This is a genomic window from Streptomyces sp. NPDC008150, from assembly GCF_042956945.1.
Lineage (GTDB): Bacteria > Actinomycetota > Actinomycetes > Streptomycetales > Streptomycetaceae > Streptomyces.
Genome location: NZ_JBIBHJ010000001.1, coordinates 115,344 through 170,361, shown reverse-complemented (window position 1 = coordinate 170,361; position 55,018 = coordinate 115,344). Strand labels below are relative to the sequence as shown.

At 71.0% G+C, this 55,018-nt stretch carries 57 protein-coding genes, 1 tRNA gene and 1 riboswitch (2 of these 59 only partly in view); of the genes, 26 read left to right on the top strand and 32 right to left on the bottom strand.

The genetic code is table 11. The features are described 5' to 3' along the window. The 4 genes from ACFZA0_RS00720 to ACFZA0_RS00705 all read left to right on the top strand — a co-directional run. Positions 1-680, top strand: partial view of a Scr1 family TA system antitoxin-like transcriptional regulator gene (locus ACFZA0_RS00720; protein WP_391009021.1) — the 3' portion only. The gene continues 166 nt to the left of window position 1, outside the view; 680 of the gene's 846 nt are visible here — the last part of the coding sequence; the start codon falls outside the window, past its left edge; the stop codon is at positions 678-680. Beyond that, the gene (locus ACFZA0_RS00715) at positions 681-896 is read left to right on the top strand and encodes a DUF397 domain-containing protein (RefSeq protein WP_391009018.1); all 216 of its coding nucleotides are present in this window, start codon (positions 681-683) and stop codon (positions 894-896) included. A gap of 558 nt (positions 897-1,454) precedes the next feature. Then, complete coding sequence (locus ACFZA0_RS00710) at positions 1,455-2,660, top strand: DUF262 domain-containing protein (protein ID WP_391009015.1); 1,206 nt, start codon at positions 1,455-1,457, stop codon at positions 2,658-2,660. Further along, positions 2,641-3,132 (top strand): HEPN domain-containing protein, encoded by a 492-nt coding sequence (locus ACFZA0_RS00705; protein ID WP_391009012.1) that lies wholly within the window; start codon positions 2,641-2,643, stop codon positions 3,130-3,132. The genes ACFZA0_RS00710 and ACFZA0_RS00705 overlap by 20 nt, the downstream gene beginning before the upstream one ends. Here the strand turns inward: ACFZA0_RS00705 and ACFZA0_RS00700 are convergent. Continuing rightward, positions 3,129-4,019 (bottom strand): alpha/beta fold hydrolase, encoded by an 891-nt coding sequence (locus ACFZA0_RS00700; protein ID WP_391009009.1) that lies wholly within the window; start codon positions 4,017-4,019, stop codon positions 3,129-3,131. The genes ACFZA0_RS00705 and ACFZA0_RS00700 overlap by 4 nt on opposite strands. A gap of 71 nt (positions 4,020-4,090) precedes the next feature. After that, a complete protein-coding gene (locus ACFZA0_RS00695) occupies positions 4,091-4,741 on the bottom strand; it encodes a TetR family transcriptional regulator (protein ID WP_391011743.1) in 651 nt (216 codons plus the stop codon). 202 nt (positions 4,742-4,943) lie between these two features. Here ACFZA0_RS00695 and ACFZA0_RS00690 point away from each other — a divergent pair, with 202 nt between their 5' ends. Beyond that, complete coding sequence (locus tag ACFZA0_RS00690; RefSeq protein WP_391009006.1) at positions 4,944-6,410, top strand: MFS transporter; 1,467 nt, start codon at positions 4,944-4,946, stop codon at positions 6,408-6,410. 245 nt (positions 6,411-6,655) lie between these two features. Beyond that, on the top strand, positions 6,656-6,961 hold the full coding sequence (locus ACFZA0_RS00685; protein WP_391009004.1) for a hypothetical protein: 306 nt from the start codon (positions 6,656-6,658) through the stop codon (positions 6,959-6,961). A gap of 113 nt (positions 6,962-7,074) precedes the next feature. Here ACFZA0_RS00685 and ACFZA0_RS00680 read toward each other — a convergent pair whose 3' ends face one another. Next, positions 7,075-8,061, bottom strand: a complete 987-nt coding sequence (locus tag ACFZA0_RS00680) for a helix-turn-helix domain-containing protein (protein ID WP_391009002.1) — start codon at positions 8,059-8,061, stop codon at positions 7,075-7,077. Positions 8,062-8,256: 195 nt separating this feature from the next. On the opposite strand from ACFZA0_RS00680, the gene ACFZA0_RS00675 reads away from it, so the two are divergent. Further along, positions 8,257-8,763, top strand: coding sequence for a DUF2269 family protein (locus tag ACFZA0_RS00675; protein ID WP_391009000.1), 507 nt, complete (start codon positions 8,257-8,259; stop codon positions 8,761-8,763). 51 nt (positions 8,764-8,814) lie between these two features. On the opposite strand, the gene ACFZA0_RS00670 is transcribed toward ACFZA0_RS00675, so the two are convergent. From ACFZA0_RS00670 to ACFZA0_RS00655, 4 genes are all read right to left on the bottom strand, one after another. After that, on the bottom strand, positions 8,815-9,375 hold the full coding sequence (locus tag ACFZA0_RS00670; protein ID WP_391008997.1) for a hypothetical protein: 561 nt from the start codon (positions 9,373-9,375) through the stop codon (positions 8,815-8,817). Between the two features lie 75 nt (positions 9,376-9,450). Next, on the bottom strand, positions 9,451-9,906 hold the full coding sequence (locus ACFZA0_RS00665) for a hypothetical protein (protein ID WP_391008994.1): 456 nt from the start codon (positions 9,904-9,906) through the stop codon (positions 9,451-9,453). Between the two features lie 109 nt (positions 9,907-10,015). Then, positions 10,016-11,524, bottom strand: coding sequence for an MFS transporter (locus tag ACFZA0_RS00660; RefSeq protein ID WP_391008991.1), 1,509 nt, complete (start codon positions 11,522-11,524; stop codon positions 10,016-10,018). Between the two features lie 153 nt (positions 11,525-11,677). After that, positions 11,678-12,940 carry a DUF445 family protein gene (locus tag ACFZA0_RS00655; RefSeq protein WP_391008988.1) on the bottom strand — a complete coding sequence of 421 codons (1,263 nt, stop codon included), beginning with the start codon at positions 12,938-12,940 and terminating at the stop codon, positions 11,678-11,680. 462 nt (positions 12,941-13,402) lie between these two features. Here ACFZA0_RS00655 and ACFZA0_RS00650 point away from each other — a divergent pair, with 462 nt between their 5' ends. After that, entirely contained in the window at positions 13,403-14,746 is a 1,344-nt protein-coding gene (locus ACFZA0_RS00650) for a GDSL-type esterase/lipase family protein (protein ID WP_391008985.1), read from the top strand. Positions 14,747-14,789: 43 nt separating this feature from the next. Here ACFZA0_RS00650 and ACFZA0_RS00645 read toward each other — a convergent pair whose 3' ends face one another. The 4 genes from ACFZA0_RS00645 to ACFZA0_RS00630 are packed head-to-tail and all read right to left on the bottom strand — an operon-like array spanning position 14,790 to position 18,541. Next, complete coding sequence (locus ACFZA0_RS00645; protein WP_391011740.1) at positions 14,790-15,686, bottom strand: DUF1707 domain-containing protein; 897 nt, start codon at positions 15,684-15,686, stop codon at positions 14,790-14,792. 48 nt (positions 15,687-15,734) lie between these two features. Further along, the gene (locus ACFZA0_RS00640) at positions 15,735-16,802 is read right to left on the bottom strand and encodes an ATP-binding cassette domain-containing protein (protein WP_391008982.1); all 1,068 of its coding nucleotides are present in this window, start codon (positions 16,800-16,802) and stop codon (positions 15,735-15,737) included. Positions 16,803-16,821: 19 nt separating this feature from the next. Further along, a complete protein-coding gene (locus ACFZA0_RS00635; RefSeq protein WP_391008979.1) occupies positions 16,822-17,742 on the bottom strand; it encodes an ABC-2 family transporter protein in 921 nt (306 codons plus the stop codon). After that, on the bottom strand, positions 17,735-18,541 hold the full coding sequence (locus ACFZA0_RS00630) for an ABC-2 family transporter protein (RefSeq protein ID WP_391008976.1): 807 nt from the start codon (positions 18,539-18,541) through the stop codon (positions 17,735-17,737). Before ACFZA0_RS00630 ends, ACFZA0_RS00635 begins: the two co-directional genes overlap by 8 nt. Positions 18,542-19,483: 942 nt before the next feature. Between ACFZA0_RS00630 and ACFZA0_RS00625 the strand changes: the two genes are divergently transcribed. Continuing rightward, positions 19,484-21,847, top strand: coding sequence for a transglycosylase domain-containing protein (locus ACFZA0_RS00625; protein WP_391011737.1), 2,364 nt, complete (start codon positions 19,484-19,486; stop codon positions 21,845-21,847). Between the two features lie 28 nt (positions 21,848-21,875). On the opposite strand, the gene ACFZA0_RS00620 is transcribed toward ACFZA0_RS00625, so the two are convergent. The 3 genes from ACFZA0_RS00620 to ACFZA0_RS00610 all read right to left on the bottom strand — a co-directional run bounded on the left by ACFZA0_RS00620 (position 21,876) and on the right by ACFZA0_RS00610 (position 23,166). After that, positions 21,876-22,196 (bottom strand): SMR family transporter, encoded by a 321-nt coding sequence (locus ACFZA0_RS00620; protein WP_391008973.1) that lies wholly within the window; start codon positions 22,194-22,196, stop codon positions 21,876-21,878. Positions 22,197-22,228: 32 nt separating this feature from the next. Continuing rightward, positions 22,229-22,292, bottom strand: a riboswitch (guanidine-III (ykkC-III) riboswitch). Positions 22,293-22,363: 71 nt separating this feature from the next. Further along, on the bottom strand, positions 22,364-22,666 hold the full coding sequence (locus ACFZA0_RS00615; protein WP_391011734.1) for a GroES family chaperonin: 303 nt from the start codon (positions 22,664-22,666) through the stop codon (positions 22,364-22,366). A gap of 170 nt (positions 22,667-22,836) precedes the next feature. Then, on the bottom strand, positions 22,837-23,166 hold the full coding sequence (locus ACFZA0_RS00610) for a DUF3618 domain-containing protein (protein WP_391008970.1): 330 nt from the start codon (positions 23,164-23,166) through the stop codon (positions 22,837-22,839). Positions 23,167-23,324: 158 nt separating this feature from the next. On the opposite strand from ACFZA0_RS00610, the gene bcp reads away from it, so the two are divergent. Together bcp and ACFZA0_RS00600 are read left to right on the top strand one after the other, a co-directional pair. After that, positions 23,325-23,792, top strand: coding sequence for a thioredoxin-dependent thiol peroxidase (bcp, locus tag ACFZA0_RS00605; protein WP_391008968.1), 468 nt, complete (start codon positions 23,325-23,327; stop codon positions 23,790-23,792). Positions 23,793-23,893: 101 nt separating this feature from the next. Further along, positions 23,894-23,977, top strand: a tRNA-Leu gene (locus ACFZA0_RS00600). A gap of 78 nt (positions 23,978-24,055) precedes the next feature. On the opposite strand, the gene rdgB is transcribed toward ACFZA0_RS00600, so the two are convergent. After that, complete coding sequence (rdgB, locus tag ACFZA0_RS00595) at positions 24,056-24,658, bottom strand: RdgB/HAM1 family non-canonical purine NTP pyrophosphatase (RefSeq protein ID WP_391008965.1); 603 nt, start codon at positions 24,656-24,658, stop codon at positions 24,056-24,058. A gap of 62 nt (positions 24,659-24,720) precedes the next feature. Next, positions 24,721-25,179: a type II toxin-antitoxin system PemK/MazF family toxin gene (locus ACFZA0_RS00590; protein ID WP_391008962.1), complete on the bottom strand. Its 459-nt coding sequence runs from the start codon at positions 25,177-25,179 to the stop codon at positions 24,721-24,723. 202 nt (positions 25,180-25,381) lie between these two features. Here ACFZA0_RS00590 and ACFZA0_RS00585 point away from each other — a divergent pair, with 202 nt between their 5' ends. Next, positions 25,382-26,134: an MBL fold metallo-hydrolase gene (locus ACFZA0_RS00585; protein WP_391008959.1), complete on the top strand. Its 753-nt coding sequence runs from the start codon at positions 25,382-25,384 to the stop codon at positions 26,132-26,134. Positions 26,135-26,222: 88 nt separating this feature from the next. Here ACFZA0_RS00585 and ACFZA0_RS00580 read toward each other — a convergent pair whose 3' ends face one another. Both ACFZA0_RS00580 and ACFZA0_RS00575 read right to left on the bottom strand, forming a co-directional pair. Further along, positions 26,223-27,500: a PTS transporter subunit EIIC gene (locus tag ACFZA0_RS00580; RefSeq protein WP_391008956.1), complete on the bottom strand. Its 1,278-nt coding sequence runs from the start codon at positions 27,498-27,500 to the stop codon at positions 26,223-26,225. Between the two features lie 203 nt (positions 27,501-27,703). After that, positions 27,704-29,002 (bottom strand): PTS transporter subunit EIIC, encoded by a 1,299-nt coding sequence (locus tag ACFZA0_RS00575; protein ID WP_391008953.1) that lies wholly within the window; start codon positions 29,000-29,002, stop codon positions 27,704-27,706. 200 nt (positions 29,003-29,202) lie between these two features. On the opposite strand from ACFZA0_RS00575, the gene ACFZA0_RS00570 reads away from it, so the two are divergent. Next, positions 29,203-29,436 carry a glucose PTS transporter subunit EIIB gene (locus ACFZA0_RS00570; RefSeq protein WP_383270207.1) on the top strand — a complete coding sequence of 78 codons (234 nt, stop codon included), beginning with the start codon at positions 29,203-29,205 and terminating at the stop codon, positions 29,434-29,436. Between the two features lie 81 nt (positions 29,437-29,517). Further along, the gene (rph, locus tag ACFZA0_RS00565; protein WP_391008949.1) at positions 29,518-30,255 is read left to right on the top strand and encodes a ribonuclease PH; all 738 of its coding nucleotides are present in this window, start codon (positions 29,518-29,520) and stop codon (positions 30,253-30,255) included. Positions 30,256-30,375: 120 nt separating this feature from the next. Here the strand turns inward: rph and ACFZA0_RS00560 are convergent, their stop codons facing one another. The 7 genes from ACFZA0_RS00560 to clpS form a co-directional block, all read right to left on the bottom strand. Next, entirely contained in the window at positions 30,376-31,326 is a 951-nt protein-coding gene (locus ACFZA0_RS00560; RefSeq protein WP_391008946.1) for a cysteine synthase, read from the bottom strand. A gap of 16 nt (positions 31,327-31,342) precedes the next feature. Further along, positions 31,343-31,621, bottom strand: a complete 279-nt coding sequence (locus tag ACFZA0_RS00555; protein WP_391008943.1) for a MoaD/ThiS family protein — start codon at positions 31,619-31,621, stop codon at positions 31,343-31,345. Positions 31,622-31,735: 114 nt separating this feature from the next. Further along, complete coding sequence (locus ACFZA0_RS00550; protein ID WP_309504872.1) at positions 31,736-31,831, bottom strand: putative leader peptide; 96 nt, start codon at positions 31,829-31,831, stop codon at positions 31,736-31,738. A gap of 133 nt (positions 31,832-31,964) precedes the next feature. Further along, entirely contained in the window at positions 31,965-32,387 is a 423-nt protein-coding gene (locus ACFZA0_RS00545; RefSeq protein WP_391008939.1) for a Mov34/MPN/PAD-1 family protein, read from the bottom strand. A gap of 174 nt (positions 32,388-32,561) precedes the next feature. After that, positions 32,562-34,007, bottom strand: coding sequence for an amino acid permease (locus ACFZA0_RS00540; protein WP_391008936.1), 1,446 nt, complete (start codon positions 34,005-34,007; stop codon positions 32,562-32,564). A gap of 430 nt (positions 34,008-34,437) precedes the next feature. Beyond that, positions 34,438-35,040, bottom strand: a complete 603-nt coding sequence (locus ACFZA0_RS00535; protein ID WP_391008934.1) for a DUF2017 family protein — start codon at positions 35,038-35,040, stop codon at positions 34,438-34,440. A 116-nt stretch (positions 35,041-35,156) separates the two neighbouring features. After that, complete coding sequence (gene clpS, locus ACFZA0_RS00530; protein WP_391008931.1) at positions 35,157-35,474, bottom strand: ATP-dependent Clp protease adapter ClpS; 318 nt, start codon at positions 35,472-35,474, stop codon at positions 35,157-35,159. A gap of 88 nt (positions 35,475-35,562) precedes the next feature. Between clpS and ACFZA0_RS00525 the strand changes: the two genes are divergently transcribed. Further along, positions 35,563-36,909 carry a nicotinate phosphoribosyltransferase gene (locus tag ACFZA0_RS00525; RefSeq protein ID WP_391008928.1) on the top strand — a complete coding sequence of 449 codons (1,347 nt, stop codon included), beginning with the start codon at positions 35,563-35,565 and terminating at the stop codon, positions 36,907-36,909. A gap of 79 nt (positions 36,910-36,988) precedes the next feature. Beyond that, positions 36,989-37,573 (top strand): isochorismatase family protein, encoded by a 585-nt coding sequence (locus ACFZA0_RS00520; RefSeq protein WP_391008925.1) that lies wholly within the window; start codon positions 36,989-36,991, stop codon positions 37,571-37,573. A 142-nt stretch (positions 37,574-37,715) separates the two neighbouring features. On the opposite strand, the gene ACFZA0_RS00515 is transcribed toward ACFZA0_RS00520, so the two are convergent. Next, on the bottom strand, positions 37,716-38,114 hold the full coding sequence (locus ACFZA0_RS00515) for a hypothetical protein (RefSeq protein WP_391008922.1): 399 nt from the start codon (positions 38,112-38,114) through the stop codon (positions 37,716-37,718). Positions 38,115-38,247: 133 nt separating this feature from the next. Further along, on the bottom strand, positions 38,248-40,587 hold the full coding sequence (locus ACFZA0_RS00510; protein WP_391008919.1) for an immune inhibitor A domain-containing protein: 2,340 nt from the start codon (positions 40,585-40,587) through the stop codon (positions 38,248-38,250). A gap of 448 nt (positions 40,588-41,035) precedes the next feature. Here ACFZA0_RS00510 and ACFZA0_RS00505 point away from each other — a divergent pair, with 448 nt between their 5' ends. Next, positions 41,036-41,335 (top strand): hypothetical protein, encoded by a 300-nt coding sequence (locus ACFZA0_RS00505; protein WP_391008916.1) that lies wholly within the window; start codon positions 41,036-41,038, stop codon positions 41,333-41,335. 163 nt (positions 41,336-41,498) lie between these two features. On the opposite strand, the gene ACFZA0_RS00500 is transcribed toward ACFZA0_RS00505, so the two are convergent. Then, positions 41,499-42,320, bottom strand: a complete 822-nt coding sequence (locus ACFZA0_RS00500) for an RDD family protein (protein ID WP_391008913.1) — start codon at positions 42,318-42,320, stop codon at positions 41,499-41,501. A gap of 102 nt (positions 42,321-42,422) precedes the next feature. Further along, positions 42,423-43,865, bottom strand: coding sequence for an RDD family protein (locus tag ACFZA0_RS00495; RefSeq protein WP_391008910.1), 1,443 nt, complete (start codon positions 43,863-43,865; stop codon positions 42,423-42,425). Positions 43,866-44,114: 249 nt separating this feature from the next. Here ACFZA0_RS00495 and ACFZA0_RS00490 point away from each other — a divergent pair, with 249 nt between their 5' ends. After that, positions 44,115-44,588, top strand: a complete 474-nt coding sequence (locus ACFZA0_RS00490; protein ID WP_391008907.1) for an SsgA family sporulation/cell division regulator — start codon at positions 44,115-44,117, stop codon at positions 44,586-44,588. 173 nt (positions 44,589-44,761) lie between these two features. Here the strand turns inward: ACFZA0_RS00490 and ACFZA0_RS00485 are convergent, their stop codons facing one another. Further along, the gene (locus ACFZA0_RS00485; protein ID WP_391008904.1) at positions 44,762-46,180 is read right to left on the bottom strand and encodes an FAD-linked oxidase C-terminal domain-containing protein; all 1,419 of its coding nucleotides are present in this window, start codon (positions 46,178-46,180) and stop codon (positions 44,762-44,764) included. 91 nt (positions 46,181-46,271) lie between these two features. Here ACFZA0_RS00485 and ACFZA0_RS00480 point away from each other — a divergent pair, with 91 nt between their 5' ends. After that, positions 46,272-47,714, top strand: a complete 1,443-nt coding sequence (locus tag ACFZA0_RS00480) for a tetratricopeptide repeat protein (RefSeq protein ID WP_391008901.1) — start codon at positions 46,272-46,274, stop codon at positions 47,712-47,714. Between the two features lie 47 nt (positions 47,715-47,761). Here the strand turns inward: ACFZA0_RS00480 and hppD are convergent, their stop codons facing one another. Next, positions 47,762-48,907, bottom strand: a complete 1,146-nt coding sequence (gene hppD / locus ACFZA0_RS00475) for a 4-hydroxyphenylpyruvate dioxygenase (protein WP_391008898.1) — start codon at positions 48,905-48,907, stop codon at positions 47,762-47,764. 154 nt (positions 48,908-49,061) lie between these two features. On the opposite strand from hppD, the gene ACFZA0_RS00470 reads away from it, so the two are divergent. The 7 genes from ACFZA0_RS00470 (at position 49,062) to ACFZA0_RS00440 (ending at position 54,180) form a co-directional block, all read left to right on the top strand. After that, positions 49,062-49,541, top strand: a complete 480-nt coding sequence (locus ACFZA0_RS00470; protein ID WP_391008894.1) for an Lrp/AsnC ligand binding domain-containing protein — start codon at positions 49,062-49,064, stop codon at positions 49,539-49,541. Between the two features lie 28 nt (positions 49,542-49,569). After that, on the top strand, positions 49,570-50,217 hold the full coding sequence (locus tag ACFZA0_RS00465) for an ABC transporter permease subunit (RefSeq protein WP_391011731.1): 648 nt from the start codon (positions 49,570-49,572) through the stop codon (positions 50,215-50,217). After that, positions 50,210-51,448: a betaine/proline/choline family ABC transporter ATP-binding protein gene (locus ACFZA0_RS00460; protein ID WP_391008891.1), complete on the top strand. Its 1,239-nt coding sequence runs from the start codon at positions 50,210-50,212 to the stop codon at positions 51,446-51,448. Before ACFZA0_RS00465 ends, ACFZA0_RS00460 begins: the two co-directional genes overlap by 8 nt. Next, complete coding sequence (locus ACFZA0_RS00455) at positions 51,445-52,302, top strand: ABC transporter permease subunit (protein WP_391008888.1); 858 nt, start codon at positions 51,445-51,447, stop codon at positions 52,300-52,302. The genes ACFZA0_RS00460 and ACFZA0_RS00455 overlap by 4 nt, the downstream gene beginning before the upstream one ends. Further along, a complete protein-coding gene (locus ACFZA0_RS00450; RefSeq protein ID WP_391008885.1) occupies positions 52,299-53,267 on the top strand; it encodes a glycine betaine ABC transporter substrate-binding protein in 969 nt (322 codons plus the stop codon). The genes ACFZA0_RS00455 and ACFZA0_RS00450 overlap by 4 nt, the downstream gene beginning before the upstream one ends. Before the next feature lie 98 nt (positions 53,268-53,365). Continuing rightward, a complete protein-coding gene (locus tag ACFZA0_RS00445; RefSeq protein ID WP_391008882.1) occupies positions 53,366-53,989 on the top strand; it encodes a helix-turn-helix domain-containing protein in 624 nt (207 codons plus the stop codon). Beyond that, positions 53,986-54,180 (top strand): hypothetical protein, encoded by a 195-nt coding sequence (locus tag ACFZA0_RS00440; protein WP_391008879.1) that lies wholly within the window; start codon positions 53,986-53,988, stop codon positions 54,178-54,180. The genes ACFZA0_RS00445 and ACFZA0_RS00440 overlap by 4 nt, the downstream gene beginning before the upstream one ends. A 97-nt stretch (positions 54,181-54,277) precedes the next feature. Here the strand turns inward: ACFZA0_RS00440 and ACFZA0_RS00435 are convergent, their stop codons facing one another. Then, positions 54,278-55,018, bottom strand: the 3' portion of a protein-coding gene (locus ACFZA0_RS00435; RefSeq protein WP_391008876.1) for a S16 family serine protease. It continues 51 nt past the right edge of the window; 741 of the gene's 792 nt are visible here — the last part of the coding sequence; its start codon lies beyond the right edge, outside the window; it ends in the stop codon at positions 54,278-54,280.

The following is a 55,018-nucleotide window of genomic DNA, read 5'->3' as shown; positions in this document are numbered from 1 at the left end:
TTGAAGCGCTCTGCCGCGTCTACGGCGTTAGTGACGCCGAACGCGAAGCTGTTGTCACGCTCGCCAGGAACGCTCGGCAGCAGGGCTGGTGGAGCTCCTTCGTTGACTTCATCCCCGAGAGCATGAACCTGCTGCTCACTCTGGAGGACGAGGCGGTACGCGAGAACCACTTCGCCAGCGTCTACGTACCCGGGCTGCTGCAGACCCGCGCCTACACCACGGCCTTGCAGAAGGCGAACGAAGTGCCGCTCACCCAGGACGAGATCGAGCGCTTCGTGGACATCCGGATGAAGAGGCAGGAGATCCTCCTCCGGCCGAAGCCACCCCGGCTGTGGGCCATCCTCGACGAGGCCGTGATCCTGAGACGCGTAGGTTCACCAGCCGTCATGCGCGAGCAGTTGGGACAGTTGCTGGGGGCGAACGAATCTCCGCACATCACCCTCCAAATACTGCCGTTCTCCAGGGGTGCCCACGCGGCGGCGCTCGGCAGCTTCGTCATCATCGGAGCGGTCGAACCCTCCCTGGACGTCGTGTACATCGACTTCCATACCGGCTCCGTCTTCCTGGAGAAGGACGAGGAACTGGAGCGATACAGACTTGCGTTCGAGTACCTCCAGGCGCAAGCGTTGGACATGGAGGCTTCCTCCGCCATGATCCACCGCGCGCTCAAGGAGCTGTAAATGCCCGCTGAACCCCTGGCGGTACAGGGTCTCGTCTGGTTCAAGTCCTCGCACAGCGGCGGCAACGCGACGGAGTGCGTCGAGTGCGCCGTCCAGTCGGCCGGCATGCTGATACGGGACTCAAAGGCGGCCGGTGGGCCCATCGTGGCCGTGGGTGCGGACCAGTGGACCGCATTCGTACGGGCAAGCGCGAGCCCCTGGCTAGGCACTTTTTAGGAGTAGCGACCGCGATCACCGCGGCTCACTGGAAGACAGTTGCCGTCGCCTCATCGATGCGTTACAGACCGACGGATCGAAGAGCTTGGCCCACACAGCCCGTCGGCTCTCGGGCTACGCAGTGCCAGGTGGGCTTGCCTCGTTCTCAAGCCCTGCCCCGGCACATGAACAGCGCCCCCTCGGGCGCGGTGCAGCCGTCGAGGAATCCCCTCCTCAGTCAGAGAAAGAGCAGCCACGCAACCGCCCTCCTCCTACCTCCACGCAGAAGCTGCGTGGCCTGATGGGAGGGCATGTCTGGTTCCAACTACATCACCAAGCGAAAGCCTCGGGGCCCACTCCGCCACCTGTGTACCAGAGCGCAGGTCTCCGCCTTCTCCGAACCACACTTCGTCAGGAGTCGTCACGACCACCTCATCGTGCGCAGCTAGAACCTTGGGGACAGCTCCCCGTACCGTCGCTCCTTCACGCGTGACAGCAGTGTGCGGCCGAGCGAGATGAGCGCTGAAAGAATGGTGTACCGGATACCCCAGGACGGCTCTTCGCTACTAGGATTACTGCATGACCGACGACCAGAGCCCTGAAGCGACGTCCGACGCTGATGAGGATCCACAGGAAAGCCTCTACAGCGGCAATTCCGATGTCCTGGATCCGGAATCTGATGAGATTGACACCGCGCCAGTCCGTGCGGACGATGCACTTCGGTATTTCGGAGCAGATTTTGATGTCGATGGGCTGGTAAAACGACTCAATAATGATACTTTCATAATTCCAACTTTCGAGCCTGTCGCCGAGGATGATATTGCAGGATTCGAGGGCTTCCAGAGAGGTCTCGTGTGGAAGAAGAAGCAAATGGACCGCTTCATTGAGTCCATTTTGCTCGGCTACCCAGTGCCTGGGATATTCCTCGTGGAGTTGACCGATCGCCGTTATCTCGTCCTAGATGGCCAGCAGCGCCTTACAACCCTTCAAGCTTTCAAACGAGGAACTTACCGCTCCCTTAGAGGGCTGAGCAAGTTCGCGTTGCGCTATGTGGGTGACGAATTCAAGGGGCACACCTACGCCAACCTCGAACCCACGCAGCAGCGGATTTTCGACAATACCTTCATCCAGGCAACTATTGTCGTCCCTAAAGGCGCAGAAGGTAAGCGAGGAGTTTATTCACTATTTGAGCGAATCAACAGCGGCGGAACAAACCTCAAGCCCCAGCAGATCCGCGTCGCCCTATACGCCGGCGAGACCGTTAACTTTGTAAGGGATCTGAATCAGGATTCAAACTGGAGGAATTTGTTCGGCCCTCAAAATCGAGACCTGAAGGACCATGAACTGATCCTACGGGCAATTTCACTGATGCCGACCGCACGCGGAATTCAAGTCTTCCGGCCACCGATGGCACGCTTCTTGAATGACTACCTGGAAGTGAACCAGGATCAGCTTCCCGCAAATGCTGAGCAGATCCGCTCTCACTTCACCAAGGCTACCGCGCTACTTAATGAGGCCGCAGGGGCAAAGGCGCTCAAAATTCGCGGTACCCAAGTGAATGCCGCACACACGGATGCGGTCCTGGTGGGTCTGATGTCTACGCTCGACCAGCGCGATGACCTTTCGGCTCAAGATGTTTCGGCTGCACTTGCCGCTCTTTTGGCGAATGATCGATATAGGTATGCCATCTCGGAAAGTACTTCACATGCGGAGCAGGTGAGCGCCCGCATCAAGCTTGCAGCAAGGGCATTCCGGGGAGAGTCACTTGCCGACGAACAAGAATAATGCCCGAGTTGAGATATTGAAATTGAAGACCGACCTGGATTCCTCATACAAGAGATACAGAGATGGCCTGCGGTCCGTCGATATTCCACTACAAGAAGACATGCACAAATATATGTGCATTCGCCTTTCGGGGTACATGGAACAGCTAATATTTCAGGCCGTCAGCGGCTACATCGCAAGCACTACTATCGGCGCTGCAAGAAATTTCGCCCTATCTTCATTCAATAAGGCGCCAAACCTAACTCCCGAGGCCCTGGAAAAACTCGTAGGGAGATTTGGCGATATCTGGAAAGATGAGATTTCATCATTTCTGAATACAGATGAACGCAGGAATTCGCTAGGCAATCTACTGGCGGTGCGAAATAAAACCGCCCATGGGGAGAATTATCGTGGCGGGCAACTAAATGTCGCCACCTATAAGCGTCTTGTTGATGACCTCCACTCGTGGGTGCTACAGCGAATGGTGACCTAAGGCTGTCTAGTACGTGGCGTGTACTCTGGAGGCCTGGTCATTCGAGGGTGCGGCAGTTCTTTGATGGAACTGCCCAGCCACTCGCGCACTGCACCGATAACGAAGGTCTGGTACTCGACGCTGCGCACGTTCAAGTACTGCGGATCGTCGTGTACCGCGAACCCATGCTGTGCACCTTCTACAGGCACCAGGGTGCAGGGCACGTTGAACCTTTCAACGGCGTCTCGCGAAGAGGCGAAGGGGACCAGAGTGTCCGCGGTGCCGTGGACAAGCAGGGTGGGGGCACCGATCTCTCCCAGAGCCTCGTGGGGCTTCAGCCAGAAGACCTCGTTGAGTAGTGGCCGCCCGTGGCGCAGCGTGGGAGTGAACTGAATCGCTCCTCGCTCATTGAGCTCGCGTGCCATGTCGTCGCTGATGGAGCCGTCCGCCCAGTAAGGCCGACTGTCAATCGTCCTTCGCTTGTAGTCGAGTTGAGGGTTGAACAGCACCAAACGGTCCACGTCCTCAGAACGCTTCGCCGCATAGTAGCCACAGATCCCACCGCCGAAACTGGCTCCAACAAGGACGAGTTGAGCCGCCTCAGTCGCCTGCTTCGCGTACTCGGTCACCACGTGAATGTCGTTGAGGATGCTGGCCAGGGTCAACTCTTCTTGTCGCCCCTGGCTGTCCCCGTGCCCACGCAGATCGAACCTGAGCGACGGGATGCCCGCCTGAGCCAGTCCTCCTGCGAGCCGACCGAAGAAGCCGCCTTCCTCACGGGTCACTCCCCCACCATGCACAAGCACGGCCACCCATTTCGGCCGGCCGTCCTCCTTCGCTGGGCGCACCAAAGTCCCGCTTAGCCGCAGCCCATCGAGAGTACGAACGCTCACAACGTCGGTCGACATGAGGAAAGGGTAGGCCTAGAGGTCCAGTGACAGTTCAGGAGCGCAAGCCTCCTGAACCCCTACCCCATCCCTCAGCCCAGCCCCGCCTGCAACCGCAGGCCCGCCAGGGTCAGGTCCAGGGTTGCCAGGAACTGTTCCTTGTCGTCGTGGCGGTCGAAGACGTCGACGATGTCGTGCACGAACGGGAACTTCTCCGGGTCGAGGGCGCGCCACGTGTCGACGTAGCGGCTCAGGTACTCGTCGCGGGTCACCGCGCCGTCCAGTACCTCCTCGGGCGGCTCCTGGCCCATGTCCGCGGCGTTGCCGATCACCACGCCGACGATCGCGGACACCGCGAAGAAGCGCTGCTTCGGCGTGAGGTCGAGGCGGAGGGTCTGCTGGCCCAGCTCCTCCCACAGGCGCAGCGTGTTGCCCTGGATGTCGGTGTTGCGCATGAAGTACGCGCCCAGCCACGGCCGGTCCACCACCGCTTCGAACAGCGTGACCGCCACGACGCGCATGTCGTCGATCGGGTCGTCGGTGCGGGCCTGCTTGTCGACCTCGGCCATGACCCCGCCGAGTACGTGGTCGATGGCGCGGTCGAGGAGTTCGTCCTTGCCGGAGACGTACCAGTAGATGCTGCCCACGCCGGTGCCGAGCCGGGCCGCGAGGGCGCGCAGGGTCAGTGCCGACTCTCCCGCCTCGTCCAGGAGGGCCACGGCCGCGCCGAGCACGGTCTCGATGGAGTGCGAGGCACGCTGCCGTCCCCGGGAGGGGCGGTCGGCGGGTCGTGTTCGCGGGCCTGTCATGCCATCCATCCAATCACAGGCTTGCACATTTATCGAACCTCGTTCTATGGTCGAACCTCGTTCCATACTAGAACGCCGTTCGATAGATCTGGTTCCGACAGCAGATGGTGACGGCGCTGTTCCGAGGAGGCCCGCCATGACCACCACCGCCACCACCACCGCACCACCTCCGCCGTCCCGTACCTATCCCTCCCTGCGCGCCGCCTGGATACCCCTGGCCGCGCTCTGCCTGGCCTTCTTCGTCGAGATGGTCGACAACACGCTGCTCTCGATCGCGCTGCCCACCATCGGCCGCGACCTCGACAGCAGCACCACCGCGTTGCAGTGGGTCACCGGCGCGTACTCGCTGACGTTCGGCGGTCTGCTGCTGACCGCCGGGTCGATGGCCGACCGGCTCGGGCGCCGGCGCGTGCTGCTGGTCGGGCTGGCGGTGTTCGGGCTGCTGAGCCTCGCCGTCGTCGCCGTCAGCACCGCCGGAGAGCTGATCACCCTGCGCGCGGGCCTCGGCATCGCCGCGGCGGCCATGGCTCCCATCACCAACTCGCTGGTCTTCCGGCTCTTCGACGACCAGGCGCTGCGCATGCGCGCGATGACCCTGATGATCGTCGTGGGCATGTCCGGCTTCGTCCTCGGCCCGCTGCTCGGCGGCACCGCCCTGGCCCACGCGTCGTGGCAGTGGCTCCTTGTCGTCAACGCCCCGATCGCCCTGATCGCCGCCATCGGCGTGCGGCTCGGCGTTCCCGCCGACCACCCGGAGGACCTGACCAAGGACCGGCTCGACCTGCCGGGCGCCGTGCTGAGCGTGCTCACCATCGGCCTCGCCTGCTACTCGCTGACCAGCGGCGTCGAGCACGGCTGGCTCTCCGGGGCCACGCTCTCCTCGGTGGCCGGCGCCGTCGTCGCGGGCGTGGCGTTCGTGTGGCACGAGCGGCGCAGCCCGTCGCCGATGCTGGACCTCAAGCTCTTCTCCGGCGGCACCGTCCGCGGCGCCGCCATCGCGCAGATCGGCACCGCCATCGCGATGGCCGCCGTGATGTTCGGGCTGATCCTGCACTTCCAGTACGCCTACGGGTGGAGCCCCATGCGGGCGGGCCTCGCGAACCTGCCGCTCATCGTGACGATGATCCTCGCGACGCCGCTGTCCGAGGGGCTCGCGAAGAAGTTCGGCCACCGCGTGGCCTGCCTGGTGGGTGCCGCCTGCCTGGCCGGGGCGCTGGGCGGCCTCTCCTGGGGCGTCTACCACGGGTACGTCGCCATCGCGGCCTGCATGGTCGTGATGACGGTCGGACTGCGCACCCTCATGACGATCTGCTCCATCGCCCTCGTCGACGCCATGCCGGAGAACCGCACCTCGATGGGCACCGCGCTCAACGACACCGCCCAGGAGGTCGGCACCAGCATCGGCACCGCCTTCGTCGGCACCCTGATCGCCGCGCTGGTCACCACGCAGCTGCCCGCGGGCACGTGGAGCGGCGCCCTCGTCTCGTCGTTCTTCCACGGCGAGCGGATCACCTACGGCGTGCTCGCCGTGATCGTCGGACTGGTCGCGGCGGGCGGCGCGCTCACGCTCACCGACTCCCGCTCGACCGAGGAGGCCGCCTGAGCGACGGGACCCGCGGGTCCGTACGGCCCCGCCGCCGGCCGACGGCCCACCACCGGCCGGGCCCGGCGCCGCGCGGGCCCGGCGCCGCGCGGGCCCGGCGCCGCGCGGGCCCGGGGGACGGCATGACGCCCGGAGACTTGAGTCGACTGGACTCAAGTCTCCGGGCGTTCCCCACCCCCGCGTTAGCCTCGCTGACGGATGTGCCCGGTATTGACCGGGTCCGCAGGTAGCCGCAGGAGGCAGAGATGGCGAAGGTTCCCAGTTCGGTGATCGCCGCGAGTGGGCTGGTCGGCGGGTACGGCGTTGCCCGGTTCACCAAGAAGCGGCAGCTCGGCGGGGCCGTCCTCGCCGTCGCCGGGACCGCCGCCGCGCTCCAGTGGAAGCAGCGCGCGGGCGGTAAGGCGGCCGGTGCCCTCACCGTCGCGTACCTGGGCGCGTTCGCCGGGTCGCACCCCCTGGCGAAGAAGGTCGGCGCCTGGCCGTCCGTCTTCGGTGTCGCCGGTGCCGTGGCGCTGGCGTCGTGGGCCGTCGCCGACCGTCGCGCGGCCTGAGGGCCCTCGCGAGAGCCTTCACGGGAGGCGGCGCCGCCCGGACGACGTCCCGGCGCCCGCCACCGCATGTCTCAACCGTGCGGCGCGGCAAGGAAATTCGGGCCTCCGCGCACTCAGCCGTGTCCGGCGGGCGCCGGGGCCGACGCCGACGCCGACGCCGACGCGCGGAACGCCCGCCGGTACGCCTGCGGGCTCGTGCCCACCACCCGGCGGAAGCGGTCGCGGAACGCCGTCGGGGAGCCGAAGCCCGTCTGGGCCGCGATGCGTTCCACCGGGTACGGCGTCGTCTCCAGCAGGTACTGTGCGTGCCGCACTCGCGCCCTGTGCAGCCACTGCAACGGCGTCGTGCCCGTCTGCTCACGGAAGCGGCGGTTGAGGGTGCGGGTGCTCAGGCCGGCGTGGGTGGCGATGTCCTCCAGGGTGAGTTCGCGCTCCGCGTTCTCCTCCAGCCAGCGCAGCAGCGGCTCCAGTGCCGCACCCGCCGGCGCCGGCGGCTGCGCGTGCACGATGAACTGGGCCTGGCCGCCCTCCCGTTCGAGCGGCATCACGGAGAGCCGTGCCGCGTCGGCCGCCACCGCCGAGCCGTGGTCGGTGCGGATCATGTGCAGGCACATGTCCAGCGCCGCCGCCGCTCCCGCCGACGTCAGGAACTGGCCGTTGTCGACGTACAGGACGTTCGGATCGACCTCCACCGCCGGGTGGGCGGCGGCCAGTCGGTCCGCCGCCAGCCAGTGGGTGGTGGCCCGCAGCCCGTCCAGCAGGCCCGTGCCGGCGAGCAGGAAGGCGCCCACGCAGACGGACGCGACGCGTGTGCCGTTCGCCGCCGCCGTGCGCAGCAACTCCGCGATGTGCGGCGGGAGTTCGATCGTCGGATCGGCGAGGCCCGGCAGGATCACGGTGTCCGCCTCGGCGAGCGCGTCGAGACCGTACGGCGCCCGCATCGTGAACGCGCCCGTGTCCACCTCGTCCGCCTCCGCGCACACCCGCACCCGGTACGCGGGCCTGCCGTCGGGCAGCCGGGCCCGGCCGAACGTGTCGATCGGGACGGAGAGGTCGAACGGGATCACCTGGTCCAGGGCCAGGACGGCCACGGTGTGCATGGCAGGAGCGTAGGGCTCCGCCGGGTTCTCGCCAACCCGGGCATCGGCAAGGTGCAGCACGCCCAGCGTCAGGAAGGCCCGGTCGGTGCGGTCACGGGAGTCCGCGCGGGCCACTCGTATCCTCTGGCCGGAATCCGTTGAAGCGTGGCACTCTCGCCACTTCCGCGCGGTCGGCCGGCCGCCTAGCGTCGCCGCGTGACCAAGTTGCTCCTCGCCCTGCACGTGATCGCCGCGATTGTCGCCGTCGGTCCCGTCACCGTGGCCGCCAGCATGTTCCCGCCCGCCGCGCGTCGCGCCCTCGCCGCCCCCGACGACGCCGGAGCCGCGTCGACGGTGCGGCTGCTGTACCGGATCTGCCAGGTGTACGCCTTCGCCGGCGTCGCCGTGCCCGTGTTCGGGCTCGCCACGGCCGGGCAGATGGGCGTGCTGGGCAGCGCCTGGCTGATCGTCTCGATCGCGCTCACGGCGCTCGCCGCGGTCGTCCTCGGCGCGCTGGTCCTGCCCCGACAGGGCAGGCTGGCCGAGCAGTTGGAGACGGTGACGGCCCGTGCCTCCTCAAGTGCCGTGACCACGAACGCTGTTGTGGCGCCCTCGCGGGAGGCCACCGTCCGGCTCGCCATGTACACCGGCGTGTTCAACCTGCTGTGGGCCGCCGTCACCGTCCTGATGATCGTCCGCCCGGGGTCCACCACCGGGGCCTGAGCGGCACCGGTGCCGTCACAGGTTCGCCGCCCCTCACGGGTTCGCCGCCCCTCACGTGTTCGCCGCCCGTCCGGGGGCGTTCGCCCGGTCCACGAGCCACCGCGCCTGCGCGACGTCGTCGCCGCCCATGGCCAGGCTCTCCCGGGCCGCCACGTAGAAGCGGTCCCGGCACTCGTCGACGTGGTGGACGGCCCCGGCCCAGTCGAAGTCCGGGGCGGCCACGCCCCTTGCGAAGCGGTCCAGTTGGGTCACCGCCCAGCGCCACTCGCGGGCCGCGCGCACGGTGTCCCTGTCGCCCAGGAGAAGCACCCCCTCCCAGGACTTGGACCGCTGCACGTCGGCGTCCGCCAGCAGTTCGAGGCCCCGTTGCCGGTCGATGGGCAGCGACCGGGAGTGGGGCCGCGTCGTCGCGGTGAGCCGGTGCGCGAGCATGGCGACCTCCTTGAGCGCGCGGCCGAACTCGGAGTACGCCTCCAGCCGCCGCTCGTCCCAGCGCACCGACTGTGCGCGCGCCCACTGGGCCCGGTCGTTGAGGCGTGCGGTGAGCAGCGTGCCGAGCACGCCGACCACGACGCCGATCAGCGCGGGGAGTTGGTTGAGGAAGGCAGCCATCCTCCGAGTCTGCCCGACCGTCCGGACCGCTCAACGGGCTTTTCGCACACGGCTGTTGCGACGTGGACGCGCCGCTCAGTCCGCCGCCGGCGTGCCCGGCGTCCGTGCCGCGCACCGGCGGTACACCAGCGGGTCCGCGTCCTCCGAGGGGCGGAAGCGGCGGCCCACCACCGCCGCCGCCAGGACTCCCGCGCCGATCACCAGCGTCGCCGACGCCCACGGCAGCGGCCACTGGGCCAGGTCCGCGCGTTCCGCGTACGCGTACCGTTCCGTGCGCAGGTCGCCGTGCAGGAGGACCGCCGGGGGCACCGCCACCAGGAGCAGCGGCCACGCCAGGCCGTCCCGGCGACCCAGGTACACGGCGAGGGAGAGCAGGACGGCCGCCAGCGCGATCGCGCCGGGGCGGCTCACCGGGACCGACGGGACGAGGGCGCGGTACGCCGTCGCCGCCAGGCCCGCACCGAGCGCCCTGACCAGCCAGCGTTCCGGCCAGGGGCGGTCGCGCAGGGGGCTGAACAGCTTCTCGGTCATGCGTACGAGATTCGCCCCCGCGGGCGGGCGGCAACAGAGTACGGGTACTCAGATGCGGCCCGCCCGCGTCGGGGCAAGGTGCCCCGGGGCACCAACTGCCGCCCTTCGCTCAGGCGTTGCCCGCCGAGGAGGACGGCGTCGACGCGTCCGGCTCCGCCGCCGACAGCGGGGTCGCGATGTCCTCCAGCGAGCGGCCCTCCGCCTTCACCGCCAGGAACGCCGCCACCAGGCCCGCCGCGCACATCAGGCCGGCGCCGATCTGGAACGCGAGGACCGTGTCGCCGACCACGCCCGACTCGGTGAGGTCCGCGAAGATCAGCGGGCCGCTGATGCCGCCGGCCGCCGTGCCGATCGCGTAGAAGAAGGCGATGGCCATCGCGCGGGTCTCCATCGGGAAGATCTCGGAGACCGTCAGGTACGCGCTGGACGCGCCCGCCGACGCGAAGAACAGGACCACGCACCAGCACGCCGTCATCGTGTTCGCGTCCAGCGAGCCCCGGTCGAAGAGCCAGGCCGTGCCGAACAGCAGGATGCCGGAGAGGAGGTACGTGGACGTGATCATGATGCGGCGGCCGACCGTGTCGAACAGCTTGCCCAGGAGCAGCGGGCCCATGAAGTTGCCCGCCGCGATGACCGCGAAGTAGTAGCCCGTGGAGCCGGTGGGCACGTCGAAGAACGTCGTCAGGATCGAGCCGAAGCCGAAGGTGATCGCGTTGTAGAGGAACGCCTGGCCGATGAAGAGGGAGAGGCCGAGGGTCGCGCGGCGCGGGTAGCGGCGGAAGACCGTCTTCGCGATCAGGCCGAAGCCGATGCTCTTGCGCTGGTGGATCGTGATCTCGCTGCCGGGCGGCGGCAGCCGGTGGCCCTTCTCCTCCTCGACCTCCTTCTCCACCGAGTCGACGAGTTCGTCCGCCTCGTCGCCGTGTCCGTGGATGAACTGCCAGCGGGGGCTCTCCGGCACGTGCCGCCGCACGAGCATGATGACGAGGCCCAGGACGACGCCGAGCGCGAACGTGAGCCGCCAGCCCAGGTCCTTGGGGAAGTAGTCGGTGTTCAGCATGACGATCGACAGCAGGGCGCCGCCGATCGCGCCGAGCCAGTAGCTGCCGTTGATGATCAGGTCGACCCGGCCGCGGTACTTGGACGGGATCAGCTCGTCGATCGCGGAGTTGATGGCCGCGTACTCGCCGCCGATGCCGAAGCCGGTCAGGAAGCGGAAGAGGAAGAACCACCACGGCGAGAACGACAGGGCGGTCAGCGCGGTCGAGGCGAGGTAGACCGCGAGGGTCACCATGAACAGCTTCTTGCGGCCGTAACGGTCGGTCAGCCAGCCGAAGACCAGCGCGCCGACGCAGGCGCCCGCCACGTACAGGGCGGCGGCCAGACCGGTGACCTGGGACGACGTGATCGACAACCCGCTGCCGTCCTCGGAGAGGCGGCCGGCGATGTTGCCGACGGTGGTGACCTCCAGGCCGTCCAGGATCCAGACGGTGCCGAGGCCGATCACGATCATCCAGTGCCACTTCGACCACGGCAGCCGGTCCAGACGGGCCGGGACCGCGGTGGTGATGGTGGCCGTGGAGTCGGGCACGGGGGCCGGTGCGGCTGCTGCTGACATGGTTCCCTCTCCGTCGAGCGACGACCACCTTGTGCCCCGGCCGGCCACCGTCACGCCCGCCCCGCGACGGCGGGCACGACGGCCTCGCCCGCCCGCCGCGCGGCGACCGCGGCAGCGGTCCCGGCGGATGCGACGGGACCGTCCGCGCGGTCCCTACGCCCCCAGGATGCGCGAGACGGTGAAGATCAGCAGCCCGACCAGCGAGCCGACGACCGTGCCGTTGATGCGGATGAACTGGAGGTCGCGGCCGATGTGCGCCTCGATCTTGCGGGTGGTGTGCTCGGCGTCCCAGCCCGCCACCGTGTCCGTGATGAGGGACGTGATCTCGTCGCGGTACGTCGAGACGACGTAGACCGCGGCGCCCTCGACCCAGCCGTCCACCTTGCGCTGGAGTTTGGGGTCCTGGGCCATCCGGGTGCCGAGCGACAGCAACGACGCCCGCACCCGCATCCGCAGTTCGCTCCGCTCGTCCTCCGCCGCCGAGACGATCATGCCCCGTACGGCCGTCCAGGCGGAGGCGATCAGGTCCTGCACCTCGCTGCGCGCTATCACGTCGCGCTTGAGCCGTTCGAGGCGCGCGCGGGTGTCCGTGTCCGACTGGAGGTCGGCGGCGAACTCCGCGAGGAAGTTGTCGAGGGCGCCGCGCGCCGGGTGGCCGGGCATGTCGCGCATCTCGGTGACGAAGCGCAGCAGCTCCTTGTAGACGCGCTCGCCCACCCGCTTGTCGACGAACTTCGGGGTCCAGCCGGGCGCCCCGCCCTGCACGGCGTCCATCACGGAGTCGCTGTGCAGCTCCAGCCAGTCGTGCGCGCGGGCGACGACGAGGTCGACGACCCGGCGGTGACCGCCGTCCGCGACGATCCGTTCCAGCAGCTTGCCCAGGCCGGGGCCGATCTCGGTCGCGTCGGCCCGGCGGGTGACCGCCTCGCCGACGACGGCCTGGACGTCCGCGTCCCGCAGCACGGTGAGGGCGCCGCGCAGCGCGGTCGCCAGTTCGGCGGTGACCCGGTCGGCGTGCTCGGGCTCGGCGAGCCAGGAGCCGAGCCGGGCGCTGATGCCGACCGCGCGCAGCCGGCCGCGCACCACGTCGCCGGAGAGGAAGTTCTCGCCGACGAACTCCCCGAGCGACACGCCCAGTTGGTCCTTCTTGGTGGGGATGATCGCGGTGTGCGGGATGGGCAGGCCGAGCGGGTGGCGGAACAGCGCGGTGACCGCGAACCAGTCCGCCATCGCGCCGACCATGCCGGCCTCCGCCGCCGCCGCGACGTAGTCGGCCCAGGCGCCGGCACCGCTGTGCCCGGCCCAGGTGCACAGCGCGTACACGACGGCGACGAAGAGGAGGAGGCCGGTCGCGGTCAGCTTCATCCGCCGTACGCCGCGCTGCCGTTCCTCGTCGGCGGGGCTGAAGGTGTTCATGGCGGGGGTCGGCACGGCCGCCGTGGCGCCGGCCGGGGCGGGGCCGGGGCTGCGCCCGGCGGGCCCGGCTATGCCGGCCTCCGCGTCCGGTGAGCCGTCGCGCCCGCGCGCACCGGCCTCGCGCGTACCGGACCGGCGGGGTGCGGCCCCGTGCGGGCCGTCCCCGTGCGTCTCGCGTATTCCGCCCGCATCATCACTTTCTTCCGTTTCTTTACGTTCCATCCGCTTCACCTGATCACAATCCCGTACACATTGTCCCTTCCCGATCGACGTACGGAACGGAACCCTTGTTCCCCGCGTCTGTCCCCGCAGAGGGGAGCACTCCGGTGAACTCCGCGGCCCAATGGGGGGTCCTGTGGTCCTGTTCCACTCCCCCCGCCCTTGTGCCGCGTACTAATGACGCATCATGAGGTGATCACACCGGAGCCTCGGGGCTCCCCTCGTCTAGGAGATGCGCACCGCATGACCAAGCGTCACGGTTATGCCCTGCTCGCCGCGTTCGCCGCCCTGATAGCGGTACTGTCCGCCGGCATCTACGCCGGTGTGGCCGCCGACGACGGCACGAGCACCCGCCACGCCACCCCGCAGGGCGGCGTCGGCCGCACGCCGCGCAACAACGCCGCCCCCGCGTCCACCGGCACCTGGGTCGGCACCTGGGCGGCGGCCCCGTCGGGCGCCGAGCCCGGCACCGAGACGGACGGGGCGGCCGGCGTCTCCGTCCGCAACGTCGTCCACACGAGCGTCGCCGGGACCAGTGCCCGCGTCACGCTGTCCAACCTCTACGGCCAGGAGCCCCTGACCGTCACCGACGCCAGCGTCGCGGTCGCCGCGGGCGACGACACCGCCGCGGCGGCCACCGGCACCCTGCGGCGCCTCACCTTCGGCGGCAGCACGTCCGTCACCGTGCCGGCGGGCGGCCAGACGGTGAGCGACGCCGTCCGGCTCAACGTGCCGCGCGACACGGACCTGCTGGTCACCACCTACTCCCCCACGTCCTCGGGTTCGGTGACCTACCACGAGCACGCGCGCCAGACCTCCTACGCGGCCGAGGGCGACAGCGCCGAGGACATGACCGGCACGCCGTACACGCAGCAGGTCTCGTACTGGCGCTACCTCACCGCTGTCGACGTGCTCAGCAACGAGGCGAAGGGCACCGTCGTCGCCTTCGGCGACTCCCTCACCGACGGGGTCACCTCGACCGCGGACGCCAACCACCGCTGGCCCGACTACCTCACCGCGCGGCTGCGCGAAGCCGCCGCGGCCGGGCAGGACGTGCCGCGCTACAGCGTCGTGAACGAGGGCATCAGCGGCAACCAGGTGCTGCTCAGCGGGCTCGGCCGCCCCGCCGACAACCAGAGCGGCCTGGACCGCTTCGGCCGGGACGTGCTGCGGCGGCCCAACGCCAAGGTCGTCGTGATCGACCTCGGCATCAACGACATCGGGCGCAACGAGAAGCTCGCCGACCCGGACAAGGTCGTCGCCGGGCTGCGCACGCTCGTGGGCGAGGCGCACGCGCGCGGGCTCAAGGTCGTCGGGGCGACCCTGATGCCCTTCGGCGGCCACCGCGGCTGGACCGCCGCGCGGGACGGGGTGCGCGAGCAGATCAACGCCCGGATCCGGGCGGGCAAGGTGTTCGACGCGGTCGTGGACTTCGACAAGGCGTTGCGCGACCCGTACGACCCGCGCAAGCTGCGCGCCGACTACGACTCGGGCGACCACCTCCACCCCAACGACCGGGGCTACCGCGAGATGGCCGACGTCATCGACCTGAGCACCCTCGACGGCGGGGCATCCGCGAAGCTGTGACGGGCGGGGCCGACCGGGCCGGACCGAAAAGACCCGGCCCCGGTCAGCCCCGGTCCCGCCTGCGGTCCCGTTCGGCGCGCCGGGCGTCGCGGCGCTCGCGCTCCGACTCACGGCGCTGCTGCTGGCGTTCGCGCATCGCCTCGCGGTGCTCCTGCACCGTCTCGGAGATCTCCCGGTGCGCGTCGAGCAGGTCGCCCAGCGCACCGCGCGGCGGGAGTTCACCGCGCGCCTTGCGCTCCAGCTTCTCTTGGCGGCGCTGCTCCCTCTGCAACTGCCGCTGCTGCCTGGTCAGTTTGCGCTCCACGCCGACCCCGCCCCAGAAGGCGAAGCCGGTCACGACCACCCTGGGCGCGCCCGGCTCGCCCGGGGTGCCCTCCTCGCCGTGGTCGAAGCCGCCCATGATGCCGACGCCGCGCACGACGACCTCGACGCCGGGCGGCACCACGACGTTCATCCCGCCCATGATGGCCACGCAGTTGATCTCGACCTCGCGGTCGGCGAAGTTCGCCTCGCGCAGGTCGATCTCGCCGCCGCCCCAGAACGCGAAGCAGTTGAACCGCTTCGGCGCCGTCCAGCGGCCCTTGCGCTGGAAGCCGGACATGACGGCGACGGCCCACGACGAGGGCGCCGAGCCGTCCGACCCGACGATCCGGCCGGCCCAGCCGCCGTCCGGCAGCGGCTCCTTGGTGAGCGAGATGACGGGCGGCTGCACGCCCGGCGAGGGCAGGTCCCGGGTGATGGGCACCAGTTCGCCGTAGGTCCGCGCCCGGTACACGGCCTCCAGCCGCTCCTCGAACTCGGCCATGTCCAGGCGGCCTTCGGCGACCGCGTCGCGCAGCACCTCGGCGACCCGGTCACGGTCCGCGTCGGAGGCGCGCAGCCCCTCGGCGGTCGTCGGGGCCGGCGGTGCCCCCCGCTGATCGTCGCTTCCCCCGGACATCACGGCGTCGGTCATGAAGGCCAGCCTACGAGTTCCGCGCACGGGCGGCTACGAGAGGGACGGCGGGGCCTCCGCGTCCTGCGCCCGGCCCGCGTACATGCGGGCGATGACGGCCTCGATGTCCGGTTCCCGCACCGACAGGTCGGCCAGCGGGAAGTCCGCCGCGATCCGCGCGACGAGCCCGGCGGCCGACATGCCGGCCGGGAACGCCAGCCACTGGCGGGGCCCGTCCACCCGGTCGACGCGGGCGAACGGCACGTCGATGGGCGGCAGTTCGCGCTCCAGGTCGACGACGAGGACGCGCTCGCTGCCACCCGCCTCGTGCAGGCCGGTGAGCGTGCCGTCGTAGACCAGGCGGCCGTGGTCGATGACCATCACCCGCGAGCACAACTGCTCGATGTCCTGGAGGTCGTGGGTGGTCAGCAGGACGGTGGTGCCGCGCTCGGCGTTGACGTCCCGCAGGAACTCCCGCACCTTCGCCTTGGACACGACGTCGAGACCGATGGTCGGCTCGTCGAGGTAGAGCACCTCGGGATCGTGCAGCAGCGCCGCGGCGATGTCGCCGCGCATCCGCTGGCCGAGCGAGAGCTGGCGCACGGGAACGTCCAACAGGGCGCCCAGGTCGAGGAGTTCGACGAGACGGTCGAGGTTGTGCGCGTAACGGGTCTCCTCGATGCGGTACATGCGGCGCATCAGCCGGTAGGAGTCGATCAGCGGCAGGTCCCACCACAGGGTGGTGCGCTGCCCGAAGACGACACCGATCCGCCGTGCGAGCCGGGTGCGTTCCCGAGCGGGGTCGATGCCCGCGACGCGCAGCCGGCCGGCGCTCGGGGTGAGGATGCCCGTCAGCATCTTGATCGTGGTGGACTTCCCGGCGCCGTTGGGCCCGATGTAGCCGACCATCTCGCCGCGCGCCACGGAGAACGACAGCACGTCGACCGCCCGCACCTCGCGCCGCTCACGGCGCATGAACCCGGTCCGCCTGCGCACGTCGAAGACCTTCTCGACACCGTCGAGTTCGATGAACCCTCCGCCCCCGGGCCGCCGGGCGGCGGCGCCCGCCTCCCGCGGCGCGGTCTCCCCCTCCGACGCCCCGGTCTCGCCCGTCGCGGTCATCCCTGCCTCCAACTCCTGGTCAGCTTCCGGTACTTCGGTACGACCGCAGGCCCACCCGCCAGGCCAGGCCGGCCGCCGCGCAGCAGACCACCGCGACCGCCGGCGAGCAGAACGCCGCCCAGACCGGCACGGGCAGCGGGTACGGGCGCCCGAGCACGTACAGCGCGGGCAGCCAGTTGACGAAGGCGAGGGGCAGTACGTACGTGACGCCCCGCACCACCTCCGCCGCGAACACCGTCGGCGGGTACTGGAGCAGCGTCGTGCCGCCGTACGTGAACGCGTTCTGCACCTCCGCCGCGTCCTGGGCGACGAACTGGAAGGCCGCGCCCGCCAGGAACACGGCGCAGAAGATCCCGGCGCCGCTCACCACCGCCACCGGCAGCAGCAGGACCTTCAGCGGCGTCCAGTGCACGTCCAGCGCGGCCAGCGACCAGCCGAGCACCAGGCCGCTCTGCACGACACGGCCCAGGCGCCGCAGCGCGAACCGGTCGGCGGCGATCTGCGCGAGCACCGGCACCGGACGCACCAGCAGGGTGTCCAGGGTGCCGTCCCGCACCCGCCGCCCCAGCCGCTCGGCGGACCCGACGAGCAGGTCGGCGAAGCCGAAGGCGACGCCGGACAGCCCGTACAGCAGGGCGATCTCCGCGAGCGTGTACCCGCCGAGCACGCCGACGCGGGAGAACATCAGCAGGATCGCGACGAAGTCCAGTGTCGTGGAGGCGAAGTTGACGAGCACGGTCAGCGCGAAGGACGCGGGGTACGCCATCGTGGAGCGGACCCACATGCCCGCGATCAGCAGGTACGCGCGCAGCGCCTCGCCGGCCCGGCCGCGCCCGGCGTCGTCCGGCGGCTCGTGGCGGAAGCCCGCGGTGCCGTCGAACGGGTCGCGCCCGGCCGGGAGTTCACCGGCGGGCAGCCCCGTGCCGAAGGTGTCAGCCACCCTGGACCACCACCCGGCGCGTCGCCGCGGACTGGACCGCGCGGCCCAGCGCCAGCAGCACGGCGGCCCACGCCGCCTGGAAGGCGACCGTCCCGGCGACCGGGACATGCCCCACCAGCACGTCCGCCGGCGCCTGGAGCAGGGCCGCCCAGGGCAGCACCCGCGCCACCTCGCCGAGGGGGCCCGGGAAGACGTTGAGCGGCAGGAGCATGCCGGACCAGAACATCCCCGTGAACCGGGCGACCTGGAGGGCACCGGTGCCGTCGAGCATCCAGAACGCGGCCAGCGCGACGAGGTAGCGGATCGCGAAACCGACCAGTATCGCGAGCAGTACGGTGAGCAGGAAACCCGCCCACGTCAACACGTCGGTGGGCAGCGCCAATCGGAAGAACAGCGCCCCGAAGGCGAACGGGACCACGCCCCGCCCCAGCAGTTGGAAGAGGGCACGCCCCAAGTCGGTCGCGAGCCACCACAGTTGGAGATCGGCCGGGCGGTACAGGTCGACGGCGACGTCGCCGTTGCGGATGCGCTCCATGAACTCGTCCTCGAAGCCGCCGCCCCCGGTGGCCAGCGGCGTCAGCAGCGCCTGGCCCAGCCACACGTACGTGACGGCCTGCGCCGGTCCGTAGCCGCCGAGATGGGGCTTGACGTCCCACAGCGCGAGATAGACGGACACCAGAATCACCCCGAAGACGGTGTTGGTGAACACCCCTGCCGCCGTCGCCACCCGATAGGTGGCGTAGCGTCGGAAACCGCCCACCGCGACGGCCGCGTACAAGCGCACCGAGCCCACAGCCACAGTCCTCCCGCCGCCCGGCACCGAAGCGCAGGAGCCTAGTTGGCGGGACCCGCGGCGTGCCACGCGTTTTCCGGGCGAGATCCGCGGGAGATGCGTGCCGCTGAGCGGGAACGGAACGCGGGGTGCGAGAGTCTTCAAGAGGGACGCAGAAGGCGTACGAGGGCGTACCCAACGTACGACGCGAAACAGGAGTCCGTGCACGACATGAGCGACGAGCCGCAGCCGAAGAAACCGAACGAGGGCTCGGCACCCGGTGAACCGGAGGCGGCCGCGGAGGCCGCCCCGCCGCAGACGCCGGAGAAGGACGACACCGCCCGCGCGGAGGCGGGGGACGGCGCCGCCGGAACCGACTCCGTTACCCCGAAGGGGGGTTCGGGCGGCGACGGCCCGCGCGAGGCGCCCGCGAAGCCGGGCGCCGCAGCGGCACCGGCCGCCGAGTCAGAGGAGAAGACCGAGGACACGGGCAGGGGCGGGGCGGCAGCCGGGGACCGGGGCGAGGACGGGGGCGACGAGGCCACGGACGACGGCGAGGCCCGTCCCGGGTCCGCCCCCGCGGCCGGCGCCTCCCCGGCCAGGACGCCCCCGGCGAAGGGCGCCCCGGCGAAGGGCGCTCCGGCGAAGGCCCCCGCCGCGGACTCGGACACCCGGCAGCTCAAGGCCGTCTCCGGTCCGGCGGCCGGGCGTTCCGACTCGGACACGCGCCAGTTGAAGGCGGTCACCCCGGCCGCCGCGGGTGCCGCCGGTGCCGGGGCCGCCGCCGGTGCCGGTGCCGGGGCCGCCGGGGCCGCCCCGGCGGGGCCGGGCGCCGCGGCCCCGGCCGCCGGCTCGGCGGGCCTCGCCTCCGGCGGCACCGGCGGCGGACCGGGCGGCACCGGCGGTGACGGCCCCGACGGCCCCGGCGGCCCGGGCGGCCCCAACGGCCCCAACGGTGACGGCGAGGACGTGCCCCCCGGCGGCTGGAAGAAGCGCAAGCGGCGCCCCAAGCGCACCGGCTGGCGTCGCTTCGTGCCGTCCTGGCGCTGGGTGCTCGGCGGTTTCGTGCTCCTCGTGGCCGCGATCGTCGGCGGCTTCCTCCTCGGCTACTCGATGGTCAACATCCCGCCGGCGAACGCCCTCGCGACGAAGCAGTCCAACGTGTACCTGTACGCGGACGGCACGCAGCTCGCCCGCGACGGCGAGATCGACCGCGAGAACGTCACGCTGTCGCAGGTCTCCAAGGCCGGTCAGCACGCCGTGCTCGCCGCCGAGGACCGGGACTTCTACTCCGAGTCGGCGATCGACCCGAAGGCCATGATCCGCGCCGCGTGGAACACGGCCACCGGCAAGGGCAAGCAGTCCGGTTCGACGATCACGCAGCAGTACGTGAAGAACTACTACCTGGGCCAGGAGCAGACCGTCACCCGCAAGGTGAAGGAGTTCTTCATCTCGATCAAGCTGGACCGCGAGGAGAGCAAGGACCAGATCCTGGAGGGCTACCTCAACACCAGCTACTTCGGGCGCAACGCGTACGGCATCCAGGCCGCCGCGCAGGCGTACTACCGGGTGGACGCCGACCAGCTCGACCCGGCCCGCGCCGCGTACCTGGCGGCGCTGCTGAACGCGCCCAGCGAGTACGACGTCGTCGCGCACCCGGAGAACAAGAAGGCCGCCGAGGCGCGTTGGAACTACGTGCTCGACGGCATGGTGACCAAGGGCTGGATCACCGAGTCCGCGCGCGCCGGCATGAAGTTCCCGATGCCGAAGGAGGCCAACGCGTCGACGGGCATGTCCGGGCAGCGCGGTTACATCGTGACCGCGATCAAGGACTACCTGACCCAGAACAAGATCATCGACGCGGACGCGCTCGACGCGGGCGGGTACCGCATCACCACCACCCTGGAGAAGTCGAAGCAGGACGCCTTCGTGAAGGCCGTCGACGACCAGGTGATGTCCAAGCTCGACAAGAAGAGCCGCAAGGTCGACAACTACGTGCGCGCGGGCGGGGCCTCGGTCGATCCGAGGACCGGGAAGATCGTCGCGATGTACGGCGGCATCGACTACGTGAAGCAGTACACGAACGGTGCGACCCGGCGCGACTTCCAGGTCGGCTCCACGTTCAAGCCGTTCGTGTTCGCGTCGGCCGTGCAGAACGGCTCGAAGACGCAGAGCGGTCAGACGATCACCCCGAACACCATGTACAGCGGCACCAACAAGCGCCCGGTGCAGGGCTGGAGCGGGGGCGCCTACGCGCCCGAGAACGAGGACGGCGTCTCCTACGGCGACATCACCGTGCGGACCGCCACCGACAAGTCGGTCAACTCGGTGTACGCGCAGATGGCCGTGGACGTCGGCCCGGCCCAGGTGAAGCAGACCGCGATCGACCTGGGTCTGCCGGCGAACACCCCGGACCTTCAGCCGTACCCGTCGATCGCGCTGGGCACGGCGACCGCGAGCCCGCTGGACATGGCGGAGGCGTACGCGACCCTCGCCAACCACGGCAAGCGCACCACCTACACCATGGTCGAGAAGATCACGCGGGGCGGCACCAAGGAGATCAGGCTGCCCGCGTCGAAGACCGAGCAGGCGGTGAGCCGTCAGGCCGCCGACACCACGACGAACATCCTCCAGAGCGTCGTGAACAGCGGCACCGCCACCGCGGTCAAGGCCGCGGGCAGGCCGGCGGCCGGCAAGACCGGCACGGCCGAGGAGGACACGGCCGCGTGGATCGCGGGCTACACCCCCGACCTCGCCACCGTCGTCTCGGTGATGGGGCAGGACCCGGTCACCGCGGCGCACAAGTCGCTGTACGGGGCGATGGGACTGGCCCGCATCAACGGCGGCGGGGCGCCCGCGCAGATCTGGGCGCAGTACACGAAGGACGCCCTGGAGGGCACCCCGGCGAGCAGCTTCAGCCTGAAGCTCCAGCCGGGTGCCAACGAGACGCAGGCGCCGAGCACCGAGCCGTCGGCCACCTCCGGCACGACGGGCGGGACGACCACCGACGGCGGCACCACCACCGGCGGCGGCGACACCACGGGCGGTGACACCACCGGGACCACCGGCGGCGCCACCACCACCGACGGCGGGACCACCACCGGTGGCGACACGACGGGCGGGACCACCGGCGACACCACGGGCGGCGCCACCACGACCGACGGCGGGACCACCACCGGTGGCGACACGACCGGCGGGACCACCGGCGACACCACCGGCGGCGACACCGGCGACGGCGGGACCACCACGGGCGGCGACAACGGCGGGGGCGGCGACAACGGCGGCCTCACCGGTGGCGGGGGCCCGTTGGGCGTGGCCTACCGGCGGGAGTGATCCCGGCGGCGGGCGGGCGGACCTCCGGTCAGTGACCGGAGGTCTGCTCCAGGCCCACCACGGCGACCAGCAGCAGGCACACGAAGAAGATCCGCGCGGCGCTCGCCGGCTCGCCCTGGACGACCATGCCGTAGACGGCGGCGCCGACCGCGCCGATCCCGACCCACACGCCGTACGCGGTGCCCACGGGCACGGACTTCACGACGTACGACAGGAGCACCGTGCTGGCGACGACGCCGGCACCGGTGAGGACACTGGGAAGGGGACGGGTGAAACCGTCCGTGTAGGTCATGCCGACGGACCAGCCGATTTCGAGCAGACCGGCGACGACGAGCAGGATCCAGGCCATGACGGGCACCTCCGGAAGACGGACTCACAGGGGGTGCGTCGTCTTTGCCTGGTCCCGGTACGGCGCGTCTCGTCGGGCGTGCCGTCCACGCTAGCAAAGGACGCGGAAGGGGCCGGTGACGTGCGTCACCGGCCCCTTCGTCGTCCTCGCGCGCGGCCGTCCCGGCGTCAGAGGTACAGACCCGTGGAGTCCTCGGAGCCCTCGAAGCGGTCGGCGGCCACGGCGTGCAGGTCGCGCTCGCGCATGAGGACGTACGCGATGCCGCGCACCTCGACCTCGGCCAGGTCCTCCGGGTCGTACAGGACGCGGTCGCCGGGTCCCACCGTGCGGACGTTCTGGCCGACGGCCACGACCTCGGCCCAGGCCAGCCGCCGTCCGACCGCCGCCGTCGCGGGGATCAGGATGCCGCCGCCGGAGCGGCGCTCGCCCTCGCCGGCGTCCTGCCGTACGAGCACCCGGTCGTGCAGCATCCGGATGGGCAGCTTGTCGTGGGAGGTGCTGGGCTCATTGCTGTTGGCGCTCACGCCCCGAACCTACCTGCCCCCGGCGCGCACGGCGGCGGCCGGGTGGCACCGCGCGGAAAAGGGCGCCACGGGGGCGCCCTCTCCGTACCGCGACCGGGTGCCGGGCCCGGCTCCGCTCAGCGCCGGCGGCGCCGCGAGCCGACGACCAGCAGTCCGACCAGCCCGACGGTGACCAGGGCCACCGGCACGATGCGTTCGAGACGCGGTGCCCCCTGTTCGTCGGTGAACTTGCCCTTGACGTCGCCCACGACCCGGTTGACCCCGACGTAGGCACGTCCGAGGGTGTGGTCGATGCTGGAGACGACCTTGGCCTTCGCGTCGCCGACGACGGTCTTGGGGTGCACGCGCACCCCGATCTCGTCGAGCGTCTCGGCCAGCACGTCGCGGCGGCTCTTGATGTCCGCCTCGATCTGCGCCGGGGTTCTCGTGTCCGACGTTTCCGCCACCGTACGGCCTCCGAAGTCTGGTGATGCCTGTTGCGGACAGTCTGTCAGTTCTGCCGGGGACCGCATTGTCAGGACCCCCGATATGGTCCCCTACCCCCGTTACGCTCGGACGCGGCAACCCATCCGTGCCGTCATGCCGTAACGAGGAGAACCGAGCGATGACCGAGCGACTTCAGCCCGGGGACGTGGCCCCCGCCTTCACCCTGCCCGACGCCGACGGCAAGGAGGTGTCGCTCGCCGACCACAAGGGCCGCAAGGTCGTCGTGTACTTCTACCCGGCCGCTCTGACCGCCGGATGCACCAAGCAGGCCTGCGACTTCACCGACAACCTGGACCTGCTGGCGGGCGCCGGCTACGACGTCCTCGGCATCTCGCCGGACAAGCCGGAGAAGCTGGCGAAGTTCCGCGACCAGGAGTCCCTGAAGGTCACCCTGTTGGCCGACCCGGAGAAGAAGGTGCTGGAGGCGTACGCGGCCTTCGGCGAGAAGAAGAACTACGGGAAGACCGTGATGGGCACCATCCGCTCGACGTTCGTGGTCGACGAGGACGGGAAGATCGAGCACGCCTTCTACAACGTCCGCGCGACGGGCCACGTGGCGAAGCTCATCCGGGACCTGGGGATCTGATCCGACCTGCCGGGGTCCCGGGACCTCGGCACCCCGGAACCCCGGGCGCCCGGAAACGCGGAGGAGGACGCGGGGGCCCTGCCGGTACGATGTTGCCGCCGGCGGCGGTGGCGCAACGGCGACGCAGCAGACTTAGGATCTGTGGCCCCTGATCGGGCTTGAGGGTTCGAATCCCTTCCGCCGCACACGGACGGCCTGCGAAGTCCCCGACGGGACGCGCAGGCCGTTTTCCGTTCCGGGCGGCGCCACCGGCCCGCCCGCTCTCAGCCCAGCAGTTCGCGGACCACCGGGACCAGCGCGCGGAACGCCTTGCCGCGGTGGCTGATCGCGTTCTTCTCGGCCGGGCTCAGCTCGGCACAGGTGCGCGTCTCGCCCTCGGGCTGGAGCACCGGGTCGTAGCCGAAGCCGTTCGTGCCGGCCGGCGTGTACCGCAGGGTGCCGCGCAGTTGGCCCTCGACCACGCGCTCGGTGCCGTCGGGCAGGGCGAGCGCGGCCGCACAGGCGAAGTGGGCGGCGCGGTGCTCCTCGCCGATGTCGCCGATCTGGGCGAGCAGCAGGTCCAGGTTGGCGGCGTCGTCGCCGTGCCGTCCCGCCCAGCGGGCGGAGAAGATGCCGGGGGCGCCGTTGAGGACGTCGACGCAGAGGCCGGAGTCGTCCGCGACCGCGGGCAGACCGGTGGCCCGTGCGAGGGCGTGGGCCTTGAGGAGCGCGTTCTCGGCGAAGGTGACGCCGGTCTCCTTGACGTCGGGGATCTCGGGGTAGGCGTCGGCGCCGACCAGTTCGTGGGGCAGACCGGCGTCGGCGAGGATGGCCCGGAGTTCGGTGATCTTCCCGGCGTTGCGGGTGGCGAGGATGAGACGGCTCATGCCGTCCAGTATCCAGGGGCGGCCGGGCGGCCGGCCGCGTGGGCCGCCGGCCCCGGCGCCCGTCAGGCCACGAGGTGGCGGACCCGTTCCCACAGCTCCGGGTCCACCTCGCCGACGCGGCGGCGGAAGTCGGACAGCAGGACGCTGCGCAGCTCGTCGGTCTCCAGGTAGCTGGGGCGGCCCTGGGCGTCGCCGACGCTGCCGGCCGGGAGCGCGATGACGCCCGGACGTTCGTCGTGGTACTTGCTGGTGATCTTCGCGACGGTGGCCCGGCGGCCCTTCACCGACAGCACCAGACAGGGCCGGTCCTTGGCACCGGGGCCGTCCTCGAAGGGGACGTTGGCCCACCAGATCTCGGCGGCCCGGGGACGCCGGGTGCGGGCGCCGCGCGGCTCGGGGTGGCCCGGCGGCCGGGTGCGCGGGCGGGCCGGACGGCGGCCCCGCCCCCAGCCGTCGACGAGCGTGGCGATCAGGGCGAGGAGCATCACGGCCGCGAGCGCCAGCCACCAGGACGTGTCCATGGCGACGACCCTACCGGCGCGCGAGAAGGGTCGCGCGCCCCCTCTCGCGACTGTCCGCCCCCGGTCCAGCCGAACCGGTGACACCACAGGTGAGTTCGCCCACAACGGCCCCTGGCCGGGGAGCGACCCGCCGTTTCGCGCCTTACGCTCGACGGACCGCACGACCCCCGTCTCCTTCTCCGCCAGCGGAGGTTTCTGCTCCATGAAGCTCACCGTCGTCGGCTGCTCGGGGTCGTTCCCGTCCGCGGAATCGGCCTGCTCGAGCTACCTCGTAGAGGCCGACGGCTTCCGGCTGCTCCTCGACATGGGCAACGGCGCCCTCGGCGAGTTGCAGCGCCACTGCGGTCTCTACGACCTCGACGCCATCTTCCTCAGCCACCTGCACGCCGACCACTGCATCGACATGTGCGCCTACTTCGTCGCGCGTTACTACCGCTTCGACGGCGGCCGGTGCGACCCGATCCCGGTCTACGGCCCGGAGGGCACCGAGCAGCGGCTGACCACGGCCTACGCCGACACCCCCACCGCCTCCTCCATGAGCGAGGTCTTCGACTTCCACACGGTCAAGCCGTCCACGTTCGACATCGGCCCGTTCACCGTGCACACCGACCGTGTCGCGCACCCGGTCGAGACGTACGGCATCCGCGTCGAGCACGGCGGGCGTTCGCTCACGTACTCCGGGGACACGGGCGTCACCGACTCGCTGGTCGAACTCGCCATGGACACCGACCTGTTCCTCTGCGAGGCCGCGTTCACGCACGGCAAGGAGGACATCCCGGACCTGCACCTCAACGGCCGCGAGGCGGGCACGATCGCCACCCGCGCGCGGGCCCGGCGCATGGTGCTGACGCACATCCCGCCGTGGACCGACCCGGAGGTCAACGCCCGTGACGCGCGGGCGGTGTTCGGGGGTCCGGTGGAGCTGGCGGTGCCGGCGAAGTCGTACCGGGTCTGAGCGGTACGGGAGTTGCGCCGACGCGCGCGGAGGCCCCCGGAGCGATTCGCTCCGGGGGCCTCCGTCTGTGCCAAGTGCCGTGCCGGGGTTATGCCTTGGTGAGGTCCTCGACCTCTTCCTCCGGTTCACGGCCCGGAGTCTTGAGGTCGAACTTGATGATCGCGAACCGGAAGGTCACGTAATAGATGGCGCCGAAGACCAGGCCGATCGGGATGATCAGCCATGGCTTGGTGGCCAGATGCCAGTTGAGCGCGTAGTCGATGGCTCCGGCGGAGAAGTTGAACCCGTCGTGTACGCCCAGACCCCACGTCACGGCCATCGACACAGCGGTGAGCACCGCGTGCAGCACGTACAGCAGGGGCGCGATGAACAGGAACGAGAACTCGATGGGCTCGGTCACACCGGTGACGAACGAGGTCAGCGCAAGGGACATCATCATGCCGAGGACAGCCTTGCGGCGCTCGGGGCGAGCCGTGTGCGCCATGGCAAGCGCGGCGGCGGGGAGGCCGAACATCATGATCGGGTAGAAGCCCGACTGGAAGAGACCGGCGGAGGGGTCGCCGTGCAGGAACCGGTTGATGTCGCCCTGCCACACCACGCCGGCGGCGTCCTTGTAGTCGCCGATCTGGAACCAGGCCACGGTGTTGACGAACTGGTGCATGCCGATGGGGAGCAGCGCCCGGTTCACCGCTCCGAAGAGGGCGCCACCCAGCCAGCCGAGACCGGTCAGCCACTCGCCGAAGTTGGCGATGCCGTTGCCGATGGGCTCCCAGATCAGGCCGAAGAAGACACCCATGACCACGCCGACGAACGCCATGATGATCGGCACCAGGCGGCGGCCGTTGAAGAAGCCGAGCCAGTCCACCAGGCGCGTGCGGTGGAAACGCTGCCACAGCACGGCGGTGAGCAGACCCATGATGATGCCCCCGAGGACACCGGGGTCGTTGTAGGTCGCGGCGGTGTCCGCACCCTTGTTGATCACCGCCTCGGTGACCGGAAAGGCCTGGAGGACCTTGCTGTAGACGAGGAAGCCGACCACGGCCGCGAGGGCGGTCGAGCCGTCGGACTTCTTGGCGAAGCCGATCGCCACGCCTATGCAGAACAGGATCGGCAGGGAGCCGGTCAGCGCGCCACCCGCGTTGCCGAAGACGGCGGCAACCTTGTCCCAGCCCAGGCCGTCCGAGCCGAATATGTCCGGCTGTCCCAGGCGGACCATGATGCCCGCCGCGGGCAGGACCGCGATCGGAAGCTGGAGGCTGCGGCCGATTTTCTGCAGGCCCTGGAACAGGCCCGATCCCCTCTTCTTCTGCGCCTGTTGCGGCTCTGGCTGCGGCGCGGGGACCGCCGTGTCGGTGGCGGTGGTCATTGTTCCTCCATCGGGGGGTGGTCTACACCACTCAGTGGTGTAGACCATGTTTTAGCACGGTGAAGGCCGGATAAGGAACCCCCGATTCCCCCCATGATTCGCCCAGGGCGAAGCCGGTCGCACGACCCCCGCGGAGATCTCGCGGACGCACGGAAAGGGCCCCCGGACCAGTGGTCCGGGGGCCCTTCGGGATCAGGCCGCGCTCACGCCTTGGTGGTGTCCTCCACCTCGTCCTCCGGCTCGCGGCCGGGCGTCTTCAGGTCGAACTTCGTGATGGCGAACCGGAAGACGGCGTAGTAGACGACGGCGAAGCACAGCCCGATCGGGATGATCGCCCAGGGTCTCGTCGCCAGGCCCCAGTTGATGACGTAATCGATCAGGCCCGCGGAGAAGCTGAACCCGTCGTGCACCCCGAGGCCCCAGGTGACCGCCATGGAGACGCCGGTGAGCACCGCGTGGATCGCGTACAGCACCGGGGCGACGAACAGGAAGGAGTACTCCAGGGGTTCCGTGATGCCGGTGACGAACGACGTCAGCGCCACCGAGAGCATCAGGCCGCCGACCTCCTTGCGGCGGCCCGGCCGCGCGCAGTGGGTGATGGCCAGGGCCGCGGCCGGCAGCGCGAACATCATGATCGGGAAGAAGCCCGAGGTGAACTGGCCCGCGTTCGGGTCGCCCGCGAGGAACATGTTGATGTCGCCGTGCACCTCGGTGCCGTCGGGCTTGGTGAACGTGCCGAACTGGAACCAGACCGGCACGTTGAGGAACTGGTGCAGGCCGATCACCAGCAGCGCGCGGTTGGCGAGGCCGAAGATGCCGGCGCCCCACGAGCCGAGGTCGACCAGCCAGTCGCTGAAGGTCTCCAGACCGCTGCCGATCGGCGGCCAGATCCACAGGCACAGCGCGGCGAACAGGATGCCGACGAACGACATCACGATCGGCACCAGGCGGCGGCCGTTGAAGAAGCCGAGCCAGTCGACCAGCCGGGTGCGGTGGTAGCGGCGCCAGAAGTACGCGGCGAGCAGGCCCATCACGATGCCGCCGAAGACGCCGGGGTTCTGGTAGGTGAACGCCGTGACCGTGCCGTCGGTGACCTGGCAGCCGACCCCCGTCACCGCCTTGGAGCCCCCGGGGCAGTCCTCCGGGAACTGGCGCAGCACGTTGTAGTACACGAGGAAGCCGGCGAGGGCCGCCAGCGCGGTGGAGCCGTCGGACTTCTTCGCCATGCCGATGGCGACACCGACGCAGAACAGCAGCGGCAGGCCGAGCGTCCCGTCGAGCAGCGCGCCGCCCGCGCCCGCCATGACCTTGGAGACGTTCGTCCAGCCCAGCCCGTCGTCGCCGAAGATGTCCGGCTGGCCCAGCCGGTTCAGGATGCCCGCGGCGGGCAGCACGGCGATGGGGAGCTGGAGGCTGCGGCCCATCTTCTGCAGACCCTGGAACAGGCCGTTCCAGCGGATCCGCGCGGGACCGCCCGTGCCGGCGGTGCTGTCGGAGCTCATGCGCGTCCTTCCGGGACCCGGCGGGCAGGACCGGGGTTGGCGACCGTCCGTCAGGTGGTGTAGACCAGTCGACGGATGGCTCCGCCGTCGTGACCGCCTGCCGTGAACGCCATCATTCGGTACGCACGGCGTGAACGCTCGCGAAGCTGGGCCAACTGTGGGTTACTGCGACAAAGCTGTTCTGATCAGGGAGAAACGACATGGCCAGCAAGGCTGAGAAGATCGTCGCCGGGCTCGGCGGCATCGACAACATCGAAGAGGTCGAGGGCTGCATCACGCGCCTGCGCACCGAGGTGAAGGACCCCTCGCTGGTCGACGACGCCGCCCTGAAGGCCGCCGGTGCGCACGGTGTGGTGAAGATGGGCACGGCCATCCAGGTCGTCATCGGCACGGACGCGGACCCGATCGCGGCGGACATCGAAGACCTGATGTGACGTCGGGAACCTGATGCGGCCGACGGGGCCCCTCCCACCGCGGGACGGGCCCCGTCGCCGTCTGCGGATAGGCTCGGGCGCATGTCTCGAATCGACGGCCGCACGCCCGAACAGCTCCGCCCGGTCACCATCGAACGCGGCTGGAGCAAGCACGCCGAGGGCTCCGTCCTCGTCTCCTTCGGTGACACGAAGGTCTTCTGCACCGCCTCCTTCACGGAGGGCGTCCCGCGCTGGCGCAAGGGCACCGGGGAGGGCTGGGTCACCGCCGAGTACTCGATGCTCCCCCGCGCCACGAACACCCGCGGCGACCGTGAGTCCGTCAAGGGCCGCATCGGCGGCCGCACCCACGAGATCAGCCGGCTGATCGGCCGCTCGCTGCGCGCGGTGATCGACTACAAGGCGCTCGGCGAGAACACGATCGTCCTGGACTGCGACGTCCTCCAGGCCGACGGCGGCACCCGGACCGCCGCGATCACGGGCGCCTACGTGGCACTCGCCGACGCGATCACGTGGGGCCAGCACAAGAAGGCGGTCAAGGCGGGGCGCCGCCCGCTGACCGGCACGGTGAGCGCGGTGTCGGTGGGCATCGTCGGCGGGGTGCCGCTGCTCGACCTCTGCTACGAGGAGGACGTGCGCGCGGACACCGACATGAACGTGGTCTGCACCGGCGACGGCCGCTTCGTCGAGGTCCAGGGCACCGCGGAGGCCGAGCCGTTCGCCCGCGACGAGCTCAACTCCCTGCTGGACCTTGCCGTTTCGGGCTGCACCGACCTGGCCGCCATCCAGCGCGCGGCACTTGAGGGCGTCATCGAGAAGTAGCCGGACGGAAGCGGCCGGGCCGAGCACCCGGGCGCACGGCGGCGGCGGGGCGGTCCCGGAAGTCCGGAACCGCCCCGCCGCCGTCGCCGATTGCCGGACCCCTGGGTCCGACTCCCCTGCTCACGCCCAGAGTTGGCCGTGCAGGGTCTCGATCGCCTCTTCCGTGGTGGCCGCCGTGTAGACGCCCGTGGAGAGGTACTTCCAGCCGCCGTCGGCGACGACGAACGCGATGTCCGCGCTCTCGCCCGCCTTGACCGCCTTCTGGCCGACACCGATCGCCGCGTGCAGCGCCGCGCCGGTCGAGACGCCCGCGAAGATGCCCTCCTGCGCGAGGAGTTCACGGGTGCGGGTGACCGCGTCCGCGGAACCGACCGAGAAGCGCGAGGTCAGCACGGAGGCGTCGTACAGCTCGGGCACGAAGCCCTCGTCGAGGTTGCGCAGCCCGTAGACCAGGTCGTCGTAGCGCGGCTCGGCGGCCACGATGCTGACGTCAGGCTTGTGCTCGCGCAGGTACCGGCCGACGCCCATCAGGGTGCCCGTGGTGCCGAGGCCGGCCACGAAGTGCGTGATGGACGGCAGGTCGGCGAGGATCTCGGGTCCGGTCGTGGCGTAGTGGGCGCCCGCGTTGTCCGGGTTGCCGTACTGGTAGAGCATCACCCAGTCCGGGTGCTCGGCGGCGAGGTCCTTGGCGACGCGGACCGCCGTGTTGGAGCCCCCGGCCGCGGGCGAGGGGACGATCTCGGCGCCCCACATGCCGAGCAGGTCCCGGCGTTCCTGCGAGGTGTTCTCGGGCATCACGCAGACCATGCGGTAGCCCTTGAGCTTGGCCGCCATGGCCAGGGAGATGCCCGTGTTGCCGGAGGTCGGTTCGAGGATCGTGCAGCCCGGGGTGAGCCGGCCGTCCTTCTCCGCCTGCTCGATCATGTGCAGGGCGGGACGGTCCTTGACCGAGCCGGTGGGGTTGCGGTCCTCCAGCTTGGCCCAGATGCGGACGTCGGTGGACGGCGACAGCCGCGGCAGGCGCACCAGAGGGGTGTTGCCCACCGCGGCCAGCGGGGAGTCGTAGCGCATGGGTGCGGCGGGCCGGTCAGCGCATCCCGCCGGCGACGGCCGGCAGGATGGTGACGTTGTCGCCGTCGGCGACCTTGGTGTTGATGCCGTCGAGGAAGCGGACGTCCTCGTCGTTCAGGTACACGTTGACGAAGCGGCGCAGCTGCCCGCCGTCCACGATGCGGGCCTCGATGCCGGTGTGCCGGGTCTCCAGGTCGGCGAACAGCTCGGACAGCGTCTGCCCGGAGCCGTTCACCGCCTTCTCGCCGTCGGTGTACGTGCGGAGGATGGTCGGGATGCGGACCTCGATGGCCATGGCGCGGGGCTCCTGTCGGAAGAAGTCAGGTTCGGTGGGCGCGCGGCGGCGCCGGTGCGTCCTGCCGGACGCGGGTGGGGGCCGCGGCTCACGGCCGGGCGGCAGGGCGCAGCGTCAACAGATGGCGCTGGCGAGCCTGCACAGGTCGACGTGCAGCCGCGCCACGAGCAGGGCGCCCGGCGTCTTCTCGCTCACGTCGTGGAAAACCATGGGTTCATCGTATCGATTCCCGGTCCGGGTCCCGGAGTGTGATCTCGCATGGTGGATGAATCCCGACCGAACTGCGGGACGACTCCTCGGAGGGTGCCTCTCCCGCGCGGCGCGGGAGGGCGGTCGGCGGCGGTCAGTACGCCTCGACGAGGGTCACCTGCTCCTCGGTGACCTCGCCGTCCACGATGCGGAACGAACGGAACTGGAACTCGCCCGCGTCGTCGGCGTCGGCGGTCGAGACCAGGACGTAGTGCGCGCCGGGCTCGTTCGCGTAGGAGATGTCGGTGCGCGAGGGGTACGCCTCGGTGGCGGTGTGCGAGTGGTAGACGATCACCGGTTCCTCGTCCCGGTCGTCCATCTCGCGGTACAGCTTGAGCAGGTCACCGGAGTCGAACTCGTAGAAGGTGGGCGAGCGGGCCGCGTTCAGCATCGGGACGAACCGCTCGGGCCGGTCCGAGCCCGCCGGGCCCGCGACGACGCCGCACGCCTCGTCGGGGTGGTCCTCTCGCGCGTGGGCGACGATCCGGTCGTACAGGGCCTGCGTCAGGGTCAGCATGTCGGTCAGGATAGACAGGCACCCCGCGGCGGCGGCGAGGGGTGCGGGCCGCCCCGTACCGGTGGGTGGTACGGAACGGCCCGCATGCCGGACGCCCTGAGCGGCGGGCCGCCGGCACGACGAGGTCGCGCGCGGGCGGGCCGGGCGTCCGGGTCCGTGGCCCGGAGGGCGGGGTCAGCCGGTCTTCTCCAGGGCGGGTTCGCGGCGCGCGGTGACCTCCGGGCTGCGTACCCGCAGCACCAGCCAGCCGATCGTCAGCACGACGGTCCAGCCGAGCATCACGTAGAGGCAGACGCGGGCCTCGGAGTCGTACGCGATCAGGCACGTGACCAGGGCCAGGAAGCCGATCGCGAGCCGGCTGCACACCGCGCCTCCGGGTGCCGGGAACGACGACGCGGGCAGCCGCCCGGCGTCGACGGCACGGCGGTAGCGGACGTGGCTGATCAGGATCATCAGCCACGTCCAGATGCCGGCGGCGGTGGCGACCGAGGTGACGTAGCCGAACGCCTTCTCCGGGACGAGGTAGTTGAGGACCACGCCGATCGCCATGAAGGCGGCCGAGACGGTGATGCCGAGCGCGGGCGTGCGGGAGGCGGACAGCCGGCCGAAGGCGCGGGGCGCCTCGCCGTTGTCGGCGAGGGTGCGCAGCATGCGGCCCGTGGAGTACATGCCGGAGTTGCAGGACGACAGCGCGGCGGTGAGCACCACGAAGTTGACGATGCCCGCGCCCGCCGGGATGCCGATGACGGCGAACGCCTTCACGAAGGGGCTGACACCCGCGTCGAACTCCGTCCACCGCACGACGCAGAGGATCACGGTGAGGGCGCCGACGTAGAAGAGCGCGATGCGCCACGGCAGGGTGTTGATGGCCTTCGGGAGCGTCTTCTCCGGGTTCCGCGACTCGCCCGCGGTGACACCGACCAGTTCGACGGCGAGGTAGGCGAACATCACGCCCTGAAGGGTCATCAGGGACGAGCCGACGCCGTTGGGGAAGATGCCGCCGTACTCCCAGAGGTTGGAGACGGAGGCGGTGTCGCCCGCGGCGCTGAAGCCGAGGGTGAGCACGCCGAGCCCGGTCACGATCATGCCGATCAGCGCGGTGACCTTGACCATCGAGAACCAGAACTCGATCTCGCCGAACAGCTTCACCGAGATCAGGTTGGCCACGAACAGCACCACGAGGAAGACCAGCGCGGTCGTCCACTGCGGCACGGACGGGAACCAGTACTCGATGTAGATGGCGGCGGCGGTCAGTTCAGCCATGCCCGTCACCACCCACATCAGCCAGTACGTCCAGCCGGTGAAGTAGCCGAAGAACGGGCCGAGGAACTCCCGCGAGTACTCCGCGAAGGAGCCCGACACCGGCCGGTAGAGCAGGAGTTCGCCGAGCGCCCGCATGATGAAGAAGATGACGAGACCCGCGAGGGCGTACATCAGGACGAGGCTGGGTCCGGCCTTGGCGATGTTCGCGCCGGCTCCCAGGAAGAGGCCGACGCCGACGGCGCCGCCGATGGCGATCATCTGGACCTGGCGGCTGCCGAGCCCGCGCTCGTACCCCTCTTCGGGGGCGTCGCCCGCGGCCTCCGTGCCTTCGCTCTTGAAGGGGTGCGACGAGGTCATGTGGGGGTGCGCCTTTCTCCATGTCCGGCCCCGGCCGTTCGTCGGCCGCGGACCGGTCCCGATCCCCCCGGATGGTGATGGAGCTTCCGCTGCGGTGGAGCTGTCGCCCGCCGGCGGTCGGCCGGCACGGTGGCGCGCCGGGCGGGACAGGGGTGGCGTCCGCCGGGCGGTCGTGAAGATGTATCACGGCCCCGGCGGCGATCTCCCGTGCGACATGTGGCGGGCACCACAGGGAGAAGCGGACGAAAAGGGCCGGGAACCGCAGAGGCCGCGACGGCGGTGACGTGATCGTTATCCGGATTTGAGCGTCCTCTGAGCGGACACGGCCGGACACGGTCGCACGGATCGGACACGACGATGCCCGTGTCGCGCGGGACACGGGCATCGGGACGGAACGGGACGCGACGGGCGGAGCGGGCCGGGCGGCCGGTTACGGCATCAGCGTCTCGACCAGGGTCTCCTGGAGCCCGCCCAGCCACAGGTACGCCATCACCATGGGCTTGCGCGGGTCCTCGTCCGGGAGCCGGTAGAGGAGCGCGGCGTCGTCCTCGTCGGCGACCTCCAGGCGGGTGCCGATCGCCAGACGCAGGTCGTTCAGGGCGCGCAGCCACTGCTGGGACTGCTCCGCGGTGAGCCGCAGCAGCGCCTCGCCGTCGTCGGCGGTGAGCGCGTCCAGCGTGCCGATCACGGCGAGGACGTTCTCGCGCTTGGCGGCCCGCAGGTCGTTCTCGGTGAAGCGGCGGAACTCGGCGGAGTGCGCGCGCCGTTCCTCGGCCGCCTCCGCGGACGGCGGCGCGCCCCCGGGGTCGGTGTAGGCGTCGGGGAACAGCCGCAGCAGCACCGGGTCGGAGGGCGGCTTGCTGGGCCCCTCGGCGAACAGTTCGGCGAGCGGGTCGCCGGAGGCGTCCTCGGCGGGGCCGGGACCGATCAGCTCCAGGAGCTGGACGGCGAGCGACCGGATGATGGAGATCTCGACGTCGTCGAGAGCGACGGCCGCGCCGCCGCCGGGGAGCGGTTCGAAATGTCCGGGCATGGGATCTTCTGGGATCTTTCGCTGCTGGGCGGTCGCCGGGAGGCGATGGGGTGCGGGGCGGTGCGGTGCGTGGCACGCGGTGCGGGCCGGGTGGGGCACGCGGGCCGCGGCGCGGCCTAGTTGCGGTCCTGCTGGAGGGTCGCCCACAGGCCGTAGCCGTGCATGGCCTGCACGTCGCGCTCCATCTCCTCGCGGCTGCCGCTGGAGACGACCGCCCGGCCCTTCTGGTGGACGTCGAGCATGAGCTTGGTGGCCTTGTCCTTGGAGTAGCCGAAGTACGTCTGGAAGACGTAGGTCACGTAGCTCATGAGGTTCACCGGGTCGTTGTGGACGAGGGTGATCCAGGGGACGTCCGGCTCGGGGACGGCGAAGGTCTCCTCCGCCGGCTCGGTGCGTTCGATCTCTGCGGGAGCGGGTGACGTCACACCGCCCATGCTGCCACTCGAAGGGGTTCCGCGCACAAACGAGGGCCCGCCCGGCCGGTATTCGTCAGAATGACGAAATGGGGGTAGCATCCGCCGCATGAACACAGCGGACCTTGGGCTGCCGGTGGATGTCCCCTCGACGGCTCTCTTCACGGATCACTACGAGCTGACGATGCTGCAGGCGGCGCTCAACGGCGGTACCGCCGAGCGCCGTTCGGTCTTCGAGGTCTTCACCCGGCGGCTGCCCGAGGGCCGCCGCTACGGGGTGCTGGCCGGCACCGGCCGCGTCCTGGACGCGGTCGAGAACTTCCGCTTCGACGCGGACGTCATCGGCTTCCTGCGCGAGCGGAACGTCGTCGACGAGCGGACCCTGGAGTGGCTCTCCGCCTACCGCTTCGGCGGCGACATCTGGGGCTACCCGGAGGGCGAGGTCTACTTCCCCGGCTCCCCGGTGCTGCGCGTCGAGGGCTCGTTCGCGGAGTGCGTGCTCCTGGAGACGGTGATCCTGTCGATCCTCAACCACGACTCCGCGATCGCCGCCGCCGCGTCCCGCATGGCGTCCGCCGCCGGTGACCGGCCGCTGATCGAGATGGGCGCCCGGCGCACCCACGAGCTGGCCGCCGTGGCCGCCGCCCGCGCCGCGTACGTCGGCGGCTTCGCGACCACCTCGGACCTCGCCGCCGGCTTCCGGTACGGCATCCCGACGGTCGGCACCAGCGCCCACGCCTTCACCCTCGTGCACGACAGCGAGCGCGACGCGTTCCGCGCCCAGGTCGACTCGCTGGGCCGGGGCACGACCCTGCTCGTGGACACGTACGACGTCGCCGAGGCGGTCCGCACCGCCGTCGAGGTCGCCGGGCCCGAGCTGGGCGCGGTGCGCATCGACTCCGGGGACCTGCTGCTCGTGGCCCACCGGGTGCGCCAGCAGCTCGACGCGATGGGCGCGGTGAACACCCGCATCACGGTCACCTCGGACCTCGACGAGTACGCGATCGCCTCGCTGGCGGCGGCGCCCGTCGACGGGTACGGGGTGGGCACCCAGCTCGTGACCGGGTCCGGGCACCCGACGTGCTCGATGGTCTACAAGCTGGTCGCGCGCGCCGAGTCCGCCGACCCGGCCGCCCCGCTGGTGCCGGTGGCGAAGCGGTCGAGCGGCGGCAAGACGTCCATCGGCGGCCGCAAGTGGGCCGCGCGGCGGCTCGACGCGGACGGGACCGCGGTCGCCGAGGTGATCGGCACCGGGCCGGTGCCCGCCGACCTGGCGGACCGGCAGCTCCTCGTCGAGCTGGTCAAGGGCGGCGAGGTGGTCGCCCGCGAGTCGCTGGACGTGGCGCGCGACCGGCACGCGGCGGCCCGCGCGAACCTGCCGCTGTCGGCGACGCAGCTCTCGCGCGGCGAGCCCGTCCTCCCGACGGAGTACGTGAACCTGCGCTCGGGTAGCTAGGACCTGTCAGCCGCCGCCCCCGTCGACCGCCGGCCGCCCCGCAGGGGCGGCACCGATCCCCAGCCGAAGGACACCGACCATGCGCCGCGCCTTGATCGTCGTTGACGTGCAGAACGACTTCTGTGAGGGAGGCAGCCTCGCGGTGACCGGGGGCGCCGACGTGGCCGCCGCCGTCACCGAGCTGGTCGGCCAGGCGCCCGCCGGGTACCGGCACGTGGTGGCCACCCGCGACCACCACATCGCCCCCGGCGGACACTTCGCGGACAACCCCGACTACGTGCACTCGTGGCCCGCGCACTGCGTCGCCGGCACCGAGGGCGTCGGCTTCCACCCGAACTTCGCGCCCGCGGTCGCCTCGGGCGCCGTGGACGCGGTCTTCGACAAGGGCGCCTACGCGGCGGCCTACAGCGGCTTCGAGGGCACCGACGAGAACGGCACCTCGCTGGGCGACTGGCTGCGGGCCCGGGACATCGACGAGGTCGACGTGGTCGGCATCGCCACCGACCACTGCGTACGGGCGACCGCGCTCGACGCCGTGCGCGAGGGGTTCCGTACGCAGGTGCTGCTGGACCTGACGGCCGGAGTGGCCGCGGGCACCACCGAGCGGGCCCTGGAGGAGATGCGGGCGGCGGGCGTGGAGCTGTCGGGCAAGGCGGTCGTCTGAGCGGGCTGCCGTCCCGCCGCGGAGGCCCTGGCGGGTGGGCGGCGCGGCCTTCACGGACCGCGAGCACCCCGTGCCCTTCCGTCACCTCCGCACCGGGCGCCCCCGCCGGCCCCGCGCGTCCGTCACGCGGCGGACGTGTCCGTCACGCCGGGGCCGCCGGCCGTCGGAGCAGGGCGCGGATCGGGTGCCACAGCTCCAGCGCCAGGGCCGGCTCCGGGCCGCGTGCGGCGACGGCGGCGGCCGGGCTCCCGGGGACCGTCGCCGGGCAGGGGCCCGGATCGGGGTCGGTGCGCCAGATCAGGCCGTCGGGGTGGTGCAGGACCGCCGTGATCTCGTCCGGCGTCGGCGGCGCCGCGTTGCCCCGCAGGTAGACCGCGCGCAACCCGAGGTTGCGCAGCCGGGTCAGCGCGCGGGCCCGGTTCCCGGCGTGCACGAGCACGCGCACCCGCCCCGCGGCGGGCCCCGCGGGCCCCGGGCTGGGCAGGTTCAGGGCCACCACGACGCTGCCTGTCGGCAGTCTGCAGAAACCTCCTGCGGCCATTCGGTCACACCCCCGTGCGCATCGATGTCGGAACGGTGTCAATAACGGAACCACTGGACGCACCTAAACACGATCGGCGGCAACCCGCTAGAGGGGTTGCCGCCGATCATGGCTTGACCTGCGAAAACGCTGGTTACTTCTTCGCCGGGCCGATCTCCAGGCTCACGGTCGAGTGGTCCCACGACTCGTTCGTGATCTTGATCTGGGTGTTGGTGTCAGTGATCTTGACACCACCGGCCGGGTTCGTCGGGTCGTAGTAGGTGTTCTTGCGGTCGTTGAAGACCGAGACACCGGGCTGCGACTTGATCTTGACCGCCACGTCCGCCTTGTGGAGCGTGAGGGCGTCCGTGCGCTCCAGGGTGAACGGCGAGTCGTAGGCCTGGAAGCGGTTGCGCATCAGCGTGCCGTCGGTCCACTTCAGGGCCGTCGGGTGGGAGTCGATCGGGAGGATCAGACCGGTTCCCGGGTGCACGCTGGTGTTGTTGTCCGGCTGCGAGGTGTCCCACTTCCAGATCAACAGGCCGTTCTGGTACGGGAAGTGCTCGACCCAGTCCGGACGCGTCGTCGAGAAGCCGAAGTTGTACGGGCCGACCTTCAACGTCTTGTCGTAGGAGACGTACTGGCGGTTCTCCGCGACGTAGTACTGCGCGTAGTCCTTGGTGAACGAGGCGCCGACGCGGCTGAATCCGTCCGCCGTCCACGCGGCGTCCGCGGCCTCCGCGTCGTCCGAGAACACGGTGGCGCCGTCGGCGGTCACGGTGATCTCGTCGGCGGTGAAGCCCTTCTGCGCCACGCCGCCGTCGGTCTGGTAGCGGAAGCGGAGCTGGATGTTCTTGCCGGCGTAGGCGTCGAGCGGGTACGACAGCTTCGCGTACGCGTCGATGGTGCCGGTCAGGGCGGGCTTGTCGCTGGCGTCGCGCGGGATGGGCTGGCCGTCCACGGTGCCGTCGACGGCCGTCCAGGTCGAACCGCCGTCGGTGGACACCTCGGTGTAGAGGTAGTCGTAGCCCGACTCGATGTCGTACCAGCCGTCGAGGTCGAGGCTGGCGGACGTCTTGCCGGTCAGGTCGACGGACCGGGTCAGGGTGTTGGAGAGGTCGTCACCCTGGCCGCTCCACCACTGGGTCGAGCCCTGCGCCGGGGTGACCACCTCGGTGGTCACCGCCTTGTCCGGCAGCGAGACCACCAGCGCCTGCGGGTTCTTGGTGTTGTACTCCGCGACGCCCAGCTTGGTCTTCGACTTCTTGCCGGCCACGGCCGTGTCGTAGTTGAGCCAGCCGAGCTGGAGCTTGTCCCAGGCGTTCATGTCGCCGGGCAGGTTGCCGATGGCTTCCTTGCCGGTGCCGAGCCAGGAACCGGAGGACATCAGGGTCCAGAAACCGGTGGAGTTCTCGCCGCCGTTGGTGTCGTACTCGTCCGGCAGACCGAGGTCGTGGCCGTACTCGTGCGCGAAGACACCGAGTCCGCCGTTCTCCGGCTGGATGGTGTAGTCGCCGACCCAGATGCCGGTGTCGCCGATCTGCGTGCCGCCGAGCTTGTTCTGCTCGGGGCCGGTGGCACCCGCGTCGGTGCCGAACGCGTACCAGCGGTGGGCCCAGATCGCGTCCTCGCCCTGCGCGCCGCCGCCCGCGGACTCGTCCTCGCCGGCGTGCACGAGCTGGAAGTGGTCGATGTAGCCGTCGGGCTCGTTGAAGTTGCCGTCACCGTCGTAGTCGTAACGGTCCCACTGGTCGTACTGGGCCAGGTCCGCGGATATCTCCGCGGAGGTGGCGCCTGCCGCCTCCTGGTCGGCGACCCAGGCGTTGACGCCGTCCTGGACCGCGTTCCAGGCGCAGGTGTCACAGCTGTTGGAGCCGTAACGCGCCTCGTTGTAGGGGATCTTGACCCAGTCGGTGACCTCGCCGTCGACCGAGTAGCGGCCCGAGGACTGCTTCTCGTAGTACTTCTTCAGCGACTCGGTGTTCTTGCCGGTGCCGAAGTAGAGGTCCTGGTAGTGGGCCTGGTTGTAGTCGGCCAGCCAGTCCGTGCTGTTGTCCTTGCTGCGGTCCGGCTGGGCGATCTGGTTGTGCAGCGGGCCCGGGGTGCCGCCGTAGCGGCTGTCGATCTGGTCGCCGAACTCGACGAGGATCGTGAAGATCTTGTCGGTCTTCTCCCGGCCCAGTTCGACGTACTTGGTCTTTCCGTTCTTGCCCTTCAGGCCGACGACCTTGGAGCCGTTCTTCTCCTTGGCCGTGGCCCGGCCGGATATGACCTGGTTCAAGGCCTCCTGGCGCTGGGCGTCCTGCGTCTTGCTCAACGGGCCGTCGAGGTCGTGCTCGCGCTGCGTGTCCGACTGCGGGTCGTGTCGGTCGACAGTGGCGGCCTTGGCCGTGGTTCCGGCCTCCGCAACGGCGAACGTGGAGAACGTTGCCGTAGCCGCCGCGAGCGCCACACCGATCGTGGCGACTCTGAATGTCCAGGGTCTGCTGGTCACTTGAGTTCCTCCCCCGCGTCCGCGCGCGCGGCAGGGCGGTCCCGGCAGGTGGGAAGTCCGCGCGCACCCGATCAACGCGTGTAGTCAAGTGACGACATTTGACTAGAGGTTTGCGAGAAAAGACAGACCTTGACTTGCACAGGTCAACTGCACTATGCGGAGCGGGAGTTCGCTTTACCCGAGGCGGCCGCTCGCTCAACAGGCGCGCCCAGCAGGGCACTTGTCCAGGGGCATGACCCTGTGCGCCCCCCGTGCACCCGTACCGTGGGTTAGGTCACGCTTACCAGCTGTTCCCCTCGGGCATTCAGCTCAATAGAGTCGATCGGCGCGACGACCGGTTCACGGCGGAATGCCGGGCCGGCCCCCCGTCCCACCCCCAATATCTCGTCCGCACCCTCCCCCCACGCGAGAGACCGGGGAGAGGGCAACTTCCGAGGACACGATTGCCATGCCTCGTCCGACTGCCGCACAGCTCGCCTACGGGTCCTGCACCGTGATCATCTCGACGCTCGCCATGCTGCTGCTGTCACAGACGAGTTCCGGCGTCGGGATCGCGGTCATCGCCCTTGCCGCGCTCGCCCTGGGACTACTGGTCTCCGTGACGGTGCCCATGCCGAAACAGTCCCGGGCGACCGCGCAGAGCGCCCTCCCCCGGGAGACCGCGCCCCGCAAGCAGACCGTCACCGTCCCGGCCGCGCCCCGGCGCGCCGAGACCGTACGGGAGATGCGCGAGACCACCGCGTCCTGACGCACCGTGCCGTCCGGCACCGCCGTGCCGCCCGGTACCGCTCCACTGTTTCGCAGCGCCCCCCACGGTGAAGGGCGGACCCGCAGCTGTCGGGTCCGCCCTTCACCGTTCCCCGTCGCCGCCCGCGCCATTGCGGCCGGCGACGGTCATCCGTCGCCCGGGATCACCCGGTGCTGACGACCACCGTCCTGGCCGCCTTGTCGTGCAGGCCCTGCTTGTACGGCCGGTCGAAGTAGCTCCAGCCGCCGCAGATCACGGTCCACACGCAGGCGCAGCAGAACGCGAACGGCAGCCACAGCACGGCGGCCCGCACCAGCGAGGTCCGCACCGAGGGGGTCGAGCCGTTGTCCAGGTTGGCGGTGCGCATCCTCAGCCACCGCTTGCCGAGCGTCTGCCCGGTACGGCTCGTCAGGTACGTGTCGTACGCGATGTAGAGGACGGCGGCGACGATCGACTGCGCCACCGACCTGCCGTAGTTCACGTGGTCGGAGTTCACGTCGTACTCGTGCACCCCGAAGGCCCAGGTGAGCAGCCACACCACGATCCCGACGACGATCATGTCGATGATCCGGGCGAGGGTGCGCCGGCCGCTGGGCGCGAGCGGGGGCATCCCGGCGAGCGGGTCGTTGCCGTAGGGGTCGCCGCCCTGGGGGCCGCCGCCGTACGGGCCGCCGCCGTAGGGGTTGCCGCCCTGCGGGCCGCCCCCGTACGGATTCCCGCCGCCCGGACCGTACGGGTCGCCGCCGGGGGGCTGGTCGCCGCCGTAGGACGGGGGCCCGCCGGGCGGGGGCGGCTGCCGGTCGCCCCAGGCGGGCGGTCGGTCGCCGTACGGCGGCGGCTCCTGGCCGCCCCCGGGGGGCTGCTGGCCGCCGCCGTCCGGCGCGTCGTAAGGGGAGCCCGCCCGCTGCCCGGGAGGGGGCTGCTTCCTGAACGGGTCGTCTTCCGGCGGCTGCTGGCCGGAACCGGGGGGCGGTTCGGTGGTCATGGCCCGAGTCGACCGCGAACCCGCCCGCTCCGCATCCGGCGCGCCGCCGTCCGGAGTAGCCCGGCCGGGCCGGGCACTCCCCCGCGCCGGGCGGCCGGCCCGTCAGGCCGCGACGAACGTGTGCGCCGCCTTGTCGTGCCAGCACTGCTGCCACGGCTTGTCGAACAGGCACCACAGCACGCCCACGACGCCGAATCCCAGCACGCCGGGCACGGCGTACACGAGCCAGCGGCGCAGGGCCGCCGCGAACGACGGCGGTTCGTGCCCCTCGATGTCGCGCACCTGGAGGCCGAACAGCTTCTTGCCCGCGGTGCGCCCCCACTTGGCGGTGGGCAGCACCTCGTAGACCACGCCGAACAGGACCAGCACCGCGAGGACGGCGCCGAGGCAGCCCGCGGTGGTCCCGTCGAGCAGCCACACGGTGACGGTCCGGCCGGAGGCCTTCGCCGCGTCGATCTTCTCGTCGACGTGGTCGGCCGCCCGCATGCCGAGCGGCACGGCGGCGGCCGCGGTGACCGCGCCGAGCACGAGCGAGTCGACGAGCCGCGCGGCCAGCCTCCTGCCCAGTCCCGCGGGGCGGGCCGCCGCCTGGCGGCGCGCGGCGGCCTGGAAGAAGTCGTCGACCGGCGGACGCCACGGAGTGACGGTCCCGTCCTCGCCCGCGCCGCCCGCGAGTTGGTGCACCTGCTGCGCCCAGGACGGCTGCCCGCCGCCGGGGCCGTTGGTGAGCGGGGCCGGGACGGCGGCCGCCGGGCGCTGCTGGAAGCCGGGCTGGTGGGGCACCGGCGGGGTGCCGCGCTGCGGGACCGCCGGTGCCGCCGGGGCCTGCGGCGCCGGTTGCGGTGCCTGCGCCTGCGCCGCGGGTCGCTGCGGGCCGGACGGAGGTGCGGGGGCCGTGGCGGGCGCCGGACGGCTGCCGAAGGTCAGCGTGCCCTCGTCGGGGACGGGGCCGTCCGGCGCGGCCGAACCGCCCTGCCGCGCGGGGCCGGTGGGGAGCCGGGGGTCGAACGACCGTCCCCCGTCAGCAGGTTGAGCCGGCTGGGCGGAACGCTCGTCGGGGCGCGGGGCGGTGCCGAACTGCCCTGCCGCGGCACGGTCGTCGGAGGGCTCGGCGGCTCGCGGCACCCGCGGGTCGGGGCCCGCGGCCGGTGCTCCCCAGGAGACCCGGCGGTCCTGGTCGCCGCCGAAGCCGGACTGGCGCGACGGGTCGGCGCCCCACGCCGCCGCCGGTTCGGGACGGCTGCCGTGCTGCGCCCGCGCCGCCGGCACCGGGCCGGAGGCGGGCGCGGGGTCCTCGTCGAAGAAGTGTGGTCCGGTCTCCTCGGCGGGGAACGGCGAGGGGGTCACGGGCGCGGCGCCCGCGGCGGAGGGCCGGCCGGAACCGGGCGGCGGGGACAGCGGTTCGCCGTCCACCGGGGCCGGCCTGCTGGTGCCCGGCACCCAGGCGGCCCCGTTCCAGTACCGGACGTATCCGGGAATGGACGGGTCCGGGTAATACCCCTCGCGGGGCCTGTCGTCGCCGGGGGCCGGGGTTGGGGCGCTCATGTCCGTCGTCCCGTATCTGCTCGGGGGTCGTATGGGGCGCTCCACATCTACCAGACGAGCGCCACCGTCACCCCCCGTCCCGCCGGACCGAATCCTTTCGGGCAGGGCCGGGCGCTTCGCGAAGCGGCCGGGACGGGCTCGCGAAGGCTCCGGAAAAACTTTCACGCAACCCGCGTAATGCACGGGCCTCTTCCCCCTCTCTCTTCGCAGAGGGGCCGTCCCCGAACGTCCGAGAAGAGGAGAGACGCCATGAGGACCGTGGTGGAACGGGAGCTGGAGCTCAACCTGGTGCTGTCGCCCGAGCGGAGCGTGCCGGTCCCGGCGCGGCTGACCTACCACTCCGACGACCCGTACGCCGTGCACGTCTCCTTCCACATCGGCTCGGAGCACCCGGTGGACTGGACGTTCGCGCGGGAGCTGCTGGTGGAGGGGGTGTTCCGGCCGTGCGGCCACGGGGACGTGCGGGTCTGGCCGACGAAGGTCGACGGGCGCGGGGTCGTGCTGATGGCGCTGAGCTCACCCGACGGCGACGCCCTTCTGGAGGCGCCGGCCGCCCAGGTGTCGGCCTGGCTGGAGCGGACGCTGCGGATCGTGCCCCCGGGCACGGAGTCCGGCCGGCTCGACATCGACGACGGGCTGGCCGAACTGCTGTCCCCGGGGCCCCGGTTCCCGGCGGAGGAGAGGTCCCCGGCGGAGGGGAACGGCGGCGGGAACGGATCGTGACGCACGACTTCCGCCCTCCGCACGGGTGTTGTGCCGCGCTCCGGACCCGCCCGACGGCGCCCCGCGCTCCCCCGGCGGGCGGCCGGGGGCCGAGGGGGGCCGGAGGTCCGCCACGCACAGGGGACGTGGCGGACCTCCGCACGGCCGGGCGCCGGCCGGCGCCCGGCCGGAAGCTAGAACAACTTGCCGGGGTTCAGGATGCCCAGCGGGTCGAAGACCGTCTTGACGGCCCGCTGCATCTCCAGCCCGACGGGGCCGATCTCGCGCGCGAGCCACTCCTTCTTCAGGACGCCCACGCCGTGCTCGCCGCTGATGGTGCCGCCGAGCTCGAGGCCGAGGGCCATGATCTCGTCGAAGGACTCGCGGGCGCGCCGCGACTCGTCCGCGTCGCGGGCGTCGAAGCAGACGGTGGGGTGGGTGTTCCCGTCGCCCGCGTGGGCGCACACCCCGATGGTGAGGCCGTACTTGTCGCCGATCGCCGCGACGCCGTCGAGCATCCGGCCGAGCGCGGAGCGGGGCACGCACACGTCGTCGATCATCGTGGTGCCCTTCACCGCCTCCAGCGCGGTGAGCGACAACCGCCGCGCCTGGAGCAGCAGTTCGGACTCGGCGGCGTCGTCGGCCGGGACCACGGACGTGGCGCCCGCCGCCTCGCACAGCGCACCGACCGCGGCGAGGTCGGGCCCCGGGTCGGGGGTGTCGAAGGCGGCGAGCAGCAGCGCCTCCGTCTCCTCCGGGAGCCCCATGTGCGCCATGTCGTTGACGGCGCGGACGGTGGTGCGGTCCATGAGTTCGAGCAGCGACGGCACGTGCCCGCCGGCCATGATCCGGCACACCGCGTCGCACGCGGCGGCCGACGACGCGAACTCCGCTGCCAGCACGAGCTGTTGGGGCGGTTTCGGCCGCAGTGCGAGGACCGCGCGCACGACGACGCCGAGCGAGCCCTCGGAGCCGACGAACAGCCGGGTCAGGTCGTACCCGGCGACGCCCTTGGCGGTGCGGCGGCCGGTCGACATCAGGCGGCCGTCGGCGAGCACGACGTCGAGGCCGAGCACGTACTCGGCGGTGACCCCGTACTTGACGCAGCACAGGCCGCCGGAGGCGGTGCCGATGTTGCCGCCGATGGTGCACGTCTCCCAACTGGACGGGTCCGGCGGGTAGTAGAGCCCGTGTTCGCCGACGGCACGGGACAGGTCCGCGTTGACGACGCCGGGTTCGACGACGGCGATGCGGTCGACCGGGCTGATCTCCAGGACACGGTTCATCCGCGTCAGGGACAGCACGACGCAGCCGTCGACGGCGTTGGCGCCGCCGGACAGACCGGTGCGGGCGCCCTGCGGGACAACAGGAACGCGCAGGGCGGACGCGGTGCGCAGCACGTGCTGCACCTGTTCGACGGTGCGGGGCAGGACGACGACGGCGGGCGCGCCGGCCGCGCAGAAGCTCGCCATGTCGTTGGCGTAGGCGGCGGTGACGTCGGGGTCGGTGAGGACGGCTTCGGCGGGCAGACCGTCGAGGAGACGGCCGAGGAGCTGGTCGGCGAGGTCGCCGGCCGCTTCGTCGCGGGGCGCTTCGGTACGGCTCATGATCACAGCGTGGCACCGGGGGCCATCGGTGTGAACCCCGTCCGCGGCACCCTTCGCCTGCCCGGGGGGCCAAGTAGTACGGACGCACAGTAGGACGATGGAGACGTCACTGCTGACCCCGGACGGGCCCGCGGCTCCCCGGCCCGCCGCCCGCCGCCGTCGCCGCCGTCGGGTCCTGCTGTGGGCGGTGGCCGTCTCGGTCGCGGGCGCGGCCGCCGCCGGCGGGACGCTGGCGCTGCTGCCGGAGCACCGGCCCCCGGCGAGGCCGCCCGCGCCGGGCCCCGAGGCGGTGGCGCGCACAGCGGTGACGGCGGGGGTGCCGGCCTCGCTGCCCGCGCTCGCGGCGCTGATCGGGGAGCGGGAGCGGCTGGTGCGGGCCCGGCCGCGCGACGGGGTGTCGTGGGCCCTGCTGGGCACGGCGTACGCGGAGCAGGGGCGGCAGACCGCGGACGTCACCCTGTACCCGAAGGCCGAGCGGGCGCTGCGCAGGTCGCTGGAGGTGCGGCCGGTCGCCAACCCCCAGGCCATGGAGGGCCTTTCGGCGCTGGCCACCGCGCGGCGGGACTTCCCGGAGGCGAAGAAGTGGGCCGAGGAGGCGCGGAGTCTGGCGCCCCGGCGGTGGACGGTGTACCCGCCGCTGATCGACGCGTACACCGGGCTCGGCGACTACAAGGCGGGCCGGGCCGCGCTGGACAAGCTGATGGAACTGCGCAAGGGCCCTGCCGTGATGGCGCGGGCTGCGGCCGTCTACCGCGACCGGGGCTGGCGCGAGGACGCGCAGGCCCAGTTGTACGACGCGACGGCGAAGGCCCGGCAGCCCGCCGAGCGTGCCGCGTACCTGGAGCGGGCCGGGCAGCTGGCCTGGGAGCGCGGTGAACGGGAGGACGCGCTGCGGCACTTCCAGGCCGCGGTGCGCCTGGAACCGTACCAGCGGGCCGCGTTGGCGGGCGAGGGCCGGGCGCTGGCCGCGCTGGGCCGCACCTCGGAGGCGCTGACCGCGTACCAGGTGGCGCTCGCCAAGCAGCCGGACCCTCAATACGCGCTGGAACTGGGTGAGTTGTACGAGTCGCTGGGGCTCGCACAGGCCGCGCGGGTGCAGTACGAGACGCTGCGCGCGCGGGTGCGGCAGGACGAGGCGGGCGGGGTGGACGGCGACCTGGTGCTCGGCCGGTTCGAGGCCGACCACGGCTCGGCCCGCACGGCGGTGGACCTGCTGCGCGCGGAGTGGCGGCGCCAGCCCGGCATCGCGGTGGCGGACGCGCTGGGCTGGGCGCTGCACCGGGCCGGACAGGACACCGAGGCGCTGCGGTTCGCGGCGGTCGCCACGGACAAGGCGCACGGCGGCGGCGTGCTCAGCGCCTCGTACGCGTACCACCGGGGCATGATCGAGCGGGAGTTGGAGAAGTACGCGCCCGCCCGGCGGCATCTGCGCGACGCGCTCAGGATCAACCCGTACTTCTCGCCGCTCGCCGTACCGGTGGCGCAGTCGGCGCTGGCCACGCTCGGCGAGGTACCCGGCCGGGCCGCGCCGGGAGCCTGACGGGGCGGGCGCTCCCGCGTGCCCGCCCCGCCCCGGTCTCCGCGCGGTCAGAGGTTGCCGCGGCGGTCCTGCTCGCGTTCGATCGCCTCGAAGAGCGCCTTGAAGTTGCCCTTGCCGAAGCCCATCGAGCCGTGCCGCTCGATGAGTTCGAAGAAGACGGTCGGCCGGTCCTGGACCGGCTTGGTGAAGATCTGGAGCAGGTAGCCGTCCTCGTCGCGGTCGGCCAGGATCTTGTTCTCGCGCAGGATGTCGAGCGGCACCCGGGTGTCGCCCACCCACTCGCCGAGGGTGTCGTAGTAGGTGTCGGGGGTGTTGAGGAACTCGACGCCCGCGGCGCGCATCGTGCGGACGGTCTCCACGATGTCGTTGGTGTTCAGCGCGATGTGCTGGACGCCGGCGCCGCCGTAGAACTCCAGGTACTCGTCGATCTGGGACTTCTTCTTGCCGGCGGCGGGCTCGTTGATCGGGAACTTGACCTTGAGGGTGCCGTCCGCGACGACCTTCGACATCAGCGCGCTGTACTCGGTGGCGATGTCGTCGCCCACGAACTCCTTCATGTTCGTGAAGCCCATGACCTTGTTGTAGAACCCGACCCACTCGTTCATCCGGCCGAGCTCGACGTTGCCGACGCAGTGGTCGACGGCCTGGAAGGTGCGCCGGGCGGGCGGCTCGACGATCGGGTCGGCGGCCTGGTAGCCGGGCAGGTACGGGCCGCTGTAGCCGGTGCGCTCGACGAGGGTGTGGTGGGTCTCGCCGTAGGTGGCGATCGCGGCGAGGACGACGGTGCCGTGCTCGTCCTTGTGCTCGACGGGCTCCGCGAGCGAGCGCGCGCCGTGCGCGACCGCGTAGGCGTGGGCGGCGCGCGCGTCGGGGACCTCGATCGCGAGGTCGACGACGCCGTCGCCGTGTTCGGCCACATGGCGGGCGAGGAAGCGGCCCTCGTCGGTCTCGGGCCGGATGACGGACGTGAAGACGAAGCGGGCGCTGCCGCTGACGAGGACGTAGCTCGCGGTCTCGCGGCTGCCGGTCTCGGGGCCCGCGTAGGCCACGAGCCGCATGCCGAACGCGGTGGAGTAGTAGTGCGCGGCCTGCTTGGCGTTGCCCACGGCGAAGACGACCGCGTCCGTTCCCCTGACCGGGAAGGGGTCGGCCTGCCGTGCGGTCTCGGGGGTGCGCTGTGTGGTCTGCGTCATGGCCGCAGGCTCCCGCTGTTCCGCAAGGTGCGCAATAGTTCGCGGGTCGGCTGGGCAATGTGTCCGGCGGGGGCCCGGGATCGCCGGGCGATGTGTACAGGATGACCATCCCGGCCCCGGGCCGGGCGCACATCCGTACGAAGGGGTGGCGGGTATGGGGATCGATCGGCTGGACGGCCGGATCATCGTGCTGCTGGCGCGCGAGCCGCGCGTCGGGGTGCTGGAGATGTCGCGGCGGCTCGGTGTCGCGCGGGGCACGGTGCAGGCCCGTCTGGACCGCCTTCAGTCGAATGGCGTCATCCGCGGATTCGGCCCGGAGGTCGACCCGGCGGCGCTCGGCTACCCGGTCACCGCGTTCGCCACGCTCCAGATCCGGCAGGGCCAAGGGCCGGACGTACGGGCGCACTTGGCCGGTGTGCCGGAGGTGCTGGAGCTGCACACCACCACCGGCGGCGGCGACATGCTGTGCCGCCTCGTGGCCCGCTCCAACGCGGATCTCCAGCGGGTGATCGACCTGGTTGTCGGTTTTGATGGCATTGTCCGGGCCTCCACGGCGATCGTGATGGAGAACCCCGTTCCGCTGCGGATCATCCCGCTGGTGGAACAGGCCGCGGAGGACCGCGGCGGGCGGTAGCGACCGATCCTCTGGGGTGATGACGCGGGTGAACTTCTGGGAGTACCTGAGCAATCGCCACCAGCAGCTGCTCACGGACGCCGGCCAGCACGCGAGCGCGGTGTTCCAGTGCATGGTCGTGGCGACCCTCATCGGCGTGTTCATCGGCGTTGTCACCTACCGCAGCGACTGGGCGGGCAACCTCGCCACGCTGTCCACCTCCACCATCCTGACCATCCCGTCGCTGGCCATGATCGGTCTGCTGATCCCGATCGTGGGCCTGGGCGTGCCGCCGACCGTGATCGCGCTGACCCTGTACGGGCTGCTGCCGATCGTGCGCAACGCGATCGTGGGCCTGCGCGGGGTCGACCCGTCGCTCGTGGACGCGGCGAAGGGCATCGGGATGTCCCGGGCGGCCCGGCTGGCGAAGGTCGAACTGCCGCTGGCGTGGCCGCCGATCCTGACCGGCATCCGGGTCTCCACGCAGATGCTGATGGGCATCGCAGCCATCGCCGCGTACGCGTCCGGGCCCGGCCTCGGCAACGAGATCTTCCGCGGCATCGGCTCCCTGGGCAGCAAGAACGCGCTGAACCAGGTGCTCGCCGGAACGCTCGGGATCGTCGTGCTCGCCCTGCTGTTCGACGCCGCGTACGTCCTCATCGGACGGCTGACCATCCCGAGGGGGATCCGTGCCTGAGTCCAGCACCACCGGGGCAACGATCGAGCTGGAGAACCTGACCAAGACCTACCCCGGGAACCCCGCCCCCGCCGTCGACAACGTCAACATGGAGATCAAGGCCGGCGAGATCGTGATCTTCGTCGGCCCGTCGGGGTGCGGGAAGTCCACCACCCTGAAGATGATCAACCGGCTGATCGAGCCGACCGGCGGGCGCATCCGCATCGACGGCGAGGACGTCACCGACATCGACCCGGTGAAGCTGCGCCGCAAGGTCGGCTACGCCATCCAGTCCTCCGGCCTCTTCCCGCACATGACGGTCGCGCAGAACATCGCGCTGGTGCCGAAGATGATCGGCTGGTCGAAGTCCCGCATCAGGAGCCGCGTCGAGGAGATGCTCGACCTGGTGGGCCTCGACGCGGGCGAGTTCCAGGGCCGCTATCCGCGCCAGCTCTCCGGCGGCCAGCAGCAGCGCGTGGGCGTGGCGCGGGCGCTGGCCGCGGACCCGCCGGTGCTGCTGATGGACGAGCCCTTTGGCGCGGTCGACCCGATCACCCGGGACCACCTCCAGGACGAACTGATCCGTCTCCAGCACGAGTTGCACAAGACCATCGTCTTCGTCACGCACGACTTCGACGAGGCGATCAAGCTGGGCGACCGGATCGCGGTGCTGCGCGAGCAGTCGCACATCGCGCAGTTCGACACCCCCGAGGCGATCCTGACGAACCCCGCCGACGACTTCGTCTCCGGGTTCGTCGGGGCGGGCGCCGCGCTGAAGCGGCTGAACCTGACGCGGGTGCGGGACGTCGAGATCACCGACTACCCGACGGTCACGGTGGACGACCCGTTGCAGGACATCTTCAACCGGCTGCGCTCGGCGGGCACCAACGAGATCCTGCTGCTCGACAAGCGCGGACGGCCCTACAAGTGGCTCAGACGCGGCGACCTGATGCGCGCCAAGGGCTCGCTCGCCCGCGCCGGGACCCTGGTCCACGACACGGTGACCAGGGACGCGACCCTGCGCGACGCCCTGGAGGCGGTGCTCACCGACAACGCGGGGCGGGTGGCGGTCACCGGACGGCGCGGGGAGTACACGGGCGTCGTCGACATGGAGACGCTGATGAACTCCGTGCAGGAGATGCTGGAGGCGGACCGCCTGGAGGCCATGGAGCACCAGCACGAGCTGGAGGAGGCGCGGTCCCAGCAGACCCACGCGCTCCAGGAGGGCGAGACCCGGGGCGGTGGCCTGTGACGACCCCGCCGGAGCCCGCACGCCCCAAGGGCGAGCACGAGGTCAAGGGGCTCGCCTTCCGCGACGAGGACGAGTCCGCGGTGGAGACCCCTCCGCCGCCGGGCGGTCCGCCGCCCCGCCGGATCACCTGGCAGAAGTTCGTGTTCCTGCCCGGGGTCCTGATCCTGCTGCTGCTGGGGACCTGGCTGTGGTTCGACCAGGCGGACCTGGACTCGATCTCCGAGAACGCCCTGACCGGCGGCCAGGTCACCAAGGCGCTGTGGCAGCACATCCAACTGACCGTGATCTCCACGTTCTTCGTGCTGATCATCGCGATCCCGCTGGGCATCCTGCTGACGCGCAAGGCGTTCCGCAAGGCCACCCCGGTGGCCTTCGCACTGGCCAACATCGGTCAGGCGACCCCGGCGATCGGCCTGCTGGCGCTGCTCGTGATCTGGCTGGGCACCGGCCAGAAGGCGGCCCTGATCGGCATCATCATCTACGCCGTGCTGCCGGTGCTCTCCAACACGATCGCCGGTCTGAAGGCGAACGACCCGACCCTGATCGAGGCGGCCCGAGGCATCGGGATGTCGTCGACGGGCGTCCTGACCCGGGTCGAACTCCCGCTGGCGGTACCGCTGATCCTCGCGGGCGTGCGGACCGCCCTGGTGCTGAACGTCGGCACGGCGACCCTGGCGACCTTCGGCGGGGGCGGCGGCCTCGGCGTCCTGATCACCACGGGCATCACCAACCAGCGGATGCCGGTGCTGATCCTCGGCTCGATCCTCACCGTCGCGCTCGCCCTGCTCGTGGACTGGCTGGCCTCACTTGCGGAACTGCTGCTGCGGCCGCGGGGGCTGGAGGTGAGGACATGAGCCGGCGCACTCGATACCTGGCCCTGACCGGGGTGCTGGTGCTGTCCGCGGGCTGCGGACTGACCAGCGGCTCCCCCATGGTCGACAGCGTGACACCCGGCACCGTCGGCCGGGGACTGCCGCTCAAGGGCGCCCATCTGACCGTCACCTCCAAGGAGTTCACCGAGCAGCTCATCCTCGGCGCCATCATGGGCATCGCCTTCCAGGCGGCCGGCGCGGACGTGCTGGACCGCACCGGCATCCAGGGGTCCATCGGCGCGCGCGAGGCGGTCAAGAGCGGCGACGCGGACGCCATGTACGAGTACACCGGCACCGCGTGGATCACCTACCTGGGCAACAGCACCCCGATCGCCAACCCCGAGAAGCAGTGGGAGGCGGTGCGGAAGGCCGACGCGAAGAACGGCCTGACCTGGCTGCCTGCGGCACCCCTCAACAACACGTACGCGCTGGCCATGAACCAGGCCAACTATCAGAAGTACAAGACGAAGACGCTCTCCGACGTGGCCGCCCTCTCGAAGAAGAACCCGGGCGCGGTGACGCTCTGCGTGGAGAGCGAGTTCGCGAACCGGGCGGACGGGCTGCCCGGCATGGAGAAGAAGTACGGCATGAAGATCCCGGCGGGGAACGTCACGCAGATGGACACCGGCATCATCTACACCCAGGCCGCGAAGGGCAGTTGCACCTACGGCGAGGTGTTCACCACGGACGGGCGCATCAAGTCCCTGAACCTGGTGGTGATGGCGGACGACAAGAAGTTCTTCCCGAACTACAACGCCGCCCCCGAGATCAACACCAAGTCGCTGAAGGAGCACCCGCAGATGGCGGAGGTGCTCGACCCGATCACGAAGAAGCTCACGAACTCGGTCGCCCAGACCCTGAACGCGAGGGTCGACGTCGACGGCGAGGACCCGCACCAGGTGGCCCTGGACTGGATGCTCCAGGAAGGGTTCGTGCTGGAGGACTGAGCCCGCCGTCCCCAACTCATGTGTGGGGACGCCGAGTTGCAAAGAAGTGCTTGCAAAAAACCTTTGCAAGCACTTCTTTGCATGGCTACCCTGGCCTCATGCCCGGACAGCCCCCCCAGCGCGAATCCCGTTCCCTCGACGCCCGTTCACTGCGCGGGCTCGCCCATCCGCTGCGCATGCGACTGCTGGACGAGCTGCGCCGCAGCGGGTCGGCCACCGCCTCCCAACTCGGCGCGAGGCTGGGCGAGTCGAGCGGTTCGACCAGCTACCACCTGCGGCAGCTCGCGGCACACGGCTTCGTCGAGGACGACACCGGGCGGGGCAAGGGCCGCGAGCGGTGGTGGCGGCCGACGCCCCAGGGGGTGACCGTCGAGGAGGACCTCCTCAACGACCCGGACCCGGCCGTGCGCGGCGCCGTGGAGGTGTTCCTGCGCGAGCTGGCGTCGGCGCACCACCGCGAGGTGTCGGCGTACCTGGACTCGCGCGACCGCGAGGGACCCGCCTGGCGGCACGCCTCGGACCTGAGCGACTTCACGCTCCGGCTGGCACCGCGGACGGCACAGGAACTGATCGAGAAGATGCACGAACTCGTCGACGGCTACACCGCGTCGGCGGCGCGGGACGACGACCCCTCGGCACGCCGGGTCCGGGTCCACACGCACGTCCTGCCGTTCACACCCGACCGGCCGGAACCCGAAACCGCACGAGAGGCATCGACGTGACCGACCCCCTGACCCTGCTCGCCTTACAGCGACTGCACTCCGCCGACCTGCGCCGGCGGGCCGACACCCACCGGACCGCCCGCGAGCACAGGCGCCCCCGTGAACTGCGCACCCGGCTCGGCTGGCGGCTCGTGGAGGTGGGCCTGCGGCTCGCCGCGACCCCCCGTTCCGGCGTCGCCGTGGCCCGGTAGCCGCCGTGCATCCCCGTCCCCGTCCCTGTCGTCGTCCCTGTCGTCGTCGAACCCGCCCCGTCGCCCGGCGGGGCGGAGGCCGGTTCGAGGACAGGGGCTAGCAGCTCGGAACCGTGCCGCTGCCCGACTCCAGGGCGCGCAGCGAGGTGATCGTGCCCTTGAGGGTCGTCACCGGGACCAGGCGCAGGCCCTTGGGCAGTTCGGACTTCGCGTCGGCGCACTCCGCCTTCGGCACCAGGAACACCGTGGCCCCGTCGCGTCGCGCCGCCTGCGTCTTCAGGGCCACTCCCCCGACGGCGCCGACCGTGCCGTTCGCGGTGATCGTCCCCGTACCGGCGATGGTGCGGCCGCCCGTGAGGTCGCCGCCGCTGCCGTCGCCGTCCAGCTTGTCGACGATGCCGAGCGTGAACAGCAGCCCGGCGCTCGGCCCTCCCACGTCCGCCAGCTTCAGCGTGACGTCGACGTCCTTCGGGCTCAGGTCCAGGTAGTTCAGCGCGGCGGAGGTCGCGTCGTCCTGGGACTCCTTCATCTGCGCCTGGTTGTGCGCCTCGATCTCCTTCACCGTGTCGCCGCCGGTGTAGACCGCGTCGCGCGGCATGACCGCCTTCTCGGTGCTGAACCAGCCGTCGATCACGTCGCCCAGCGAGACGTGCGCATCGGGCCCGGTCGCCTCGATCGTCGTCATGCGCAGCTCCCCGGACGTCTTGCGGGTGGTCGCGCCGCTGACGGTGATCACCGGTTCGCCCCGGTTGTCGCCGAGGACGTTCGCCGTCAGTCCGGGCTGCGCCACCGAGAACGGCAGCGGCGCGAGGACGGCCACGGCGACCAGCGCCACGAA

Coding starts and splice junctions, on each gene's coding strand:
- ACFZA0_RS00655 (WP_391008988.1), bottom strand. CDS start 12,940: ATGAACACCTTCAGCCCCGCCGACGAGGAACGGCAGCGCGGCGTACGG.
- ACFZA0_RS00470 (WP_391008894.1), top strand. CDS start 49,062: ATGGGGATCGATCGGCTGGACGGCCGGATCATCGTGCTGCTGGCGCGC.
- ACFZA0_RS00515 (WP_391008922.1), bottom strand. CDS start 38,114: ATGGCCGCAGGAGGTTTCTGCAGACTGCCGACAGGCAGCGTCGTGGTG.
- rph (WP_391008949.1), top strand. CDS start 29,518: ATGTCTCGAATCGACGGCCGCACGCCCGAACAGCTCCGCCCGGTCACC.
- ACFZA0_RS00665 (WP_391008994.1), bottom strand. CDS start 9,906: ATGACCGAGAAGCTGTTCAGCCCCCTGCGCGACCGCCCCTGGCCGGAA.
- ACFZA0_RS00585 (WP_391008959.1), top strand. CDS start 25,382: ATGAAGCTCACCGTCGTCGGCTGCTCGGGGTCGTTCCCGTCCGCGGAA.
- ACFZA0_RS00700 (WP_391009009.1), bottom strand. CDS start 4,019: ATGTCGACCGACGTTGTGAGCGTTCGTACTCTCGATGGGCTGCGGCTA.
- ACFZA0_RS00620 (WP_391008973.1), bottom strand. CDS start 22,196: ATGGCCTGGATCCTGCTCGTCGTCGCCGGTCTGCTCGAAATCGGCTGG.
- rdgB (WP_391008965.1), bottom strand. CDS start 24,658: ATGAGCCGTCTCATCCTCGCCACCCGCAACGCCGGGAAGATCACCGAA.
- ACFZA0_RS00590 (WP_391008962.1), bottom strand. CDS start 25,179: ATGGACACGTCCTGGTGGCTGGCGCTCGCGGCCGTGATGCTCCTCGCC.
- ACFZA0_RS00715 (WP_391009018.1), top strand. CDS start 681: ATGCCCGCTGAACCCCTGGCGGTACAGGGTCTCGTCTGGTTCAAGTCC.
- ACFZA0_RS00685 (WP_391009004.1), top strand. CDS start 6,656: ATGGCGAAGGTTCCCAGTTCGGTGATCGCCGCGAGTGGGCTGGTCGGC.
- ACFZA0_RS00540 (WP_391008936.1), bottom strand. CDS start 34,007: ATGACCTCGTCGCACCCCTTCAAGAGCGAAGGCACGGAGGCCGCGGGC.
- ACFZA0_RS00640 (WP_391008982.1), bottom strand. CDS start 16,802: ATGACCGCGACGGGCGAGACCGGGGCGTCGGAGGGGGAGACCGCGCCG.
- ACFZA0_RS00690 (WP_391009006.1), top strand. CDS start 4,944: ATGACCACCACCGCCACCACCACCGCACCACCTCCGCCGTCCCGTACC.
- ACFZA0_RS00550 (WP_309504872.1), bottom strand. CDS start 31,831: ATGGTTTTCCACGACGTGAGCGAGAAGACGCCGGGCGCCCTGCTCGTG.
- hppD (WP_391008898.1), bottom strand. CDS start 48,907: ATGACGCAGACCACACAGCGCACCCCCGAGACCGCACGGCAGGCCGAC.
- ACFZA0_RS00525 (WP_391008928.1), top strand. CDS start 35,563: ATGAACACAGCGGACCTTGGGCTGCCGGTGGATGTCCCCTCGACGGCT.
- ACFZA0_RS00615 (WP_391011734.1), bottom strand. CDS start 22,666: ATGCTGCACGACCGGGTGCTCGTACGGCAGGACGCCGGCGAGGGCGAG.
- ACFZA0_RS00545 (WP_391008939.1), bottom strand. CDS start 32,387: ATGCTGACCCTGACGCAGGCCCTGTACGACCGGATCGTCGCCCACGCG.
- ACFZA0_RS00645 (WP_391011740.1), bottom strand. CDS start 15,686: ATGTCCGGGGGAAGCGACGATCAGCGGGGGGCACCGCCGGCCCCGACG.
- ACFZA0_RS00490 (WP_391008907.1), top strand. CDS start 44,115: ATGAGGACCGTGGTGGAACGGGAGCTGGAGCTCAACCTGGTGCTGTCG.
- ACFZA0_RS00580 (WP_391008956.1), bottom strand. CDS start 27,500: ATGACCACCGCCACCGACACGGCGGTCCCCGCGCCGCAGCCAGAGCCG.
- clpS (WP_391008931.1), bottom strand. CDS start 35,474: ATGGGCGGTGTGACGTCACCCGCTCCCGCAGAGATCGAACGCACCGAG.
- ACFZA0_RS00575 (WP_391008953.1), bottom strand. CDS start 29,002: ATGAGCTCCGACAGCACCGCCGGCACGGGCGGTCCCGCGCGGATCCGC.
- ACFZA0_RS00495 (WP_391008910.1), bottom strand. CDS start 43,865: ATGAGCGCCCCAACCCCGGCCCCCGGCGACGACAGGCCCCGCGAGGGG.
- ACFZA0_RS00505 (WP_391008916.1), top strand. CDS start 41,036: ATGCCTCGTCCGACTGCCGCACAGCTCGCCTACGGGTCCTGCACCGTG.
- ACFZA0_RS00520 (WP_391008925.1), top strand. CDS start 36,989: ATGCGCCGCGCCTTGATCGTCGTTGACGTGCAGAACGACTTCTGTGAG.
- ACFZA0_RS00555 (WP_391008943.1), bottom strand. CDS start 31,621: ATGGCCATCGAGGTCCGCATCCCGACCATCCTCCGCACGTACACCGAC.
- ACFZA0_RS00680 (WP_391009002.1), bottom strand. CDS start 8,061: ATGCACACCGTGGCCGTCCTGGCCCTGGACCAGGTGATCCCGTTCGAC.
- ACFZA0_RS00480 (WP_391008901.1), top strand. CDS start 46,272: ATGGAGACGTCACTGCTGACCCCGGACGGGCCCGCGGCTCCCCGGCCC.
- ACFZA0_RS00670 (WP_391008997.1), bottom strand. CDS start 9,375: ATGGCTGCCTTCCTCAACCAACTCCCCGCGCTGATCGGCGTCGTGGTC.
- ACFZA0_RS00450 (WP_391008885.1), top strand. CDS start 52,299: ATGAGCCGGCGCACTCGATACCTGGCCCTGACCGGGGTGCTGGTGCTG.
- ACFZA0_RS00650 (WP_391008985.1), top strand. CDS start 13,403: ATGACCAAGCGTCACGGTTATGCCCTGCTCGCCGCGTTCGCCGCCCTG.
- ACFZA0_RS00535 (WP_391008934.1), bottom strand. CDS start 35,040: ATGCCCGGACATTTCGAACCGCTCCCCGGCGGCGGCGCGGCCGTCGCT.
- ACFZA0_RS00660 (WP_391008991.1), bottom strand. CDS start 11,524: ATGTCAGCAGCAGCCGCACCGGCCCCCGTGCCCGACTCCACGGCCACC.
- ACFZA0_RS00560 (WP_391008946.1), bottom strand. CDS start 31,326: ATGCGCTACGACTCCCCGCTGGCCGCGGTGGGCAACACCCCTCTGGTG.
- bcp (WP_391008968.1), top strand. CDS start 23,325: ATGACCGAGCGACTTCAGCCCGGGGACGTGGCCCCCGCCTTCACCCTG.
- ACFZA0_RS00570 (WP_383270207.1), top strand. CDS start 29,203: ATGGCCAGCAAGGCTGAGAAGATCGTCGCCGGGCTCGGCGGCATCGAC.
- ACFZA0_RS00445 (WP_391008882.1), top strand. CDS start 53,366: ATGCCCGGACAGCCCCCCCAGCGCGAATCCCGTTCCCTCGACGCCCGT.
- ACFZA0_RS00710 (WP_391009015.1), top strand. CDS start 1,455: ATGACCGACGACCAGAGCCCTGAAGCGACGTCCGACGCTGATGAGGAT.
- ACFZA0_RS00500 (WP_391008913.1), bottom strand. CDS start 42,320: ATGACCACCGAACCGCCCCCCGGTTCCGGCCAGCAGCCGCCGGAAGAC.